This is a genomic window from Glutamicibacter halophytocola (assembly GCF_001302565.1).
Classification (GTDB): domain Bacteria; phylum Actinomycetota; class Actinomycetes; order Actinomycetales; family Micrococcaceae; genus Glutamicibacter; species Glutamicibacter halophytocola.
In genome coordinates this window covers 1-57,671 of the sequence record NZ_CP012750.1, presented here as the reverse complement: position 1 = coordinate 57,671, position 57,671 = coordinate 1, and the positions used below count along the sequence as shown (strand labels likewise).

Here is a 57,671-nt window from a genome sequence, read left to right as displayed (position 1 = left end):
GGTTCTGTTCCTTGCAGCTCCGGCTCCAAGCTGGTCACGAACTGCGCAGAAGCGGTTTCGATGGAATCCAGATCCGCAACTACCTTTTTGCGGACATCGAGGTTTGCCGGCAATCCCCGGTCCATCTTGTTCAGTTCACCGGCTTCTTGCGAATTGACCATGAAGTCAATGAACTTCTTGACCTCGTCCGGGTGCTTGGTTCGGCCGTAGCCGGACATCATCATCGAGGATTTGTACCATAGGCCGTTGTCTTCGGCTTTGCCGGTATTGCTTGGCAAACGCAATGGAACAAGATCGGAGCCAACCGCTGCCGACAAGCCGCCCAGCTGGTTGCTCCACCACATGCCAAAGGCTGCAGTTCCGGTGCCTGTCATCGAGCGGTCCGGCCCGGCATTCTGGTTTTCTGCCAGCACCGAAGCCTTCGGGTACGAGCCGCCGCTGAGCAGGTCCCGGTGGTGCTGGAAGTAGCCAGTGAGATCTTCGGCAGTGAATCCAAGAGCTCCATCGCTTCCGGTCAGGTGCTTCCCGTCCTGGCGCAACCACGTCTGAAGTCCCGCAGGTTCGTTAGGAGCCTCGGCACCGTATTTTCCATCGAGCTTTTCGCTGACGGTTTCGGTCATCTTCCGGTAGTCATCCCAGGTCCAGGTCTTGTCATCCGGCACCTCGAGTCCGGCTTCTTTCAGGATTTTGGGGTTGGCAGTCAGGGTGAAGGAGTTGATGCCCGTGGTGATGCCGACGAGGCCGTCATCGGTCGTACCATTTTGGATGGACACTTCTTCAAATTTGGACACGTCCACGCCGGTCAGGTCGAGCAATGCACCGCGGTCCGCATATTCACGAAGATACTTGTCGTCCATCTGGATGATGTCCGGAGCGTCGTTGGAGGCAACCTGGGTAGCCAGCTTGTCCCAGTAGCCGCTCCAATCCGAGTATTCGCCCTGGACGTCAATATCGGGATTCTCGGCCTCGAAGGCTTCGATGATCTTATTGGTGGCTTGGGCCCGTGAATCAGAACCCCACCAGGAGAATCGAAGCACCGTCTTGCCGTCGGCACTCTCGGAGCCGCCACTGCCACCGCACCCGGTCAACGCCAGAGCAGCAACCGCGGCCACCGCTACGGACTTGCTCAGACGTGCACCGAACTTCTGTCGACTTTTTCTTGAGTTGTCCTGCTGGTCCATGGGGTCTCCTCCTTGAGTGGGCCGGTAAGTGCGAGGTTTCAACAATTGACCGTCATTTTCAGTCTATTGGAAAGCGCTTCCCAAACAATCTATGTGTGACCCCAGTCACGAGTCAAGAGGGTAAGGCAAATCCATCAATTACTTTTGAACATGGCATGATGCACGTTCGGTATCACCGATTCTCCGTGCGCAATTCCGAGGATTCGCGCAATACGGGAGTTCCCGTGACCACCGTTTTGCGCGCGTCCCCATGGCTTAGCACCATCTCACCAGCCCATCGGCCAATTTCTTCCAGCGGCAGGCGGGCAGTGCTAATTGCGGGAGTGACGTCCTCAAGGGTCGGGATATCGTCAAACCCCACTACGGCAATGTCTTCGGGCACGCGCAGCCCGCTCTCCCGGATCGCGCGAATTGCGCCCAGGGCCATGACGTCAGAAACACAAAAAACGCACACTTGCTGGCCTGATTCCTCGGGCGCGCGCTCCCTGAGGTAGTCGCTCATGGCCATATAGGCGCCCTCGCGGGAAAACGCCCCATGGACAACCTCCATGGCAGCCAATCCAGTTCGCTTGAGCTTCGCAAGGAACCCTTGGGCGCGATGGCGGGAGGTCAGCAGGTTTTCGTCGCCAGCAAGAACAACAAACCTGCGGTGACCTGCTCTGATCAGCTCCCCTGCGAGATTTTCAGCGGTGGCCTGGTTGTCCACCTGGATACCACCGGTGCTCGCCAGGGGTTGGCCTATGACAACAACCTGGCCACCGTTCTCCTGGTAGTTCCCAATAAGCCGAAGCAGGCCCTCGTCTTCGGAATGGCCGCGGGATCCGGAAAGGATGATGGCATCAGTCCGCTGCGACATGAATGCCTTGACTGCCTCGATTTCCCTCTCGGGTTCAGAATCGGTACTGGCCAAGAGCAGCTGGGTGCCGCTATCCCCCAAGCCGCGCTGGACACCACGAGCAATCGTCGAGAAGTACGGATCCGCGATATCGCGGACCACCAAGCCAACGAGCTTTGTTGAAGCGCGGGCAAGCGCTTGCGCTTGGGCGTTGGGAAAGTAGCCCAGTTTTTCCGCCGCGGCGCGGACCTTGTCCGAGATTTCGGCAGCGGGCTTACGAGCAGAACCGTTGAGCACACGTGAAGCTGTCGCCAATGAAACTCCGGCTTCATTAGCGACATCAGTTAGTCGAATAGCCATCTGAAATCCTTTTCGTCCACTACAAGCTGGGACAAGCTTATCTTTCAATTCCCGTGATGGTTGACACTCTAATTCTGCATCACTATCGTGGAAAGCGCATTCCCAAATTTATTTCCCTCTCTCACTTCAGCCGAGGAGTATCTCGTGACAACTACCAAAGTTCTCCGAATTGCCATGAACGGCATTACCGGCCGCATGGGCTACCGCCAGCACTTGCTGCGTTCGATCCTGCCCATCCGCGACCAGGGCGGCATTACGCTCGCCGACGGAACCAAGCTCACCGTGGAGCCGATTCTCGTTGGCCGCAATGAAGACAAGCTGCGCGAACTCGCGCAGGAACACCAGGTGGAGCACTACAGCACGGACCTCGACTCGCTCATCGAAGACCCAAGCATCGACATCATCTTCGATGCCTCGATGACCTCGCTCAGGTACAACACCCTGTCCAAGGCCATCGCTGCAGGCAAGCACATCTTCACTGAAAAACCCACCGCAGAAACTCTTAGCGATGCCATCGACCTGGCCCGGCAGGCCAAGGCCAAGGGAATTACCGCCGGCGTAGTCCACGACAAGCTCTACCTCCCAGGCCTGGTCAAGCTGCGACGCCTGGTCGATGAAGGCTTCTTCGGGCGAATCCTCTCCCTGCGCGGCGAGTTCGGCTACTGGGTCTTCGAAGGCGATATCCAGGAAGCCCAGCGCCCATCATGGAACTACCGCCTGGCTGACGGGGGCTCCATGACCACCGACATGTACTGCCACTGGAACTATGTGCTGGAAGGAATCATCGGCCAAGTCAAGACCGTGACATCCACAACCGCCACCCACATCCCTACCCGCTGGGATGAGCAGGGCGAGCCCTACCCGGCCACCGCAGACGATGCAGCCTACGGAATTTTTGAACTCGAAACCCCCGGCGGCGATCCGGTCATTGCACAAATCAACTCCTCCTGGGCGGTCCGCGTATATCGTGACGAGCTGGTTGAATTCCAGATTGACGGGACCCACGGTTCTGCTGTGGCAGGCCTGAACAAGTGCGTTGCCCAGCAACGCGCCCACACGCCCAAGCCGGTATGGAACCCTGACCTTCCGGTCACCGAATCCTTCCGCGACCAGTGGCTGGAAGTTCCAGCCAATGCAGATCTGGACAACGGCTTCAAGCTGCAGTGGGAAGACTACCTCGCGGACGTCGCTGCCGGACGGGAACACAAATTCGGCCTGCTCTCGGCAGCCCGCGGCGTGCAATTGGCCACCCTGGGCCTGCAGTCCGCTGCCGAACGCCGGACCCTTGACATTCCGGAGATCACGCTATGAGCGAGAACAACTACCCGGCGCTAGCCCTCATCGACGAGCACGGACAGTCCTTCACCTATAAGATGCAAGGCCCCGGGGACTTCCAGCGCCCGAGCTCTCCCTTTTCTTCGCGCAAGGTCTACGCGGCAGCCCACGTGATACCCCAAATGGGAGCCGACAACACTCCGGGGTCGCCAGCGGTGATCGACTGGGAGACTACCCTGGCCTACCGCCACGAGCTCTGGTCCTACGGGCTCGGCGTCGCGGACGCGATGGATACCGCGCAGCGCGGCATGGGGCTGGACTATGCCGCCACCTGTGAACTCATTGATCGATCAGCCCAAGAAGCCGCGGCGGTCATCGCGGAGAACCGCTATCCCGCCCTCACCGGGCTGACGGTCCGCGACATTCTCGCCTGCGGGGTGGGAACCGATCAGCTCGCCGTCGAGTCAGTTGAGCCAGGCCAGTTGCAGGAAGTCACCGGCGCCTACCTGGAAATGCTGCGCCTCGTAGAGGGTTCCGGAGCTAAATCCATCTTGATGTGCTCGCGGGCCTTGGCCAAGGCCGCCCGCAATCCCGAGGATTATGTCCAGGTTTACGGCACCCTACTGGAAGCGGCGCAGGAACCAGTGATCCTGCACTGGCTGGGCGAAATGTTCGACCCGCAGCTTGCCGGCTACTGGGGAACTTCCGACCTTGGAGAGGCAACCGCGGTATTCCAGTCCATCTTGGAGAAGTATTCGGACAAGATCGACGGCGTGAAGGTTTCCTTGCTCGATGCAGCGCATGAAAAACAACTGCGCGCTGCCCTTCCTTCCGGGATCAGGCTCTACACCGGAGACGACTTCAACTATCCAGAACTCATCGATGGCGATGGCGAGCTTCATTCAGATGCCTTGCTCGGAATATTTGCTGCCATCTATCCGGCGGCTTCGGCTGCATTACAAGCATTTGATGCTGCAGATTCCGCGCGGGGACGCGCCATCCTGGACTCGACCCGGGAACTGGGGCTGCATATTTTCAGCGCCCCCACCATCTACTACAAGACTGGAATTGCCTTCCTCTCCTGGCTCAACGGCCATCAGAGCGGCTTCCAGATGGTAGGCGGCCTGCACGCCGGGCGTTCACTGCCCCACCTGGTCCGCACCTTCGTGCTGGCCGATACCGCAGGCCTGCTGCTGAAACCAGAAATGGCTGCCGAGCGCATGGAACAGCTGCTTGCTGTCTACGGCGTCAAGGAATCAACTCGATCACTGTCAGGAGTGTCATGAGCTTCGAACTATCGCTGAACACCGGCACCACCCCCAACCTCAATCTGCAGCAGGCGGTCGAAGCCGCAGCCCAAGCCGGGTTGACCCATATCGGCCCTTGGCGCCATTTGCTGGAGGAAGCCGGCGGTGCTCAACGTGCCGCAGCCATCATCAAGGAAGGAGGGCTGCAGGCCAGCACCCTCTGCCGCGGCGGATTCCTCACGGCAACTTCCGAGCAGGCACAACAAGAAGCCTTCGAATCCAATCGGAAAGCCATCGAAGAAGCGGCCACCATCGGAGCACCCAACCTGATCATGGTGGTAGGCGGCTTGCCTTCGGCCGCGCACATTCTCGGAGGCACAGGAGATCCGGGCGACAAGGACATCGTCGCCGCCCGTGATCGAGTCGCCCGAGCCCTGGATCAGCTGGTTCCCCTGGCGATGGACCACGGAGTCTGCCTGGTCCTTGAAGCACTGCACCCGATGTATGCCGTTGACCGAGCCGTGCTATCGACCTTGGGCCAGGCATTGGACTTGGCCACTGCACATCCGGCCGAAGCCGTAGGTGTTGTAGTTGATACCTTCCACGTCTTCTGGGATCCACAGCTGCAGCAGCAGATCCAGCGGGCAGGCCATGAGCGCCGTCTGGTCAGCTATCAAATCTGCGACTTCAACCTGCCCATTGCCAGCAATGCGCTGCAATCGCGGGGAATGATGGGCGATGGCCATGTTGATTTCTCATCCATCTCCCGCTGGGTGGCCAAGGCCGGCTATCGCGGGCCAGTGGAAGTTGAAATTTTTAATGACGAGATCAATTCCCAAGACGCGGGCCTGACGCTTGCTACGATGTCTGACCGTTATAAGTCGCTAGTTTTACCGCATCTTGAACAAGCTGCGGGCATCCAGCCAGCAAGCGCCATAAACTGATCTGACTTCGACGATTTCAAGAAGGACACCATGAACCAGCAAACCACCGCGACAGCTGCCAAGGACGAAAGTTCCGCTTCGCCGCCAACAGCGCCAGCGGTGGTGCTGGTTGGCCTTAATGGTTTCGGACGCCAGCATCTGGCGAACATCGAACGTTTAGCCGGCGAAGAAAAGATTCGCTTCCTCGCTGGAATCGACCCCAAGGATCCGGGCAGCCAGGTTCGCGGGGAAAACACGCGAATCTTCAACACCTTCGAAGAGTTCCTTGAGTCGGGGCTGAAGCCAGACATCATCATTATTTCGACTCCAATAAGCACCCATGCGGATTTGGCCATGAAGGCCTTGGCAACCGGAGCCGACCTGTATCTGGAAAAGCCGCCGACGGCCACGTTGGGGCAGTACGAGACGCTGCTCGATGCCGCGCAAGCAGCCGGAGTCAATGTCCAGGTAGGGTTCCAGGCTTTGGGTTCTTTGGCTCTCCAGGCGGTGTCGGAGCTCTTTGGCGCCGGGGCAGAAAATTCTCCCATTGGCGCCCTGCGGGCGGTGGGCGCCAGCGGAAATTGGCTGCGCACCACGGGCTACTACAATCGTTCACTCTGGGCCGGGCACCGCCAACTCAACGGAGTTGAAATCGCAGACGGCGTGGTCACGAACCCGCTGGCCCATGCCGTGGCCAGCGCACTCCGGATTGCCGGGGCACAGCGCTCTGGCGACGTGGTCTCAGTAACCACGGATTTGTACCATGCCCACCAAATCGAAGCGGACGATACGTCAGTGGTGAAGGTGCAAACGAACACCGGCATTCCGCTCACCGCCGCTTTGACTGTCTGCGCGAAGGAACAGCAGGATCCCTGGATCACCATCTACGGAACCGAAGGTTCAGCCATCCTGTACTACACCCGCGATGAGCTGGTCATTCGCCCCAATCCTGATTTCGGCCGCCCCGAGACATCCAAGACTTTCAGCCGCGTGAACCTGCTGGAAAATCTTGTGGATGTCCGCCGTGGAACCGCGCCCCAGCTGCTCAGCTCGCTGGAATCTGCCGGAGCCTTCATGCGGGTCCTCGAGGAGATTCGCACCGGTTCCGAACCAGCTGGAATCCAGGAAGAACAGGTGATCCCGGCCGGGGAAGGCGAGGAATTCCACCCTGTCATCCCGAATATCGAGCAATTCATCGATCGTTCCGTGGCCGCGCAATCTGACTTCTCCTCACTCGGTGCCCCGTGGGCGGCCGAACCGGAGTCCAGCGGAAAATTCACACTGGAGAATCCATCCACCGAGCAGAAACAAACCGTTGCAAGGCTCCGCACCGGCAAGGACATTTCCGTCACCAACTCGCCGCGGCCATTCCTCGATGAGCTCAAGACAATGGGTGGGGTGCACATCAGCGATCAGCAGCCGCTGGACCACACCTGGCATCTGGGGGTCGGAGTGGCGTTGCAAGACGTCAATGGAAATAACTTCTGGGGCGGACGAACCTATACGCGCGCCGACTCGCGATACGTGTGGCGCCAAGACCATGGGCACATCCGTACTGTCGCGAATTCGTTTGCCCCCAACGGAAGTTCACTCAGCTCCCAGCTGGAGTGGGTAAGCCATCAGCAACACGTCTTGCTGGACGAACAACGCATAGTAGATTTCCGTGCTTTCAACCACCAATCCACTGGGGCAACCGGTTGGATCATGGATTTCACCTTCAGCCTGTCTGCACGCGAGGAATCAGTTTCCATCGGCTCGCCAGGATCTAATGGACGGCTTAATGGCGGATATGGCGGTTTTTTCTGGAGACTGCCCAAGGCCAATAACCCGGATATCTTCACCGAGACGGCATCAGGAGAGGAACAGGTCCACGGCTCGCGCAGTCCTTGGCTAGCCTTCGCCGCGGAATTTTCCTCGGATGCTGTCGGCCTGGCTCAACGAGATACAGGACACGGCGAGGCCACGCTCATCTTCTGCAGCGACGACGGCGACCCGTGGTTTGTCCGCAGCTCTGGCTATCCAGGTGTGGGAAGCTCGTTGGCATGGGATGCTCCACTCATATTGGAGCCCGGAGCTTCGCTGGCTCGCCACCTGCGCGTTCTGGTGGCTGATGGCCGCTGGAGCGGGCCAGCAGCCTCGTCGATTGCCCAGGAATACGGTTCAGATAGTCAGGAAGACGGAACATGCCCACAGCGGTAACAAGCGAGTACACGAAAAAGCATACTCAGCTCATGGCAATCATCCGGGCGCGGGGCGCGCAAGCAGTGTTGCTCTCCACCCCCGCCTCGCTCGCGTGGCTCCTCGACGGCGCGCGCACGCATGTTTCACTTGCTGCGCCTCCCGCCGCCCGGGTTTTGGTACACGCTGAAGGCTGCGAGCTAGCTACGTCAATCAGCGAAGCGCAGCGGCTGCAGGACGAAGAACTCAATGATCAGAGTCCGGTGAATCTCCACGTCACCAAATGGTACGAATCGCTGGATGAGGTCAGTGCCTGGTTCCCCGAAGCCGCAGACTGGGAGATTCTCGCAGAGTCCGAGATCGACCCGGAGCTCCGTGCCACGCGCACGGCATTAACTGCGGCAGAAGTGGACCGCTACCGCCAGCTGTGCCAGGACACGGCTTCAGTGATGACCGAGGTTTTGTCCGCCACATCCAGCGATGACACCGAATTTGAGGTCGCGGCCAAGCTTGCTGCTGGTGCCATGGAGCTGGGCGGAGAAGTGCTGGTGGCTCTGGTTAGCGGGTCCACCCGTGGTGAATATCGGCATCCGCTACCGACGAAGGCACCGCTGGGCCGCAGGGCCATGGCGGTGCTATGCGTAAGGCGGCACGGACTGATTGCCAATCTCACGCGCTGGGTTCGCTTCGAGCCGCCCACCGAGCAAGAAATTGCCGGGGAAAATGACATTCTTGGCGTCGAGGCAGACATCATTTCCGGCATCGCGGAAGACAGGGCCCTCGGTGAGCTGCTGCCCATCATCCAGCAAGCCTATCCAGCGCACGGCTTTGACGAGCTGGAGTGGACGCGACACCATCAGGGCGGAATTGCCGGCTTCAACGGCCGGGATCCACGCCTGGCTCCCGGAGCTACAGACCGGTTCCAGGCAAACCAGGCCTTCGCTTTCAACCCGAGCGCACAACGCAATGGGCAGACTTTTAAAGTCGAGGACACCATGCTGTTGACTGAATCCGGTGCCATCGAAGTTCTTAGCGTGGACCCTCATTGGCCAACGACTGTGGTCAACGGATTGCCCAGGCCCCAAGTGCTGCAACGATAAGCAGGCATGGAAAAACTGGTGGGTGAGGGGGAATCGGATTCCCCTCACCCACCAGTTTTCTCTGTGCTTAGGCTCTAGACCTTGGCTTTGAGCTCGGATCTCCAGCTTCTCTTCGGTTCCCAACCGATCACTTCGCGTGCTTTATCAATACTGAAGGCGGGGCTATCTCCGGTCAGGCCTGTTGCCAGCGACGCGAGCTCCGGGTAGATCTCAGGAATGATCTCCGAGAGTGGTCGAGTAGCCATGGCATCCCTGGCTCCCACGAAGAACACTGCACCATTGTCCACGCGGTCAAATCGCTCGAGCAGCAACAGCAGGAAGTCCGCAACGTCGCGGGCATCTACATAATTGAATAACGCCGGGGCTGATAGCTTCGGATCCTGCAAACGCTCGGCCACCGTGTGACCCTGCTGGGTCGGTGCTCCATCCCATTCTTCTTCTGCAATCACAAAGCAGGGACGGAAAGAAGCAAATTTGACCGGGCTCTGCGGCCCCATCTTGGCGGCGAACATGGCCGCGATCTGTTCAGCGACATACTTGGACAATCCATAGGCGTGCCACGGCCGCGGTGTTTCGTTTTCGTCCAGCGGGAGCTTTTCCGGAACCCAGCCACCGGGTGATCCGTAGCCCATGATCGATGGGCTGGAGGCCAGGACCACACGCGTCGCGCCCGACTCCACAGCGGCCGAGGTGACGTTGTGCGCGATGGTCGCGTTGGTCTGGAGCAGGACTTCTTCCGGAGCCATAAATGGTACGGCCATGGCCGCTAGCGAGACGACGGCCTGAGGAGAAATTTCCTTGAATGCTGTGTGCGTGGCTTCGGCATTCATCAGGTCAATGCTGCGGTAGTCAACTCCGGCCACTGGTTCTTCGGGTAGCCCGCGGTCCAGTGAAACCACAGCGTGTCCTGCAGCCGCGAAACCTTCGACTACCGCCCGTCCCAACCGGCCAGAACCTCCGGTAATAATTACTTTCTCACTCATGAATTCAATTACACCTGAACCTGTTCAACTGACGACAAATTAACACCAAGCCCGGCGTGTGCTACATCCACTAGCTCGCCGGTTTCCAAAGATTTGTTCCCGCAGATTCCCACGGCGATAGCACGCACTCCGTCCAAGAATCCGGCCTGCCGCGAATAGGCATCAACTTGGCGGCCTTCGAAAAGTTCTTGAAGCAGCAGCTTGTCACCACCACCATGCGATCCTTCCGAATTGATAATCGGAATTTCTTGTGCTTCCTGCCAGTGTCGCTGCACCACAAGGCGCTCTCCTTTGGAGCGCACTTTGCTGCTCTGGCCATCGTCGCTATAGGAGGGGTCGACGGGACTCCCACCTGACGCCGGCAGGACTGCTGCCCGTTCGACAACATCCAGTTCAAGCCGGCCTTCGGTTCCGTTAATAGCCACTCGGTATCCTTCCCAAGGGCTGTGCGCATTGAGCGAATAGGAGAGAATTGGCCCCTTCTCGTACTGAACGGTCAGGCTCAGATTGTCCTCAATGGATATTTGCCCATTAAAAACGCCTTGATCTCTCCGGTAGCCATCAAAATGCTCATTGGCCAAATACAGTTTTTCCAACCGCTCATCGCTGCGCAGATCAAGGTCAAAAGGCTCTTGGTCGCTCCGATCATGGGTACCGCGTTCGTGCGCTTCAAAGCCCCTGGCCGCAGCATTTTTTGGCCCGTAGAATTTCAGCCCGCCAGCGGCGAAGACGCTGTGCGGCGAGTCCTCGAGCCACCAGTTAACGAGGTCGAAGTGATGACTTGATTTATGGATCAGCAGCCCGCCGGAATTCTCTTTGAGGCGGTGCCAGCGGCGGAAGTAGTCCGCGCCGTGAACGGTATCGAGCATCCAGCTGAAGTCGATGGATGTCACCCGGCCAATCAGTCCGTCATCTATGGCTTTTTTCAAGGCCGTGTTTCTCGGTGAATACCGATAGTTAAAGGCCACAATCACTTCGCGGCCAGTGTCGGCCACGGCCTGTGCGATGCGGGCGGTGCTCTCAGCATCGATGGTCAACGGCTTTTCCACGATGACGTCGGCTCCGGCATACATGGAGGTGCAAATCAGTGACGCATGAGTATAGTCGGGCGTCGTGATGATGACCCGGTCGATGGAGTTCTCCTGGATGAAGGACTCCAGGTCTTCGGGGTCGAAGGAGCCTAGGCGTTCTCCAAAGGTCTGCTCGACAACATCTTGGTAGTACTCGATGCGGCCCGGGTTCGTGTCCGCCAAGGCGACCAATTCAGCGACGCCGTTGTGATCTCCGAGCATGGAAGTGATGTACATTTCGCATCTGTTCCCGGCACCGATCAGCACGTAGCGCGTGCGCGTTGTTGTTCCCATGTGTTTTCTCCTTAGCTATGGACCGCAATGATTGCGTAAGTATCAAACATGCGAATGGCCCAGATTCTGAAGCTCCGGGCCAGTCGCACATGCTTATTTGATGCCAGTCGTGGCGATTCCCTTGACCAAATACTTCTGGCCGAAGAGGAAGGCGAGGAAGACCGGGATGAGGGTAACAATCGACATGGCGAACAATGCGCCCCAATTCGATTCACCCGTGGAGTCGATGAACGCGTTGAGCGCCACCTGCACGGTGTAATTGCTCGGATTGGTCAGGTAAATCAGCGAGGTGAAGAAGTCACTCCAAGTCCAGATGAAGGTGAAGATCGCTGTCGTGGCCAATGCCGGAACCATGAGCGGCAAGATCACCTGCAGGAAGATCCGGGGGTGCCCGGCACCATCGATGCGGGCAGCTTCGTCCATGTCCTTGGGAATGCCGCGGATGAACTGGATCATGAGGAAAATGAAGAACCCGTCGGTTGCCAACAACTTCGGGACAATGATTGGCCAGAAGGTATTGACCCACCCGATCTGCGAGAACATCACGTACTGGGGCACGATGATTACGTGGATCGGAAGCATGATCGTCATGAGCATGAGCACGAACATGATTTTCTTGAACTTGAACTCAAGCCGGGCGAATGCGTACGCCGCCATGGAACACGAGACCAGATTGCCGACAATGCAACCAAGGACCAGAATGGCCGAGTTCAACAGGTACTTGCTGAATGGCTCGGACAGGGCATCCCATCCGTTGGGGTAGTTGTTCCAATCCACCTGCGAAATGACAAGGCCCGCTTCACGGAAAATCAGATCATTGGGCCGGAAGGAGCTGGCGACCATCCACAGAAGCGGATAGATCATCACGCCCGCTGCCACGATCAGCAACGCGTGTTTCACGATGGAACGAAACGGCGTCCGCACCTTTGGCCGGTGGCCCTTGACTCTGCGTCCCCTGGCGTCGGTTCCACCAGCCGGCAGTTTACCTTCCAGCATCTTCTCTTCGTCGAGAACATGGCCCTGCCCTGCTTGGCCAAGATCTTCAGACTGCGGTAGTGAAGTTTGATTAGTCATCGTAGAACACCCAATACTTTGAAACGAAGAAGTTCACGGCAGTGAAAGTACCGACTATGAGGACCAGAAGCCAAGCCATGGCCGAGGCGTATCCCATATCGAATTGCTTGAAGCCTTGCTGATACAGATACAGAGTGAAGAACATCGTGGAGTCAGCCGGTCCACCCGAGCCATTGGAAACGATGAAGGCCTGGGTGAAGTTCTGGAATGCTCCGATAATCTGCAAAACGAGGTTGAAGAAGATAATCGGGCTAATCATCGGAAGCGTAATGCTGCGGAACTGACGCCATTTGGTTGCACCATCAATAGATGCGGCTTCGTAGTACATGGCGGGCACTTGGCGCAGGCCGGCCAAGAAGATCACCATCGGCGACCCGAAGGTCCACACGTTGAGCAAGATCAGGCTTCCAAGGGAAGTATTCGGATCTGAAATCCAGCCAATGCCCTGAATGCCTACAAGATCGAGCATCTGGTTGACCAGACCGGTGGTTCCAAAGATCTGCTTCCACAGCACTGCGATGGCCACGGACGAACCGAGCATTGAAGGCAGATAAAAAACTGATCGGTAGAACGACAGTCCGCGCATGCCCCGGTCCAGCAGGATGGCCACGCCGAGTGCAACGGCCAGCTGCAGCGGGACGCCGACCAGGACGTAAATGAAGGTCACTCGCAGCGAATTGTGCAGCCGCTGGTCTTCGAGCATTCGCTGGATGTTGTCAAAGCCGGTGAATTCCGGTGATTGCAACAGGTTGTAATCAGTGAAGGCGAGGTACAGCGACATCGCCATCGGCCCTAGGGTGACCAGGAAAAGCCCTATCGTCCATGGTATGAGGAAGATATGAGCGGCTTTATTGTCTTTTGCAGGAGCCTTTCGGCCCTTGGCCTTGCTCAGGTTTTGCAATTCGGCAATGGCACTCACTGGCCATCACCTCCTTTCATCAGAACGCTAAGGTGCCCCTTATGAATCGGGACCGACATGACTGACTCCTTGCTTCAAAAATGCTTCGCCAACATGCTTTGGAATGCGCTTTCCAATCTCTATTCCACAACGCTAAACTAAAGAGCAACGTGAGGTCAACCACATTGGCGAGATGACTGGCCACAGGGGCATTGTCATCTTTAATGCCGATTGGCAATCCAAGTGGGTACTCTTGGAAAGCACCCGAGATTCAAATAAGGATTCATAAATTGTCACAAGTCAGAGCAGGATTTAAAGATGCGATTGAGTCCATAGAACTCTATCTAGTTTCGCTGCCATTTGACGCGGCGCGTCGCGAAACCGAAGATTCCAATGCGGAATCAATCGATACTTTCAATGCATCATCGAGGACCTTCACCCAGATGGAATCCTTGATCGTAAAAATAACCACGGCCCAGGGACTTGTTGGCTGGGGGGAAGGGTTCGGCCACAAGGCCAATCCAGCCACGTGGGCAGCGCTTGAGCATATCGTCGCTCCTTTCTTCTTAGGTCGAACCACCGAGTTGGACCAATGCCTGCCCGCTGCGGAATACGCCTTTCATGCATTCGGACGCACCGGGCCAATCCACTACGCACTATCCGCTATTGATATCGCCCTATGGGATATCGCGTCGAAGCAAGCCGGCAAGTCCCTCCGCGAATTCATTGATGCCGATGCCCGCCATGAGATCAACGCCTACGCATCGCTGGTTCATTATGCGGAGGACCCGGCAGAAGTTTCCTTCCATCTCTCGCGCGCCATGTCCCGGGGGTTCAAGGCGTTCAAGTTGCACGAATCGTTGAAACCAGCCATTCAGGCAGCGCGGCAAACCGTCGGGGATTACCCGTTGATGGTCGACGTGAACTGCAAATGGCAATTGCCGGAAGCCCGTTCGGCTTTTGAACAGCTTTCTGACATGAATCTTCTATGGATCGAAGAGCCCGTATTTCCTCCAGATGATTCGCAGTCCCTGCAAGAGCTGAATTCCGAATTCAGCAATGTTTCAGGCGGCGAGAACCACTCGGGAGTCCACGGTCTGATCAATGACATGGAGCGCGGAGCAATCGAGTTCGCACAACCGAGCATTGGCAAAATCGGCGGCGTCAGCGCAATGCTGCAAGTGCGAGAGGCCGGCAAGAGACTTGACGCCCACGTCATTCCCCATTGTTTCTATTACGGTCCAGCTCTTCTGGCCAGTGCCCAGATCATTGCCCTGGATCCTGCGGTGCGCCTGCAAGACGGCCAAGCACGTCCAGAGCTGGAAGTCCCCTTCTTGAACTGGGAAAAGCAACTGCACCCTTGGCATGCACCGCATCAAGGCCTTCTTAGCGCCGACGGCACCTTGCCCCTGCCAACGGCTCCAGGAATCGGCTTCGAGCCTGATACCGAAGTAATGAGCCAGCACACGATCAAGTACTGCTCCCTCGGTACGGCCGAATAGGCCCTCGAACAGAACTAGCTGGGCAAGCTTTCCCGAGAAAGCTTGCCCAGCACGATCAGTTACCTGCTGAAGTCGTCGCTGCTGGCTCCCGCAGCCAGCTCCCGATCCCTGGTTTCTTCGGTAATGGCCTTCATCCGCCGGTCGGTAAGCGGGTACAAGAAGTACAGCACTGCCGCGGCAACAAGCAACGCCAGGCATGGGTATAGGGTCTGCAAGACTTTCATTCCAGACAGCGCAGCTTCGCTCTGAGCCGCATTCGGGACATACCCGATAGCGCTTAATCCGAATCCAGCCAAACCACCCGCAACCGACTGGGCAATCTTTCTCGAGAAGTTGAACATCGAATAGGTGATGCCTTCTCGACGGGCCCCATTCTTCCAATGCCCAAAATCAATGACGTCGCAAACCATGGCCCAGGTGATCCCGTTAGGCAACGCAACTCCGATGAACGACAAGCTGAAAAGGATCGTGAACAGAATCGGGGTGGTTGGCAAGATGAAATTCAATGCATCTGCGACGATCGCCAGGCCGAATCCAAGCAAGGCAGTGTTCTTCTTCCCAATGAACCTAGTCAATACGGGAATCAAGAGAATGCCTATAATCGATGAGCCGATGCTGATGACGTTGACGAAGGGAAGCAAAGTGACATCGCCAAGGTAGTACTGCGTGAAGTACACGATCATCGATGTCTTCACGTTGTAAGCGGAAATCGAGAATATGGTCATCAGAATAATCGTCAGCAACGGCCGATTTCCAACGATGGCACCGGCAAATCCCTTGAGCGTGAGTTTTTCAGCGGATCGCACCACGGGAACATTTTCATTCGTGCCGCGGAACGTGGCGAAGAAGCAAAGAACACCGGTGACAGCCATAGCCCCGGCGGCGAAGGCGTAGCCAACTCGTTCGGAGTCAAAGGCCAGCACAATTGGCAAGAAAGCCACACCTGTAATCAGCAGCGCCGACACCGATCCCGCCTGGCGGAACGAGGCTAGCTTGGCTCGTTCGACAGGTTCCTGCGTCATGACCGAAGCCAGGGATCCATAGGGAATATTCGTGAAGGAATACAGCACGCCCCACGCCATGTAGGACGCGTAGGCGTAAACGAGGTTGACGCCTTCGGACAGGCCTGGCGTCAAGAACGTGAAGATAGTCAGGACCGCCAGGGCAATGGAGGAAAAGAACATCACTCCCCTGAATCGTCCAGAACGCCCGACTTTGCGCCGGCCATCGATGGCCGTGCCAGCCAACGGGTCCATGAACGCATCAAAAAGCTTGGTGACGACGAAGACCGTTGCCGCCGCTGCCGCGGGCAGTCCAGCGACATCGGTGTAGAACTTCAGAAGATAGGCCTGGCCCAGGTCGAACATGAAACCGTTGCCGAGGTCTCCCATTCCATAGGAGATCTTCTCCTTGAGCGAGAGCCGTCCCTCTTTGAGGTCGGCTCCCCGTTGAGTCGCGGTGAGGTTGCCTGCCATTCAAGTAATCCTTTTTCTACGCGCAATGCGGGTTCTGTCAAAAACGCCTGCCTGAATTAGCGACGTTGCTGATTTCATATCGGCAAGCGTCACCCTGCGGGAGGTGAAATCGGTGCCTGAATGCGTAGAACCACCCATGCAGGGCAATTTTGCATTCATGATGAAAACGTTCACATTAATGTAACCCGCATTACAGCGTGAGACCAAGCCCACACCGAATAAACAAGGGAGAAAACGTAATCTTCGCTAAACAGCTAGACTTTCAACCAAAGGGTTGGGAGGACACATCGATGTCAAAATCAATGACCATTAGGGACGTTGCCAAGGCTGCCGGAGTATCGCCAGCAACGGTGTCCCGGACTTTTGTGCACCCGGAAAAGGTCGAATCGGTCACCCGCGACAGGATTTTGGCACTCGCCAAGGAGATGAATTATCGGCCTAATGCGGCCGCGCGTTCGCTGATCACCGGGCTCACTGGAAATATCGGCATCGTAGTACCCGACCTGACGAACCCGTTCTTCCCGACAATCGTGAGATCAGTTCAGCGCAAGGCAGAGCAGCTTGGCTATTCCGCCCTGCTCGTGGATACAGGCGAAGACGTGCAGCATGAACCTGAACTGACGGAAAATCTGGCCCGCCAGGTTGATGGCCTCGTCCTATGCTCGCCACGGATGTCCGATGAAAAGCTCATTGAAATCTCCAGTCGATATCCCCTGGTGATGATCAACCGCGAAATCCCCGAAGTTCCGGCAGTTACCATCGACAACCGCAGTGGAATTGCCCAGGAGGTCGCGCACCTCAAGGCGCTGGGGCACCACCGCATCGGCTACGTTGCAGGCCCGGAAACCAGCTATTCCTGCCTGATTCGACAGCAGGCCGCTTCCGAGCTGTTGGCTGAAGCTGGGCTGGAAGAAGTATCTATCGGCAGGTTTGAACCCACTTTTGATGGGGGGCGCAGTGCTGCCCAGCAGGTCCTCTTGTCCTCTGTTACCGCCGTCATGGTCTACAACGATGTCATGGCTTTGGGGCTCATCAACCAGCTGACCCAGTTCGGGGTCAACGTGCCGGAGAATTTGACGGTTGTCGGCTACGACGACATCGAGTTTTCTTCGATGTCATCTCCCGCGCTTTCCACCGTGCACGTTCCGCGCAATGATTCCGGGGTCTTGGCCATGGACTATCTGGATGCCCTGCTGCGCCATGGAGCTAACGCACCACAAGTGCCTGCGCGGCTGCCAACCCAGTTCATCTTCCGCGAGACTTCGCGGCGCCTGGGCTCGCCGCTCGTCGCGCAGTAGATCGAACCTAGCCGCTCAATTTTCGCGAAACGCATGAAACCGTTTTCATCCGCTGCGTCAGGATCCAAGCACCTTCATTAGCAGCTCCGCGTCATCGCTCATGATGGCATCGACATTCTGGTCAACGAGCAGCTTCATGGTTGGCTCATCGTTAATCACCCAAACGTGCACCTGCGCACCAGCGCGCTGGACGGCCTTGGTGAAGCGACGCGTAGCCACGGGCAGCCAGGCCTGCTTAAACGGCACCTGCACCGCCCAGAAGCCTTTGACCAGCCTCTGGGGAACCCAGCCGAAAAGGTGGGCGCAGAGCCAAATCAGGATGATTTCACGTTGCCCCGGCGAGCGCCTGATGGGGGCAGAGAGCAAGTGGGACACCGCGTGGCTGCGCGCGCTGGAGAATGAGGCCAGCGCGATTTGCTGATGTGCTCCGCGCCGTTCAATCAACTCGGCCAGCGGGCCAATGACTTGCTCGTCTTTGACATCGAGGTTCACGATCCGCGCTTGCGGAACAGCATCCAGCAGTTCATCCAGCGTGCACAGCGGTTCACCCCCGGCGGTGACCTGCGCGAGCTCTTCATCGGTGCGCTCGCCAAATTTGCCGGTGGCATCGGTAATCCGATCCAGCGTCTCATCGTGGAACAGGTAGACGGTGCCATCGGCCGAGGCATGCACATCGGATTCCAAATGAGTCACTCCCAGTTCCACTGCGCGCTGGAAGGCAAGGAGCGTATTCTCTTCATCGGACCGGCGCACCCCGCGGTGCGTGAATGCGTAGGTCATTTCAATAAGTCCTCGATGACTTGGGCGACACCGTCTTCAGCCAATGGCGGTGCGCAATAACGGGCGGTTGCCAGCGTCGTGGGATGCCCCGAGGCCATGGCGTAGCCGTGGCCGGCAAATTCGAGCATCTGGATGTCGTTGGGCATATCCCCGAAAGCCATGACTTCAGACGGGTCGATGTCCAGGCGCTGGCAGTATTCGTTCAGGGTTCTGGCCTTGTGGATGTCCACGTGGGCCATCTCCAGCAGGGACACGTCAAAGGCGGAGTGGGTGATGGAAACCAGGTGGCTGAGCTGGGGCCTGACTGCGGCATAGAAGTCGTCGATGGCCAGGTGCTGGGAGCGGGCAAGGAATTTGACGATGCCTTCTTGGTCAATGGCATCCGACGACAAATCCAGCACGTCCTGCACGCCGAAATTATGATGGCGATCGGCAAAGCCCTCGCCAAGATGCAGGCCCTTGGTGGTTTCAGCGGCAAAGGCCGCCTCGGGTTCGATCTGCGAAATAATCGCGGCCGCTTCCCGCGCCTTGGCTGCGCTCAGCGTCCGGGACCAGATCACCTCGTCGTGTTCCAGGTCGTAGAGCACCGCGCCGTTGGAACAGATCACGGTCCCCAGGCCGCCAAATGCTTCGATGATCGGGGTCAGCCAGCGAAAGGGCCTGCCGGTCACGAAAACGATCTGGATCCCGGCCTTCCGGGCATCCAAAAAGGCTTGCCGGGTGCGTGGAGAAATCTTGCCGTCGGGGGCGACGATGGTCCCGTCCAGGTCTGAGGCGATCAGCTTGATCACCCTAGAGCTCCTCGCGCCGCGGCGGGTTGGCGCCGGCCCGCTGAACGGTCACGGCAGCCGCTTTGGCCGCAAATTCAAGGGCTTGGGAAAGTTCGCTGATCTGCAGCTGGCCAAGCTTTTTGCGGTGGGCAGCACCAATCATGCCGTGCTCGGCAAGCCAGCACAGCAGGGCCGCGGTAAAGGTGTCACCGGCGCCCACCGTGTCGGTGACTTCTACGGAGGGCGCAATGAACTCGGCATCCCCGGCGCGCACCACGCCCCAGGAACCACGCGATCCGGCGGTGGAGACGACAATGGCCGGCCCCATATCCAGCCAGGCACGGGCCGACTCCTGGACCGAGCGCATCGGGTACATCCACTTCAGGTCGATGCCCGAAACCCGAACGACATCGGCCTGGCCGACGAAGCGTTCCACCTCGGCCACCGTCTGGGCATGATTGGTCACCAGGGACGGGCGCAGGTTCGGGTCATAGCTGATGGTTGCGTGGGTGCGGGCTGCAGACAGCAGCGGCAGCAGCTCCTCGGGACTGAACAAGGTGGCGATAGAGCCGGTATGCACCAGCTCGACATCCTGCGGCAGTTCCGGTCCGATGGTCGGCATCTGCCAGTAGGCGTTGAAGGCGAAGGCCGCGCCGCCGGCGGGATCAAGGATGCCGTGGGCGATGACCGTCGCCTCTTCGTCGGCCCCGCCGAGGTATTTGACGTTGTTGCCCTTGAGGTATTCCTCGATCTTCCGGCCCTTGTCATCGGCGCCCCACCGCGAGATCAAGGTTCCGGGGTAGCCCAGGCGGGCCAGTGATACCGCGACGTTCAGCGGGCTGCCGCCAACAAATTCCTGGGCCGGGGCGATGCCCGAGGCCAGGACGTCAACGAGGGCTTCACCGATCACGGTCGGGTTCATGCTGCTCCTTATTAATAGTGCAGTGGTGACAGGGCGCGCACGCAGGCGGCCCATTGGCTGCTGCGCGGGTCAATCCAAGTGTAATGATCGCCCGGGAACATCGCGAAGCGGTAGTCCTGTCCGAGTGCCGCCGCCTTCTGGACTGCGCGCCGGGCAATTCTCGAAGGAACGTCGGCATCGTCCCGACCATGAAAGATTACGACACGGGCGGGCATCGGCCATAATTCCACCGGGTTGTAGGTGGCCAGCGGTGCGCCATCCAGCAGCAGGTCCACCGCCGAGTCGCTGAGCGCCAGCTTGCGAGCATAGTCCAGATCCAGCAATCCGGCCTGGCTGATGACCTGGGTGACGCGCGAATCATTGGCAGCCAGCACGCAGGCCAGCTGGGCCCCGGCCGAGTGGCCGATCAGCGTAATCGGCCCTTCCTCCTTGACCAGCCCCAAGGCCAGGCGGGCGTCGGCGAGCATCTCCGCCGCGCTGCCGGGCCCACGCCGGTATTCCAGGTTGTAGGCCGGTATCCCCCGGGCGGCCAGATCCTGGGCCAGCGGAACTCCCAGTTCCGCCGTGTACTTCTCGCGCCAGTACCCGCCATGGATGATCATCACCGCACCGGCAGCCGTGCTCTGCCCGGGGTCGAAGTACTGCAGGTGCTGGTCAGGGTGCGCCCCGTAGTGCATCACTAGTTGCCAGGGAAGTTCGGTGATCGCTTTTCAACGAAGGCGGCCCGGCCCTCCACCGAATCATTGGTAGTGAAGGCCCGCTGGAAGGAGTCCGCTTCAACCAGCAGGGCATCGTGGGTGTTCAGTGCGTCCATCGCCACCAGCGCGGATTTGGCGTTGGCCACCGCGGTGGGCGAAACAGCGGCGATCTCTTCAATGGCGGCCACGGCCTGGTCGATCAGTTCGCTGGCCGGCACCACCCGGTTGGCCAGGCCGATGCGCAGTGCTTCGGCGGACTTGATCCGGCGCCCGGTGAAGATCAGCTCGCGGGCCATGGCATTGCCGACCCGGCGCGGAAGACGCACGGATCCGCCAAAGCCGGGCACCAGGCCCAGGTTGACTTCCGGCTGGCCGAAGCTGGCGTTCTCCGAGGCGTAGATGAAGTCGCACGCCAGAGCGATTTCGCAGCCGCCGCCGAGGGCAAAGCCGTTGACTGCGGCGATCACCGGAACCTGCAGGGATTCCAGGCGCTCGGTCACCGAATGCATTTGGCGCCCGTAGGCCAGGGCCTGTTGTGCGTCCATGGCGTTCATCTGCACGATATTCGCCCCGGCTACAAAGGACTTCTCCCCGGCACCGGTGATGATCACGCCGCGGTACTCGAATCCGGTGGTTTCGAACCAGTCGACAAAGGCTTCCAGGTCGTTGACGACCTCCTGGGCCAAGGCATTGAGCGACTTCGGCTGGTTGATGGTCAGGATCAAGGCTGGGCCACGCGAGGACAGTGCGAGCGTATCGAATTGCTTCATGGCTTCACTCTACCCATGCCCGCGGGCCGGTTCTAGCGTTTCTTTCGCCCCTTGGATCCGCCGGGCTTGCCTGGTTTGCCGCCGTTGCTGCGCGCCTGCTTCTTGGCCAGCTCCTTTTGCCGCTTGGCGGCCGCTAGGGATTTGGCCTTGGCTTCGAACTTCGCCTTGTCGTTGACGCGCTTGGCCTTCTGCTCGTGGTTGCGCACCGAAGCCTGGCGGGAGGAGTTGGCGCTGCGCCCGCGCACGATCCCGATGAATTCCTCGAGCAGGGCGGTATCTTCCATGGCTGCAGGCCATGCGATGCCCACCTGCGTTGGCGTGCCGCCCTCTACAAAGCGGGAAATGACATCCTTGCGGGCAAAAAGGCGGGCAATGCTCTGTGGAACGCGCAGGACCTGGGCGCCGGAGGCCACCACTTCCATGGCAACGCCGATGCCGCCCACCGCTTCGGGATAGTCGGCGAGATCCAGCTGCGCGAAGCCCGAGACCACCTCGGCAGGGATCGATTCGTCGTAGTATTCGGCCTCGTGGTCCTTGGCCGCGCAGACCACTTCGAGTTCCTCGTAGAGCGGGATCACGTGGCGGGTTTGGTCCTTGGGAGATTCCCCGCGGTAGCGCACGAACACGGCGTCGGCCCGATCCTCGGCCAGCAGATCAAGAATCTCGCCGTCATCATGGCGCCAAGCTTGCAGCTCGACCTTCGGATAGCGCTCCTTGAAGCGATCCATCCATTTGCCGGGGGTGACGCCGGTGGCGTAGGCGATTCGAAGAGTTTGCACGGGTTAAGCCTACGCTGTGCGGGGTTAAATGCTGCAGGCGGGCACCGATGAACGGTACCCGCCGTGTCAGCGCAAGCGCTTTGGCTTACTTGTCGGTCTTCACAACCAGTACGTCGCATGGTGCCGAGTGGGCTACCGAGGAAGCTACGGAACCGAGCACGCGGCCCAGGCCCTTCATGCCAACGTTACCGACGACAATCATCGAGGCCTTGCGGTTCTCGGCGTCGGAGATCAGCACGTCGCCTGGCTTTCCGTGGCCTGCAGCGGCGGTGATCTTGACGCCTGGGACGCTGTTCTTCACGTCATTGGCAACACGCTGGGCCAGCTTGCGAGCCTGCTCTGCGTCGTCCAGGATCCAGGTGTCGGAACCGATGGAAACGACTTCGGTGTTGTCCGAGGCGTGAGCGGTGACGACCACCAATTCAGCGTCGATCTTCAGTGCCAGTTCCGCGGCACGGCGAGCTGCGCGCTGTGCGGTTTCCGAACCGTCGACACCTACGATGATGGTTTCTGACATATTGCTCTCCTTGTTTAGTAAGTGATGCTATTAAGTGATGTATAACACTTTATGGCCTTGAGGCCACTTTATCCTGTAAAAAGCCGACGGCGCGTTCCCAAGCGATAACTGCCTGCTCAGGGTCGTAATTTCCGGCGGTATTTTCGTCATTGTGGAAGGCATGCTTGGCGTCGTAGAAGTAGTACTTCACGTTGGCGCCGGATTGCTTGCGGATTTGCTCCTCCTGGGCGCGGGCCTGCTCAGGCGGGTACATTTCATCAAAGTTGGCGTAGTGGCCCTGGATATCGGCACGGATTCCGGAGAAATCATTGGGCACGCCCTGGCCGACACCGTAGAACGGAACGGCCGCCGCGATTTTTTCGCCCTGCTGCGCGGCAAGCTGCAAGACGAATCCGCCACCCATGCAGAATCCGATCACGCCGAGCTTCTCGCTGGTGACATGCTCGTTGGCCAGCAGGTAATCCACGGCTCCAGCCAGGAGCTGGGCACCCTTCGCTTCGGGAAGATCGGCCATCATCTGCCCTGCTTCTTCACCGTCGTGGGTGATGGATCCGCCGTAAAGATCCGGCGCGAGGGCTACAAAACCGAGAGCCGCGAGGCGGTCCGCGATATCCCGGATGTGGTCGGTCAGGCCCCACCATTCCTGGATCACGATGACCCCGGGGCCTTTTCCGGAGTCAGGCACCGCCAGGTAGCCGTGTGCTTGCGCACCCGAGGATGGGAACGTCACGTTCTGGTGCGGGGTTTTTCCTGCCATTACGCCTCCTGATCTTCGTGTGATCCCAGTTTATGCAGGTCTGGGCCTAATTGGCATTGATGTGCCCCACATTAGCCAGAAGTTGTCCTACTTCCCGGGTGTGACTTCGCCGATGCGCTGCAGCGCGTCGGTCACAAGACCCCAGAACCCGTCGTGGTCCAGGTCCACGGCCACCGAGGTGTTGCACTGTTCGCCGGCTGGAGCGCGGAAGTCGGTGACCGTCATTCCCAGGGTCAGATCCCCGCGGAGTTCCACGTTGACCGGCGCCTTCACGGTGCGCACGATCTGCGGGTCGATCACGTAGGCCACCGCGCAGGGATCGTGGACCGGCGGGGCGTCAAAGCCCTGGTGGTCGCGGTAGGCCCGGGCGAAGAAGTCCATCAGCTCGCGCACGAATTTCGCCGGGCCGGTACCGATCTTCTCGATGCTCTGCACGACCTCGGCGGTGGCCAGCGCCTGGTGGGTCAGATCCAGTCCAACCATGACCACCGGCCAGTCTTCGTTGAAGACGATATGCGCGGCTTCCGGATCCACCTTGATATTGAATTCGGCCACGGCGCTCCAATTGCCGGTGTGGTAGCCGCCGCCCATCAGCACCACTTCGCGCACGCGGGAGACGATCCGCGGTTCCTTGCGCACGGCGAGCGCAATGTTGGTCAGCGCCCCGGTGGGAACCAGGGTGATCTCTCCTGGCTCGTGGCTCATGACCAGATCGATGATGACGTCCACCGCGTGGCGGGAGTCCAGTTCAATGGTGGATTCCGGTTGCTCCGGTCCGTCCATGCCGGAGTCGCCATGGACCGCGGCGGCGGTTTCCACCTCGCGCACCAGCGGCCGGGCACAGCCGGCGGCAAAAGGGATCCCGCTAATGCCGGCGATGGTTCCCACGGCGAGCGCGTTGGCGGTGACCTTCTCCAGGGTTTGGTTTCCTGCGACGGTGGTGACGGCCAGCAAGTCAATGGCGGGGCTTCCGTGGGCCAGGATCATGGCAACCGCATCATCATGCCCTGGATCGCAGTCCAGAATGATCTTGCGGGGCGTTGGACTGTCCTGGGCCATGGTGCCCTCCTTGTTTTCCGCCGGCGGGCGGCCGGTCATTGATCACGATGCGAAGTACTTCATCCTAGGCAATTCTTTCCTGTTCTCCGAGTTGCGTCAAGCGCTTAACTTGTGAGTTGGCCCGGCGGATGTGCGACTACGATGGAGCCATGACGATTGCTGAGAAGACCGGAAATCACCGCGAACCACGCCGGGTCACCGCAGCCATGGTGGCAGCGCATGCAGGCGTGTCCACGGCAACGGTCTCCCTGGTCGCCAACGGAAAATCCTCCGGACGAGTCTCCGCCAAGAATGAGCAGCGCGTGCGCGAGGCCATCCGCGAACTCGGCTACGTTGTCGACAGCATCGGCAGTTCGCTGGCCAAGGGCGTCAGTTCCCTGGTTGTCTTGGTGGCCCCGGATATTTCCAACCCGTTCTTCGCCAAGGTCATCGCCGGTGTTCGCTCCGTATTGGCCAGCGACTACCAGCTGATGCTCTCGGTCACCGATGCCGGCGTCTCCCCCAGCGCCAGCGAAACCCGCAAGATACTGGGCCTGCGTCCGGCCGGTTTGCTGGTGCACGCGCCGAGCCAGGAATTCCTTGAGGAAATTGGCGGCAACCTGCCCATGGTAGTCCTTGATGCCCCCGGCATCAGCGCGAAATTCCCGGCCGTCAATATGGATGTGACCCAAGGAGCGCGCGATGTGGTGGCGCATTTTGCCGCGCAGGGGCACACCCGGGCCGCGTACTTGGATGCAATCACCGGAACGGAGACTCTCGCGGTGCGCCGGGAAGCATTCCTCCAGGCAGCTGGAGACTTCGGCATCGAGGTCCTGCCCAGCTCGGTCGCCAGCTCCATGATCGATGTCACCGCCGCATCCGCCGCTTTCAGCGAGCACTGGCCATCATGGAAAAAGGCGGGGGTCACCGCGCTGGGTTGCGCCACCGACAACCACGCCTTCGGCGTGCTCCACGCTGCCCGCACGCTTCAGATTCGCATCCCGCAGCAGCTGGCCGTGGCAGGCTTTGACGACCTGCCCTACTCGGCCACGTCCAACCCCGCCATTACCTCGGTGCAGCTCAACGCCCAGGAAGGCGGGCGCTTGGCGGCCCTGAAGCTGCGCTCCCTGCTCGAGGGCAAGAGCCCGGAACCGCTGCAGAGCATGCTGCCCAGTTCCCTGGTCGTACGCGGTTCCACTGTGATCGATGGGGATCACTAGCCCCCGACCGCTGCTGTGCCGGATTACTCGACGAGCTTCCCGCTCTTGGCCAGTTCCGGGTTGGTGCACGAGGACAGGTCAAAACAGCAAGGACGGCGCTTGCCATCGCGCAGCTTGGAGATGCTGACCTCAACGCGACGCTGTCGAGTATCGGGATTCTTGGTGGAGCCTACCCAGCGAACCCATTCCCACCGAGCCATCGGGGTCAATCCAACCCAGGTCGCATCCAGGTCGCTGGCCTCCTCCAGGGCTTCGGCGAGGTCGGAGGGCACCGTGGTTTCGGGCCAGCTGGAACTTGGCCGGACTGTTAACTGGAATTGCTGCCCCGGTTCGCCCTCGAGTGCTGGCGCTTGATCCGCTTCGAGATCCAGCCAGTGTCCGCGACGCCCATCGGGATCAATCACTACGGTGCCTCCGGCAAAGTCCCCGAGAAGATCGACAGCCACTTGGCCCCTGCTCGAGAGCAGGTCGCTGGATTCTTGTTCAAGGCGAAGGATCCGATGCCCGTTGACCAGATCAAGAGTTCCGCGAATGTCGAATGGTTCTTTGGACGCTGCCACGATGCACTACCTTTCAATTCGTCATTGGAAGTCTAGTCCAGCCGCCGAATTCTGGCACGGGCACAGGACGCACGGCATAAGCGGGGATCCGAAGCTTGCCTTGCCGGCAACCGGTGGCGGCACAGGCCAAGCCGCAAACGATCTCCAAGCCTTGGCTGCAAGAACTCAAAAGGTTGCCGATCCCTTGGCCGAGAGCGGAATCACCCAGGCAACTTTTCGAGGTCGCAGCGCCCGCGTTCGAACGCGGGACGATTCACGATGGATTACTCGGTGGAACCTCGATGGAAGGCGGCCGTCACGAAGTTTGCGGCTCGCCGTCGGAAATTGTTATCAGAACGATGCCGAACGGCTTAGGGCAATGAAAAAAATAACCTCTGATCTGAACTTTCGTTCATTTCAGAGGTTATTTTCATTTTGTGCGCGAGGGGGGACTTGAACCCCCACGACCTTGCGATCACTGGCACCTGAAGCCAGCGCGTCTACCAATTCCGCCACTCGCGCATATCTAGTTTTTGTTGCTTCGTGCTTTTGCAACAAGAAATAGCTTACACACACATTTTCAGTTCACCTAATCGATACCCGCTTATGTGGCCAGAGACACAGGCTTTACCACCTGACCTCTGTATCGTTGAGACCTCTCAGCGTGGACCATCCAAGGATTTTTCGGCATTTCCACAGCTGAAAACAGTAAGATCGAATATGAAGTTCTGTGTTCACTGCTTTTCAGCATGAATGCGGGACACTAAGACAAACGATGGACCCTTAAGGAAGGAGCACGAATAATGGGCTTTCTCGACAATGTCGAACGCGGCTTAGAGAAGGTCGTCACAAGCTTCTTTCGTGGAACCAGCACCGCAGACCTCAAGCCAGTTGAACTGACTACCGCTCTGCGCAATGAAATGGACCGCGGGATTCTGCCGATCAGCGAAGGGCGCAGCCTCGCTCCGAACGACTTTGTCGTCTCGTTGAGCACTAAGGACTTCGAAACCGCTAAAAGCTGGGGACGAGCTGTCGTCAATGAAATGGCCAAGGTCACCGCGGAACACGCCACCAGCCAGGACTACTCGGTTCAGGGCGATGTCATGATCCACTTTGTCTCCAAACAAGACTTCAAGCCTGGCGAAATGGAAATCAACGGCTCCGTCAAGGAGACCAGTTCCCACGTTGTTGCTTCGGCACCGGTGAAGACGCCCATGGCCAAGCCCGTTGAGCAGGCGTCACCGCGCACCGTCGCGCAGCCACGCCCCAACGTGAGGCCAATCAACGAGATCCCCAAGGCGCCAACCCAGAAGCAGGCCATCCTCGAGGTCGCGGGACAGCGTTTCGCACTGAATCACCACTCGGTTGTTTTGGGCCGTTCGGCGAGCACCGATATCCCGGTAGATGACTCAGGCGTTTCACGACAGCACATCCGCGTTGAGACGCGCGGCAAGACGAACTTTGTGGTCTCCGATTTGGGTTCAACCAACGGAACCTACGTAGACGGCAAGAAGATTTCTGCCGAAACCCCTATTTTTGACGGATCGGTCATCACCATCGGACAGACAAAAATAGTCTTTCGGCTTATCACCTCGACTAACGGAGGCCGCGTATGAACGACCTGGTTCTAACCCTGTTTCGACTGGGCTTCCTGGTACTCATCTGGCTGCTCGTCTTGAGCGTTGTCGGATCGATGCGCCGTGATTTGGCTGTCGGATCACGAGCCCGCACCGGCAAGCCCAGCGCACGGGAACTGAAAAAGAACCCAGAGCTGGCAGAACCAGAAGCTCCGGCGCGCAAGGCTGCAACTTCCCTGGCTATTGTCGAAGGCCCCTTGGCCGGCAACAGCATCCCGCTGAGCGGTCAGCCGATCATGTTCGGCCGCGCGCAGGACGCCACTGTGGTGCTGGATGACGACTACGCCTCCGGACGCCACGCTCGGCTCTTCCCACAGGGATCACGCTGGTTCATCGAGGATTTGGGCTCCACCAACGGAACCTTTGTCGGAGACAGCCAGCTCACTCGCGCGCAACCAGTTGAGCCAGGCCAGCGGATCCGCATCGGGAAGACAGTCCTGGAATTGAAGTCCTAGCCTATGGCCCTCAAACTCAAATTTGCCGCGAAGTCTGACGTCGGACGGATTCGCAAGAAAAACGACGATTCCGCCTACGCCGGTGAATACCTGGCCGTGCTCGCAGATGGCATGGGTGGACATGTCGGTGGTGACGTTGCTTCCGCGTCCACCGTCTTGGATCTGGTGCATCTGGATCATGCAGACATCGCCGATCCGCAAAACGCCCTGCCCGATGAAATCCAGGCCGCAAATCTGGTTTTGAACGAACTCGTGGGTGCCAATCCGAAGCTTTCGGGCATGGGCACCACCGTGACATCCCTGCTGCTTTCCGGCAGGACCTTGCACATGGCCCACATCGGCGACTCGCGGGCCTACCGGCTCAAGCACGGCAACTTTGAACAGATCAGCCGCGACCACACGTTCGTGCAGCGCCTGGTTGATGAAGGACGAATCAAGCCGGCAGAAGCCGAAGTCCATCCGCATAAAAACGTGCTGCTGCGCGTACTCGGTGACTCGGATGCCTCGCCCGAACTCGATGTCCAGCAAATTGACGCCGAGCCCGGCGAACGCTGGATGCTGTGTTCCGATGGCCTCACCGACGCTGTTCCGCTACCCATCATTGAGCAGATCATCCGCAATACCGCGGACATGGACGAAGCCGTTAATGACCTGGTAGCCATCACCTTGAAAAATGGCGCGCCGGATAATGTCACGGTCGTGATGTTCGAAGTCGTCGAGGATACCGCTGACGAGTTCAGCGAGCCTTCCGTTCAGGAACCGGCCCCGGACACCGCCCAGCTGGCCATTGCCGCTGAGGGCGACGTCGAAGCCAGCGCCTCGCTGCTTCGCCACGAAATTTCACAGCGTCCACACCTGCTGGTCGGAGCGGCGCAACTTGCCACGCAGACTGGCCAGATTCCGGTGGTCACCCAGCACACCGGCGAACGCCGCGCAGCTGCCCTGCTCACCCACCGTTCACCGGCTGCTGGCCAGATACTTGATCCGCTGGAGAGCCCCACTGCTCACCGCCGCTGGATGATGCCGATCCTGCTCACCCTTGCAGCTTTCCTCGTGGTGGCCCTGGCCGTCTGGGGCTACATGTGGACGCAGACCCAATACTTTGTTGGCACCGTGGATAACAAGGTCGCCATCTACAAGGGTGTTCCGCAGGAGCTTGGACCGATTTCGCTTTCCGAGGTCGATACCGTGAGCAAGGTTCCGCTGGAATCGCTGCCGGATTACTCGCGCCAGCGAGTGGAAGCGACCATTTCGGCGGATAACCGCGAGCATGCCCAAATGATCATCCAGGAACTGCTGGTCACCGCGAAGCAGAATTGTCCGGTAACTGTTCCCGGATCAAAAGATTCACCAAGTAGCAAACAAACCCAGCTGCCAGCCTACTGTCAGGAGATCATGCAATGACCGAAGTGCAAACCGCTCCGGTACCACGGCGCAATCTCGAGCTGCTGCTGCTTGTCTTGGCCCTCTGCGTCGGCAGTGCGGCGTTCTTCCTGGTGGGTAGCACCACCGAGGATGTCGACAACACCGACTTCTATATCCAGATGAGCATCATGGCGGTGCTCGCCCTGTCCGTTCACGTGCTGCTGCGCATCTTCGCTAAATATGCCGATCCGGTAATACTTCCGATCACGGTAGCCTTGAATTGCCTCGGGCTATCCATGATTCACCGTATTGACCTGGCCAAAGGTACGTCCCAATCGGCTAGGCAACTACTTTGGACGGCTATCGCCATCGTCATCGCCGCGGCAGTCCTCTGGGTCATCAAAGACCACAGGATCCTGCGCCGATTCACTTATATAGCTCTCCTGTTATCTATCGTTCTGCTCTTGCTGCCGCTGATTCCAGGCTTGGGCGTCACCATCAACGGTGCCCGCATTTGGATCCGCATGGGGATGTTCTCGTTGCAGCCTGGCGAGCTCGCGAAGATCTCGCTGTCGGTCTTCTTCGCCGGATACCTCTCCTCGAACCGTGACCTGATCCTGCTGGCCGGGCGTAAATTCGGACCGCTGCAGCTGCCTCGCCTGCGGGATATGGCGCCAATGGTCATCGCTTGGCTGCTGTCCATCGGTGTTCTGGTGGTTCAGCGCGACCTGGGATCAGCGATCTTGTTCTTCGGCCTGTTCATCGTGATGGTGTACGTGGCTACCGCCCGCATCTCCTGGGTATTGATCGGCATGCTCATGGTTGTCGCCGGTGGCATTGTCGCTGGCTTGACCATGAGCCACGTGACCCGGCGCCTTGATGTCTGGCTCAACGCCTTCGACCCGACCATCTACCAGGCCACCGGCGGAAGCATGCAGATCGTCGAAGGCCTGTTCGGCATGGCCGATGGCGGACTATTCGGCACCGGTCTGGGCGCCGGCTCCCCCTACCGGGTGCCGCTAGCCAATTCGGACATGATCATCGCCTCCTTCGGCGAAGAAATCGGCCTGATCGGCGTAACCGCAATTATCCTGCTGTACATGTTGCTGGTTTCCCGCGGCCTGCGTGCAGCCCTCGGTTCCCGCGACACCTTCGGCAAGCTGCTGGCCGCCGGCCTGTCCTTCACCCTGGGACTGCAGTGTGTAGTCATCATCGGTGGCGTCACCCGACTGATTCCACTGACCGGCCTGGCCACGCCATTCATGGCGGCCGGAGGATCTTCACTGCTGGCCAACTGGATCATCATCGCCCTCCTGCTCTTGATTTCGCACAATTCACGCCGGCCGAAGTCCGGCGTCTCAGGACCTACCGATGAAATTGCAACACCCAGCAAAGCCCCAACGACCAGCACCAAGGTGGTGAAGAGCAAGTGAATCAGGCCATTAAGCGAGTATGGGTTGCACTGACCCTGCTCTTTGTCATCTGCCTTGGCGGTTTGAGCTACATCCAGTTCTTCGACGCCGACCAGCTCACGGACAACGCGCTGAACAAGCGCCAGCTGTACCGCGAATTCGATTTGCCTCGCGGCGCCATCCTGGTTGACGGCAAGCCGATCGCCGAGTCGGTGCCTACCGACGATGGGCAATTCGAATACCAGCGCGTGTACAACGACGCCGAGGCCTACGCCCACCTGACCGGCTACTACTCGCTGGCCAACGGCACCACCCAGCTGGAGTCTTCGCTCAACGATTGGCTGACCGGAACCAGCTCGGATCTGCTCTATGACCGCTTGCTGGCGATGTTCACCGGCAAGAAGTCCGAAGGCGCCTCGGTAGAGCTGACCATCGATGGCGCGCTGCAGAAGACTGCCTTCAATGCCATCCCCGATGGCGTGAAGGCAACCATTATCGTCTCCGATCCGAAGACCGGCGACATCCTGGCAATGGCTTCCAAGCCGAGCTACGACACCAACGACTTGGCGGTCCATTCGACGTCCAAGGCGGCGCAGAACCTCAAGAAGGTCAGCGATATTGACGGCCTGAGCCCGTATCGGAACCCGGCCATCAACAACCTGAGCTTCCCTGGCTCTTCCTTCAAGATCCTCAGCACCGTCGCCGCCCTGGAATCCGGCAAGTACGACTTGGACACCGTGATCAACAATCCGACCTCGGTGAACTACCCGAACTCCAGCACGCCGATGAATAACTTTGGCGAAGGCATCTGCGCCCGTGAACCACGTGCCCGCCTTGCCTTCATCTTTGCCCAGAGCTGCAACACTCCATTCATGGAGATCAGCCAGACCGTGGGCAAGGAAGAGTTCGCTGATGTGGCCGAGCGCTTCGGCTATGGCCAGCAGCTGAGCATCCCGCAGAACGTGGTGCCAAGCAAGTTCCCGACAGCCGAAGCCGATTCCGCTGAATTGGCCCGCATGGCTATTGGCCAGGGCAATAACCAGGTCACCCCGTTGCAGATGAATATGGCTGCCATGGCCATCGCCAACAAGGGCGTGATCATGAAGCCAAACATGATCGACAAGGTCATCGCCCCGGATCTTCGGGTGATCGAAGAGCCGAAGCCAGAGAAGTTCTCCACGGCCACCAGCCCGGAGATCGCCGAGCAGCTCGCCGGCCTGATGGAAGGCCCGGTGAAGAACGGCACGGCCATGAATGCCGCTGTTCCGGGTGTGGACTTCCGCGCCAAGACCGGTACGGCTCAGCTCGGCGGCGAATCAAACCATGTGAACTCGTGGATGACCGGCTTTGCCCCAGCAGATGACCCACAGGTGGCCATTACGGTCACCTTGCAAGACGTAGATTACAACACTGGTCACAACACGACCGGTGCACTGATGAAGACGATGTTAAAGGCGGTGTTCAACAAGTGAGGCCAGTAACCGGCACCACCTTGGGCGGTCGTTACAAGCTGACCGACCGCATTGCGATCGGTGGCATGGGCGAAGTTTGGAAAGCTCGCGACCAGGTCCTTGGGCGCCTCGTGGCGATCAAGATCCTCAAGGAGGAATACACCGACAACGAGAGCTTCTTGACGCGATTCCGCGTTGAGGCCCGCCACACTGCCCTGCTCAACCACCCGGGCATCGCTGGCGTCTTCGACTACGGCGAAGAGCAAGGCTCTGCCTACCTGGTCATGGAACTAGTTCCCGGCCCGCCGCTGTCCACCATCATCGAGCGTGAACGCAAGCTCGAAGTCGACCGCACCCTCTCGCTGATCGCCCAGACCGCTCGAGCGCTGGCTGCAGCCCACGAGCATGGCCTGGTCCACCGCGACGTGAAGCCGGGCAATATCCTGGTCATGCCGTCGGGCGTTGTGAAGATTACCGACTTCGGCATCGCCCGCCTGGCCGACCAGGTGCCTTTGACCGCCACCGGCCAGGTGATGGGCACCGCCCAATACCTGGCTCCTGAGCAGGCGACCGGGCAGAACGCGACCGGCAGCTCCGATATCTACGCCCTGGGCGTCATCGGCTACGAATGCCTGGCCGGGCGGCGTCCGTTCACCGGTGAATCGCAGATCGCCATCGCCCTGGCACAGGTCAACGACGCTCCCCCCGCCTTGCCGGACACCATCCCGGCTCCGGTGCGCCAGCTGATCATGTCGATGCTGGCCAAGAACCCTGCGGATCGACCAAAGGACGCCACCGCACTGGCCAAGGCCGCCGACGCCCTGCGCGCCGGAGATACCAACACCGCCACCCTGGCGGTTCCGGGCATGCTCGCCACCGGCATATCCGAGGACGCGACGCAGGCGCTAAACCTGGATGACGACGCCACCCGCGCCATGACCCGCCAGGATTCTGCCCCCACGATGACCAATGCCATGCCGACCGTTGTGGAACCTGCGGCTGCGGCCAGCGGTTTCTCCGCGGCCAGCAATCAGGGCGCCACCGGCTTTGACGACGAGGATGCCGACGCCCAGGATCCTGCGCCGCAGGAATCCAAGCGGAGCCCCTGGCTGATCCCATTGATCGTGATTATCGCCTTGGCTGCAGTTATTGCGCTGCTGGCCTGGTTGATTCCTGCCCTGAGCAGCAACAACGACGATCGGCCAACTGCGACGGTGACCGAAAGCAGCTCCGAATCTGCAGAGTCCACCGAACCGACCGAGGAGACGACCGAGCCCTCCGAGGAGACCACCGCGGCGTCCGAAACTTCGCAGTCCCCCTCGGAAAGCGAAAGCGAGAGCCCTGAATATGTCCAGGTGTCCTCCTCGCTGGTCGGCCAGGATATCGACACGGTCACCCAGCAGCTTGAGAGCCAGGGCCTGAAGGTTGATGCGGTGCCGCAGGAAACCGATCAGGCCGATCCGCGCGAAGTGATCTCGCTGAACCCGACGGGCAACGTCGAAGTCGGCGAAACCGTCACCGTCACCTACGCCATGGCTCCGGAAACTGTCGAGGTTCCCAAGGTCACCGGCATGAGCTTCGAAGCTGCCCAGAAGCGGATCCAGGATGCCGGCCTGGCTGCCGCAAAGGGCGAGGAACGCAGCGATTCCTCGGTTGCCGGCACCGTCCTGTCCCAGGACGTATCGGCAGGCAGCGAAGTCGAGCCCGGCACCACCGTCACCCTGGACCTCTCCACCGGCCCCGAAGAGGAGCCTGAAGAGTCGGCAGCCCCAACGGCAACACCTACCGCCTCGCCGACCGCCACGGAATCGGACCAGAGCACAGCACCATGAGCGACGTTGAAGAATTGCCGCCTGGCCTGCCGCGGATGATCAGCGACCGATATGAGATTGAATCGCTCATCGGCCGTGGTGGCATGGCCGATGTCTACCTGGCACTGGACCATGTGCTTTCGCGCAAGGTAGCAGTCAAGGTGCTGCGCCCGGACACGGCCAGCAATCCCATGGTGGTCAACCGATTCCGGCGCGAAGCGAAGGCAGTCGCGGCGCTAAGCCATCCGAATATCGTAGCCGTGTACGACACCGGCGAGCTTCCAGCTGCCGAACAGCAACACGAGCGCCTGCCCTTCATGGTCATGGAGTATGTCACCGGGAAAACCCTCAAGCAGGTCATTTCCCAGGACGCCATTGACGCCGAATTTGCCGTAAAAGTCACCCGGGGCGTGTGCGAGGCACTGGATCATTCGCACGCGAATAATGTGGTGCACCGCGATGTAAAGCCTGCGAATGTCATGGTCAGCGACGCCGGGCATGTGAAGCTGATGGACTTCGGCATCGCCAGGGCGCTGGACAACTCCGCCACGATGACGCAGACCGCCGCCGTGGTGGGCACCGCGCAGTACTTCTCCCCCGAGCAAGCCCGTGGCGAGCAGGTGGATTTCCGTTCCGATATCTACTCGGCCGGGTGCCTGTTTTACGAGCTGATGACCGGCAGGCCGCCGTTCACCGGGGACTCTCCGGTCTCCGTGGCCTACCAGCACGTCGGCGAGATCCCACCGGCTCCGAGCCAGGTCGCGCAGGACGTGGATCCGATCTACGACCCGATAGTGGCCAAGGTGCTCTCCAAGGAACGCGATGACCGCTTCCAGTCCGCTGGCGCCTTCGCAGCCGCCTTGGAGAACGCCCTGAACGGGATCGAATTCCATGAGGACCAGTCCACGCCGGCAACCTACACCTTGCCAATCTATGGAAATCACGACTCCACCGAATCTGGTTTTGCTGCCCAGGCGGCACCCATGACCACAGAGCATCCGGTCTTCACGGCCCACGATGAACCGGTGGAGACCACACGCCATCGGACCAACCGCGGCCTGATTGTCCTGTTGTCTGTGGTCGCCCTGCTTGCTGTGGCGATCGCCAGCTTCCTGGTGATTCGCTCAATCCAGGCCGATGCCGAAAAGCGTGCGCCAGTAGCCATTCCCGATGTCAAGAACCTGTCCGAGGACGACGCCAGCAGCCTGCTGCGCGATGCGACCTTCAACGTGCGCGTTGAGCGCGAGTTCAATGAAGATGTGGATGAGGACAAGGCCACGCGCACCGATCCTTCCTCCGGAACCCAAGTGGCCAAGGAATCCACGGTGACTTTGTACATCTCGGAGGGTTCGGAACAGCGGACCATTCCCGAGGACCTCGCCAATCAGTCCGAGACGGCCGCTCGAGATGCCTTGCGCCAAGCAGGACTCGAGGTCGGTGAGGTCACCCGCGAGAATTCGGCAACCATTCCAACCGACTGGGTCATTGGCACCAGCCCTGAGCTTGGCGCCAAGGTCAAAGCAGGTTCCGAGGTTGACCTGATCCTCTCGACCGGAAAGGTGCAAGTTCCCGATGTCTCTGGAATGAGCCGGGACGAGGCCCAGAAGGCGCTTGAAGCAGAAGATGTTGGACTCAAGGCCCAGTTCGTCGAGGTCGAAACCAATGACTATGAAGAGGGAACGCTGTTCACGCAGTCGCCGGAGGCTTCCGAGGAAGCTGCTCCAGGGGACCTGGTAAAGATCTCCGTGGCAATTCCCGTACCGGAGCCAACTCCGTCTGAGACCCCGACTCCCAGCCCGTCCGAGAGCGAAAATTCGGATGATTCAGAAAGCGAATCACCGAGCGGGACTGCTTCGCCATCGCCGAGCGAGACGCGGCAAGGAAAATTGCCCCCACCGGCCAAACCCGGTGAGGGCAATTAATCAGCGGTCGCTTATTCGCCGCTAAAAAGCGGGCTCAGGGTGGCTGCCTTCGCGGCGGCCCCCTGCAAGCCCAGGAATTCCAACCAGTTGCCCAGCATCTGATACCCCTGCTCGGTCAAGACCGACTCCGGGTGGTACTGCAAGCCCCACAGCGGGGCTTCCCGGTGGGCCAGGGCCATGATGACTCCCCCAGCCGTCTGGGCAATGATTTCCAGCTCTTCCGGGATGCTCTCGCGCACTGCGGCCAAGGAATGGTACCGGGTCGCGGTGAACGGATTGGCAACGTTGTTGAACACCGGGTGGCCCTCGTGATTAACCAGCGAGGTCTTGCCATGCATCAGTTCTTCAGCATGGGTCACCGTTCCGCCATAGGCCTCGGCCAACGCCTGGTGCCCAAGGCAGACGCCCAGCATCGGCTTGCTCTGCTGTCCGCACCACTTGATCAGATCAATGCTGACACCGGCGCCGGCGGGATCCCCGGGGCCTGGTGAAATCAATACGCCGTCGTATTCGGAAGCCAGCTCGATGGCTTCCTGGACGGTCAAGTCATCGTTGCGATGAACAGTGGTCTCGGCGCCCAATTCCTGGAGATAGCCCACAAGGGTATAGACAAAGCTGTCGTAATTGTCGATCACTAAAATCTTGGTGCTGCTCACGAGGTACTCTGGCCAATCGTTGAATCGGTAAAGGGGCTGATGTACTGGTTCAGCCAAGGGAAAACGTACACCATCAGTAATAGCACGATGGCGGCAATGAGAATCAATGCTTCAAAAATGCGAAGCCACAGGGGGCCGGGAAGGTTTCTGAAAATCCAGGCGTACATTTATTCCTCCTAGCTCGTTGCGTCGATAACCATGTCGCGGATTTCCTTGGGCGGGCCGGCATCCAAGGGCCGCCAATCCGTCAGCTCGGAGTATGCGATCATCCGCTGCTGGGTTGTGTACTTCGGGTGGCAGGTGGTCATGGTCAGGATCGATTTAGTTGGCTCTACTCCCCATTGATGCGGCGTCGGCAGGAGGACGTCGCCGTTGGAAGGAGCGACGATCTCAGTGGCATACCAGGTGTAGGTGTAATACCCCTCGGCCGTTTGCAGATAGATCTTGTCGCCCTTTTGGAGCTTGTCGATGTCCCAGAAAACCTGTCCGTGGGTTTGGCGGTGGGCGGCAACCGCAAAGTTGCCCAGCTCTCCTGGCTGCTGGGTTGACGGGTAATGCCCAATGCCCAGATTGTCGATCACCCGATCCTCAACGCCGTCGGTCACGGGGTGATGCGATCCATGGCTGCCAAAACGCGGGAAGTACATGATCCCGAAGGTCTCCCCCGGCGCAATTTCTGTCACAGGTGCTGGACCGTAGTCTTTTTCATCGTCCGCCGGATCTTCAGAATCAGGGATCACGACATCGCCGAGTTCCTGCACCAGCCCCTGGGTTGCCTGCTGCTGCGCTTGGGCGGAGTCGATATTGGTCCACCACAGTTCCCACGCTACGTAGAGCATCAAGATGATGCCCAAGGTAATGAACAGCTCGCCGAGGAATCCAACAACAACGTTTCCCGCAGACCGAGGCCGGCGTTCCATGCGTCGGCCTTGCACTGTGGCGGATCTGTTCACAGCTCTCAAGCTCCTTAGGGCATTCGTATATAACGATCTGTCACTGCACGCGTGCTGATGCGGGCCAAAACCCCGGAGTTCTCACGGGTTGCGGCTAGTATGGAAGCTACGTAGGAATGCAGCAAGCAGTTCTCAGCATTCTTGTACCCAAGCCTACCGGGAAGACGTTAATGTCTCCCACATTTACTACATTAAGCAGATGAAGCCGAGGGAGCATTCGAGTGCCGGAGTCAAAACCACGACGCAAGAACACAACGCAGGCCCGAGCCGAGCGCCAAAGCGCCCACGCTATCGATAAGCCAATGCCGGGCTGGTACAAGCCGGTCATGTTTGGCCTCATGCTCATAGGCCTGCTCTGGATCATCGTCTACTACATTTCCCAGACCCTATTTCCAATCCCCAACATTGGCGGCTGGAACATCGTAATCGGCTTCGGCATCGCGATGGTCGGATTCTTCATGACAACAGGCTGGAAATAGCACGTTCGCCGGCCCCGAAGGGGCCGGCGAATTTTATTTAAGGGATTTTTCCCTAGTGGCTAACGGCCTTGAGGCCAATAACGCAGCCAACAAGCCCCAGGATGAAGACCGCCTTCAGAAGCGAGAAAGCTTCTTGGCCCGTGGCCATGGAGTAGATCACTGCGAGCGAGGCTCCGATTCCCACCCATATCGCGTAGGCGGTACCCACCGGAATTTCCTTCATCGCGTAGGCCAGACCGGCCATTGATACGATCAGCCCAGCAATGAAGATGATGGTGGGAACGACCTTTGAGAGCCCATCGCTCATCCCCAAAGCTACAGCCCACACGGCCTCGAAAACGCCAGAAATTATAAGTACGATCCAGTACATGCCAGATTTCCCCTCTGGCCGTCTTGTCGCGCTCCGGGTACGGCTCCCTCGTCCGGGTTCAGGCATTCATGGCCTGCAACAAGCTCAGGCTATCAAATGCAGGCCGCTATGACGGGCCGCAGTGACCAGAATGCCATCGATATTGTTGAGCAAGTCGGAGTCAACGGCCCAACGCTGTAAATACAGAGGAACATCCGCGAACCATTGCTCGTGTAGTACCTGGACCCCGGCAGCCTGCGGCAACTGCAATTCCGGAATCATCCCCCATCCCATGCCCGCTTCGATGGCGCTGACATATTTTAGAGAATCTGGAATATGGTGCACCGCGGCCGTTGGACGGCTTCCTGTACCAGCGGCCCGCTCGAGCATGGCATATTGCAGCGGGTCCTCGCGGTCAAAAACCACCATTGGGGTTTTCACCAGTTGTTCGGGGGCTCTTTGGGACAGATACCGGTCGATGATGCGCGGTGAAGCTGCTGCCCGATAGCGCATAGCGCCGAGTTTTTTGCTGACGCATCCTTGCAGGGCTTCGGCCGTTGCTGTGACGACTGCGCTGACTCGACCGGTGCGCAGAAGTTCCAGTCCCCTATTCTCATCGGCGCGAAGAATCTCTATCGATAAATCGTCAATCTCGGCCAGCTCTTCGAAGATCGGGCCAAACCATGTGGACAGCGAGTCGGAATTAACCCCGAGGGCTATGGACAGAGGTTTGCCTGCCGACAGTTCGCGGGCAAATTCTGTGCTGAGCAGCGACATTTGCCGCGCGTAGCGCAGCACCTTATATCCCTGTTCGGTCGGAACGACTGGGCGGCTCCTGACGACAAGAATTGCGCCAACTCGATTTTCAAGGGCCTTGATCCGCTGGCTGACAGCAGAAGGAGTAATCCCCAAATCTATGGATGCGTCGTCAAAGCTTCCAGCATCAACGATGGCCAGAAGGGTCTCGAGATGTTCAACGTCGATATTCACATTAGGAACTCTAATCTAGATTCAGAAAGTTAAGTTCGACTAATGTCATTGAATCTCATACGGTTTTCCCATGACCGCAACTTCTTTTTTCTTCGGACTCACCACCGGCTTATCGCTGATTGTGGCAATCGGTGCGCAAAATGCCTTCGTGCTTCGCCAGGGCATCCGGAAAGAACATGTCTTCATCACTGCCCTTATCTGCTCCCTGTCGGACGCTGCCCTGATATTCGCTGGTGTTAACGGCATGGGCGTCCTGGTTGAACGCGTTCCCTGGCTGCTGGTCGTCGCTAGATTCGGCGGTTTCATATTTCTTGCGAGCTATGCTCTGTTCGCCTTCCGCAGAGCGGTTAAGCCCGATTCCCTCAAAATCTCCGGCCGCGCACAGGCAACAACCGTGCTGTCGGCCATCGGAACCACGCTGGCACTCACCTGGCTCAATCCACACGTGTATATCGACACGGTCCTGCTGCTGGGTTCCGTTGCCGTTGCACAAGGCTCCGGCTCTGGCTGGTTTGCTTTTGGAGCTATCGCTGCAAGCTTCCTCTGGTTTTTTGCGCTGGCCTATGCGGCTCGGTTCCTCGCCCCGGTTTTCGCCAGGCCCAAGGCATGGCAGGTTCTTGATTTCATCATCGGCATATTGATGATGGTCTTCGCAGCCCTGTTGATCTGGCCAGTTTTCACCACGTAATCCACAAGTGCGGGGTGTTATCCACACGGGTTGTGCACAAGTTTTACAAACAGTTGTTCACAAACTTATCCACAGGTGGGGATATCAATTGGCAGGTTGAGGATGTTTTCGTGAAACATCAGGTCAAATGTTGTTTGGAGTTATCAAATGACAAGCGTGTAAGTTATTAACATTGTGGATTCCAGCTGTGGATAAGGGTCATTATCCTCCTGCCGTCAACATTCCAGTGGCTATCGGTTAAACTTTCGAATCCGCAGTTATTAACAAGCTACCGGTTCGTATATGCGCTATCTACAGGGGTTGTTTAAAAGTTATCCACAACTGGGGACAAGGTTGTGAGTATTGGGCAACATTGCTGGAATACCCTTGATTTCCCGGGCTGTCAGGCCTGTTAATAACTCCATGAGCCAGCAAGTTACACAGATGTAAGTTATTAACAGTGTGGATAATCTGTGTGGATAACGACAAGAGCCGTTTTCGAACGATTAACCTGTGAACTTTACTGACTGTGCTGCGACATACACGGCACCTAAAAGCAGTATTGAAAGACCGGACAGAAGCAGCAGCTGTGTTCTGGCTCGTTGTGGATTACTTCTCGGTATCAATACGATGCAGCACGCGGCAAGAATGCCCGTGATCGCTCCGCCCAAGTGTCCCTGCCAGGAGATTCCGGAAACAACAAAGCCCAGGACAACGTTGAGCACCAGAATGATGCCCATTTGCCGCAGCGCCTGCTTATTCGAGCGGTAGACAACAAAGGTAGCGAGGAACAATCCGGCCAAAGCCCCAGAAGCACCCAAGGTGGCGCTCAACGGCGCACTGAGCAACAAGATGCCAAGAGATCCACCGAAAGCGCTAATCAAGTACAGCCATGTAAATCGCAGCCTGCCCAGCTTGGGCTCGAGCAAGGTGCCGAAGATATAGATGCCGTACATGTTCATGCCAAGATGCAGGAATGATCCCATGGAGTGCGCGAAGGCGCTCGTGATCAATCTCCACGGCTCATAGGCAGCTATGGCTGGTGCCAGGACCAATGAATTGGTGAATCCCGGAATGACCCACTGCAGAATATAGACGAAGACGTTCAGCCCAATCACCGCGTAGGTGATGACCGGGGCGCCAGCGCGAAGCCGGCCGCCAAATTCGGTTTTCTGCTGGGGGAGGCTTCTATTGGCTTGGGCAACGCATTCAACGCACTGCACTCCCACTGGAGCGGAAACCTGGCATTCAGGACAGATTGGACGCTCGCATCGGTTGCAAGACACATAGGACACCGTGTGGGGGTGTCGATAACACGTCGGTGTTGCTTGGCCCTGGGGATTAACCTGCCCGTAGGACATCGTTACCTGCCTTGTGTAGTGGGATCGTGCTTAAAGCTCAAGGCCCCGACAACACCATTGGGTGGATCGTCGGGGCCTCGCGGTATTGCGTCGGTGAATTACAGGGTCTCGATATCGACCGAGTTGATGACGACGTCTTCCAGTGGCTTGTCACGGCCATCGGTTGCTACAGCGTTCAGTGCGTCAACTACCTTGCGGGAGTCTGCATCGACAACTTCACCGAAGATGGTGTGCTTGCCCTGCAGCCAGGTGGTTGGAACGGTGGTGATGAAGAACTGCGAACCATTGGTTCCACGGCCCATGCGGATACCCGCGTTGGCCATGGCCAGCTTGTATGGCTCGTTGAAGTTCAGTTCTGGGTGGATCTCATCATCGAACTGGTAGCCCGGACCGCCGAAGCCCTGGCCCAGTGGGTCGCCACCCTGAATCATGAAGTCAGAGATGATGCGGTGGAAGATGGTTCCGCTGTACAGCGGGGTGTTGGTCTTTTGGTCACCGGTCTCTGGGTGTACCCACTCCTGCTCACCGGTCGACAGGCCGACGAAGTTCTTTACGGTCTTAGGTGCATGGTTGCCAAAGAGATCGACAACGATATCGCCCAAAGTAGTGTGAATCGTGGCTTTATGAGTTGCGTTTGCGGTCATGCCTACATTCTTCCATGATCAAGGCGTGAGCCGCTAAATGCTGACGTACGCGTTGAGTGAAAATTTAGAACAATCTCTGATGGCTGCCTGGCTAACACTGGCCTGTGGCGCTGTAACTGCATAGGCTTGAGCTGTCGGATAGCGAGATCCTGTTTCAGTCTGGAGCAATGCATGAGCAAGAAGAGCAAAGTAGGAAAAGTACTAGCCGTAGGCTTGATTGCCGGAATCGTCGCGCTGCTGGTGGCTGTTTGGAAGGCCTCAAAACCCATTGAGGATCCATGGGAAAACGAACCTGCGCCGGCACAGCCTCAGCAGCCTGTCGAGTCTCGCGAAGCAAGCGTAGAAGAAATCCGCGAGATCATTGAAGATGACAAATAAAATCTAGTTACTCACGAGTTTTCGGTTGGGCTTGTCCTCGTATCACGAGGGCAAGCCCAACGAGTATCACCAGAAGACCGGCATAGGTAGCCATGGAAACCACCTGTCCAAGGAACAGCGCCGCCAACAAGGCGGCCCCTGGGATCTCCAAGAGGATCAGTGTTGAAACCGTCAGCGGTCCAAGCACGTTAAGCAGATGATTCATTGCCGTATGCCCAAAGATCTGTGCGCATAAGGTCAGCAAGATGATGCCCAGCCAACCGTGGGCATCGAATCCCCAGATCGGCATGCCCGTGGCAAAACAAAGAAGCAGCAGAGCGAGAGCGGTAATCGCGTAGCAGCTCGAGGCATAGGTTGCTGTCGCCATCGTCCGCCGAGCTACTGATCCGGCCAGGGTGTAAACCGCCGCCAGCACACCGCCGGCCAGGGCCAGCACGTCGCCGAGCAGCGCCTCTGAGCTCAGGCCCATATCGAATCCGGTAATAAGAATGGCGCCGCCAAGCGAGACGGCCATGCCAATGAAAACCTTGGTGCGGTACTGGACGCCGCGCATCACCTGGAACACTGCAATCCAAACACCTTGGATACATACCAATGCGGTGCCGGCAGCGACGCTGGTAAGTCTCATCGAGTACATGAAGCACACAAAGTGCAACGCCAAGGCAAGACCTGCAATGCCCGTGAATACCCATTCGCGTTTGGTCATAGCCAGATAAACGCGCGAGTTTTTTCGAAGCGCCGGAACACTGAGCACTGCCGCTGCCGCGCCATTGCGCCAGAAAGCCATGGACAGCACCGGAACACCAGGGAACGCGGCAATAATTGGCCCGGAAGCCGAGATTCCAATGATCCCGACCAGGGCAAGTAGTAACGTCACTAATTTAGATTACCGGTGCTTTGCACCAAGACAGTCCACCGGCCCCTGGAGGCAGCTTCAAGGACGCGATTCTTGCACGAATCAAGATATTCCAAAATTGAAATATATCCGATTCTTCCCCTGAATTCCGGACTTTTTAGATCTTCTTCCGACGCCAATAAGCAGCGATCATCGCTCCGGACAAGTTATGCCACACGGAGAATACTGCAGCTGGCAATGCCGCCTCCGGCGTGAAATATTGCTTGGCCAATCCGCCGGCCAATCCGGAATTCTGCATGCCAACTTCAATAGCCATCGTGCGCCGTGCGTCCTCTGGCACGCGCATCAGCACACCAATTCCATATCCGAGCATCAGGCCCAACCCGTTGTGCAGAATGACTGCAAGCAAAACCAGCAATCCAGCAGTCAGAATGGCCTGCGCGCTGCCGGCAACAATAATCGTCACTACGAAGGTAATGGCGATGACTGAGATCCACGGCAGGACCCCGGTCACCTTGAGCACAAGCCGGTTTAACAGCATGCGTAGCACCAAGCCCAGGACCACGGGAATCAGAACAATCTGAACAACACTGACGGCCATGGAACCGGCATCAACGGGCATGTACTGGCCCGCCAGCCACAACGCCAACAGGGGAGTGAGCGCCGGTGCAATCAAGGTGGAAACCGAGGTCATCGCCACCGACAGAGCAACATTGCCTCGAGCCAGATAGGAGACTACATTTGACGCGGTTCCGCCCGGTGCGCAACCCACCAGAATCAGGCCGGCAGCGAGCGCGGGATCCAGATGCAGCACCTTGGCGACGAGCCATCCCATGGACGGCATCACGACAAACTGGGCCACCACGCCGCCGAGTACCGGCAACGGGTTCTTAACCACTAGCGCAAAGTCTGGCAGGGTCAGCGTCAAGCCCATGCAGAACATGATCACCATCAACAGGGGACTGATCCATCCGGCAAAGCCGACAAATGTCTGGGGCAGCAGCATGCCGCACAGCCCGCCGAGCAGGATCAGCGCTGGAAAGAGCAGCACCGCAATGCGCGAGTCTTTGTCAATCTTTGCGGTGTCAGCTGCGTCGCGGACCACGCCCGAACTATCATTCAACACCTACGGTATCTTGCCACTAATTGCGGTTTACCAAAAATAGGGAGACAGATGTTAATGCACTGACCCAGTCATATTAACTTTCTTGTCATTGTTGGTCACCATGCTGAAACTGTGAAGGTTGCAATCGTTGCTGAATCGTTCCTTCCCCACTTCAATGGGGTTACCAATTCTATTCTCAAGACGCTGGACCACTTGGCGCTCACCGGGCACGAGGCAGTGGTCATCACGCCTGCAGGTTCCTTGGCCAGCGAGCTGGCAGGTCACGGTGTGCCTCGGCAGTACAAGGGCTTCGCCATCCATACGGTGCCCTCCATGCCCCTGGCCAGCTACCCGGAAGTCCGGGTGGCAACCACCAGTGTTAACCGCTTGCGAAAGATCCTGGCGCGTGAACGCGTGGACGTGGTCCATCTGGCCAGCCCTTTTATTCTGGGGTGGCAGGGATTGCGTGCAGCCCAGGAACTGAATTTGCCCACCGTGGCGCTCTACCAAACCGAAGTTCCCAGCTATGCCGAGCGCTACAAGATGCCCTGGCTGACCCAGCGCCTCTGGGACCATGTCCGCGCCATCCATAGCGCTGCGGACCTGTCGCTGGTTCCCAGCACTTTTTCGTACCGCCAGCTGCAGGATCTGGGCATTGATCGCTTGAGGATCTCAGGCAGGGGAGTGGATACGGCCCAATTCACCCCGCGACGTCGAAATGAGCAATTCAGGCAGGCAGTGGCCCCCAATGGCGAGGTAGTCATCGGCTATGCAGGGCGCCTCGCTGCAGAGAAGCAGGTCGCCGATCTGAAGGCCTTGGCGGACCTGAAGAACACCAGGCTCGTCATCGTAGGTTCTGGGCCGCTGGAGGGTGAGCTGCGGGCTTTGCTGCCCACCGCGCACTTCACTGGATTCCTCTCCGGCGAACGCCTGGCTGAAGTCATGGCCTCCATGGATGTTTTTGTCCATCCAGGCGCCTCGGAGACCTTCTGCCAGACGATCCAGGAGGCCATGGCCTGCGGAGTTCCCGTGGTCGCTGTGGGCCGTGGCGGGCCGCTGGACCTGGTTGATTCCTCGCGCACCGGCTGGCTGTACCAGCCGGGAAATCTCAATGAGCTGCGCAGCCGGGTCAGCGACTTGGTCTACGACGATGCCAAACGCCTTGCTTTTGCCAGTGCCGCCTTGAGCAGCGTGCAGGACCGTTCATGGTTCAGCATTGGCGAGCAGCTGCTGGATCACTACCAGCACGTGCGGATGGCTCGAATCAGCCGCTAATCGGCGCAGATGACCCGGAAATGGAGAAAGGACGGAAAGCAGAAGCTTTCCGTCCTTTTCTGTGGAGCCTAGGAGAATCGAACTCCTGACATTCTGCTTGCAAAGCAGACGCTCTACCAACTGAGCTAAGGCCCCTTATTTATTTATCTGGTGTTCCACACCGACCAATCCAAAAGGATCAATCAAAAAGAATTAGCGGAAAGCTGATGCTTTCCGCCACTCTCTTTTGTGGAGCCTAGGAGAATCGAACTCCTGACATTCTGCTTGCAAAGCAGACGCTCTACCAACTGAGCTAAGGCCCCAAAAGCTTTAGGAAACTTGATCGGCTACCTGATGCCAGGTTTCCTTTGTTTCCGAAGAAGCCTTCGCTTTCTTGACCAAGACTACCGCAGCAGCCGCAATCGTTGCGAGAACCAGGAACTTTTTCATTACTTCCTCTTTCTCTCCAGCAAGGTTTCCGTGGGCGTACCAAGACTTGAACTTGGGACCTCTTCGTTATCAGCGAAGCGCTCTAACCGCCTGAGCTATACGCCCTTGCTTTTGTTTGTTCCCTTTGGAACGAAATAAAACTCTACCGGGGATTTCCAGAAGATACAAATCGAGCCCGGGTGTCATGCATCACAACATGAAACCCGGGCTCGACTAGGGGTGTTTCTAGTCGTCGGTGAGGGTTACACCGATGCCGCCAACCAGCGATGCGGCAATGTTGTACAGCACCGCACCCAGCATGGAGACGATGGATATGACCACGACGTTCACCACGGCAATGATTGTCGCGTAGGAGGCCACCTGTCCCAGGGACATGCTCTGGCGCAGGTCGAAGCCGCCTTCAGCCATGGCATCGCGAATCAGCGTGTTGAATGCGTCAAACGTGCCCATCAGGTCCAGCAGGGCCCAGATGCCCACAGCAGCGACTACGGTGATGACACCGAAGGCTACCGAGAGCAGGAAGGCCAGCTTCAGTACCGAGAAGGGCTCAACCTTGGAAACCAGCAGGCGTGCCTTGCGGACCTTGGCCTTGGGCGCCGGGCGAACCAGGCGCTCCTGGCCGTTAGCCGGACGCTGGGCGGCCGGGCGGGCGCCTGCAGGGCGAGCCTGGCCGGCAGCTGGCTTGGCGCCTGCTGCGGCTGGGCGGCTGCCGGTGCCAGTTGGTGCCGGACGCTTTACCTGGGTAGGTCGCGGCGCTTCGCTCTTCGGGGCACTGCCGCTGGGGCGTGGCGTCGAGGGCGTGCTCATGCGTTACCTCCGTTAGTGGTGTCATCTTCCTGGGCGCCCGATTCGGTTTCCGGCGCGGTGGATGACTGATCGATCGTGTTTTCTGCGTCCAACGTTACGGCATCTTCCTCCAAGTTCTCTTCGAGCTCGGTCTCCGAGTTCTTGGCAACCGCAATAATGTTGTCCTTCTTATCCGGCTTGGCGAAGATGACGCCCATGGTGTCGCGGCCCTTGGCAGGAACCTGCGCCGCGGCCGAGCGGACCACCTTGCCCGAGCCCATGACCACGAGGACCTCATCGGTCTCGTCGACGATCATCGCGCCCACCAGCTCGCCGCGTTCCTCGTTGAGCTTGGCCACCTTAATGCCCAAGCCACCACGGGATTGCACGCGGTATTCGGCGACCTCGGTGCGCTTGGCATAGCCCTCGTTGGTCACCGTGAACACGAAGGAATCCTCGCGGACCACGTCGGCGGCCAGCAGCTCGTCGCCCTCGCGGAACTTCATGCCGGTCACGCCGCTGGTCGCGCGGCCCATCGGGCGCAGCGCGGTGTCGGTGGCGGTGAAGCGCACCGACTGGCCCTTGCGCGAGACGAGCATCACATCATCGGATTCGCTGACCAGCTGCGCGGAGACCAGTTCGTCGTCGTCGCGCAGGTTGATGGCGATCACCCCGGCAGTGCGGTTGGTGTCGTAGTCCTCCAGGCGGGTCTTCTTCACCAGGCCGTTGCGGGTAGCCAGCATCAGGTAGGCAGCGTCCTGGTAGGTGCGCAGATCCAGCACCTGGGCGATGTGCTCATCGGGCTGGAAGGCCATCACGTTCGCCACGTGCTGGCCCTTGGCGTCGCGGCCGGCTTCGGCCAGCTCGTAGCACTTGGTGCGGTACACGCGGCCGTGGTTGGTGAAGAACAGCAGCCAGTTGTGCGTGGAGGTGACGAAGAAGTGCTCCACCACGTCGTCCCCGCGCAGGTTCGCGCCCTTGATGCCCTTGCCGCCGCGGGCCTGCGAGCGGTAGTTGTCGATGCGGGTGCGCTTGACGTAGCCGCCGCGGGTGATGGTGACGACCATTTCCTCTTCGGGAATCAGGTCCTCGACGCTCATGTCGCCGTCGTAGCCCATGAGGATCTTGGTGCGGCGGTCATCGCCGTGCTTGTCCACGATCTCGCCGAGTTCTTCGGCGACGATTTCGCGCTGGCGGGCAGGGGAAGCGATGATGGCCTGGAATTCGGCGATCATGCGCTCGAGCTCAGCGTGGCGATCCTGGATCTTCTGGCGCTCGAGGGCGGCCAGGCGGCGCAGCTGCATATCCAGGATGGCGCGGGCCTGGTCCTCGTCGATGCTCAGCAGCTCCATCAGCCCGTCGCGGGCCGCCTCGGTGGTGGCCGAACGGCGGATCAGCGCGATGACCTCGTCAAGGGCGTCCAGCGCCTTGAGCAGGCCGCGCAGGATGTGGGCCTCTTCTTCGGCCTTCTTCAGGCGGAACTGGGTGCGGCGCACGATCACTTCGATCTGGTGGGTCACCCAGTGGCGGATGAACCCGTCCAGCGGCAGGGTGCGCGGCACCCCGTCGACGATCGCGAGCATGTTCGCCGAGAAGTTGGTCTGCAGCTCGGTGTGCTTGTACAGGTTGTTCAGCACCACCTTGGCCACGGCATCGCGCTTGAGCACGATGACCAGGCGCTGGCCGGTGCGGCCCGAGGTCTCGTCGCGCATATCGGCGATGCCGGCGATCTTGCCGTCGCGGACCAGCTCGGCGATCTTCACCGCGAGGTTGTCCGGGTTGGCCATGTACGGCAGCTCGGTGACCACCAGGCAGGTGCGGCCCTGGATTTCCTCCACGTTGACGACTGCGCGCATGGTGATCGAGCCGCGGCCGGTGCGGTAGGCGTCGGCGATGCCCTTGGTGCCCAGGATCATCGCGCCGGATGGGAAGTCCGGGCCCTTCACGCGCAGCATCAGCTCGGCGAGCAGCTCCTCGCGGGTGGCTTCCGGGTTCTTCAGGTACCACTGCACGCCCTCGGCCACTTCGCGCAGGTTGTGCGGCGGAATGTTGGTGGCCATGCCCACGGCGATGCCGGAGGAGCCGTTGACCAGAAGGTTCGGGAAGCGCGCCGGCAGAACGGTAGGTTCCTGGTTCTTGCCGTCGTAGTTGTCCTGGAAATCAACGGTGTTCTCGTTGATGTCGCGGACCATTTCCATGGCCAGCGGGGCCATCTTGGTTTCGGTGTAACGCTGGGCGGCGGCGCCGTCGTTGCCCGGGGAGCCGAAGTTGCCCTGGCCCAGGGCCAGCGGGTAGCGCATGACCCAGTCCTGGATCAGGCGGACCAGCGCATCGTAGATTGCGGTGTCGCCGTGCGGGTGGTACTGGCCCATGACTTCGCCGACCACGCGGGCGCACTTGTTGTAGGCGCGCTCGGGGCGGTAGCCGCCGTCGAACATCGCGTACAGCACGCGGCGGTGCACGGGCTTGAGTCCATCGCGCACGTCGGGCAGCGCACGGCCGACGATGACGGCCATGGCGTAGTCCAGGTAGGACCGCTGCATTTCGGTCTGCAGGTCGATCTGGTCGATGCGCCCGCCCTCATGGACCGGCTCGAGGACCTCGCCGTCCATGGGTTCGTTCTCAGGGGTTTGCTCGTCGCTCAATTTTTTCCCTTACAAGTCAAAAAGTCTTCGGTGGATGATCTTTCGGCGCGGCCGATCAGATATCCAGGAAGCGCACGTCCTTGGCGTTCTGCTGGATGAAGTTGCGGCGGGACTCGACATCCTCGCCCATCAGCACGGAGAAGACCTCGTCTGCGGCTGCGGCGTCATCCATGGTGACCTGGCGCAGCGTGCGGTGCTCCGGATCCATGGTGGTGTCCCACAATTCCGAGTAGTCCATCTCGCCCAGGCCCTTGTAGCGCTGGATGCCGTTGTCCTTGGGCAGGCGCTTGTTGCCGGCCTGGCCGGCCAGCAGCGCGTCATCGCGTTCCTTGTCGGAGAACACGTAGTCGTGCGGGGCGTTGGACCACTTGATGCGGTACAGCGGAGGAGCGGCCAGGAAAACGTAGCCGTGCTCGATCAGCGGGCGCATGAAGCGGAAGATCAGGGTCAGCAGCAAGGTGGTGATGTGCTGGCCGTCGACGTCCGCATCGGCCATCAGCACGATCTTGTGGTAGCGCAGCTTGGCCATGTCGAACTCTTCGCCGATGCCGGTGCCGAAGGCGGTGATCATCGCCTGCACCTCGGCATTGCCCAGCGCGCGATCCAGGCGGGCCCGCTCCACGTTCAGGATCTTGCCGCGCAGCGGCAGGATGGCCTGGGTGTGAGGGTCGCGTCCGCGCTTGGCCGAGCCGCCTGCGGAGTCGCCCTCCACGATGAACACCTCGCACTCGACGGGGTTCTTCGAGGAGCAGTCCGAGAGCTTGCCGGGCATGCCGAAGGATTCCATCGGCGACTTGCGGCGGGCGTTGTCGCGGGCCTTGCGCGCGGCCATGCGGGCCTGCGAGGCCAGCTGCGCCTTGCGGATGATGTCGCGCGCCACGTTCGGATTGCGCTCGAACCAGTCGCTGAGCTCTTCGTTGACCACGCCCTGGACGAATCCGCGGGCGATCGAGTTGCCCAGCTTGGTCTTGGTCTGGCCTTCGAACTGCGGCTCGGAGAGCTTGACCGAAATGACTGCGGTCAACCCTTCGCGGGCGTCCTCGCCGGTGAGGTTGTCGTCCTTTTCGCGCAGGATCTTGTTATCGCGTGCGTAGCGGTTGAGCAGGCCGGTCAGGGCCGCGCGGAAGCCTTCTTCGTGGGTTCCGCCCTCATGGGTGTTGATGGTGTTCGCATAGGTGTGCACGGACTCGGCGTAGGCGCTGGTCCACTGCATGGCGATTTCCACGCTGATGCCGCGGGCCGCATCCTCGGATTCGAAGGCGATGACCTCGTCGTGGACCAGTTCGACCTTTTTGGCGGCATTCAGGTGCTTGACGTAATCCAGCAGGCCGTCCTTGTACAGGTAGTCCACGGTACGCGGCTTGACTACCTGGTTTTCGATCTCTTCTTCGACTTCGGCTTCGGGCTCGGCGTTTTCGGGAATGCGCTCGTCGGTCAGTGTGATCCGCAGGCCCTTGTTCAGGAAGGCCATCTGCTGGAAGCGGGCACGCAGCGTTTCGAAGTCGAATTCGGTGGTCTCGAAGATTTCCGGATCCGGGTAGAAGGTCTGGCTGGTGCCGGTGAGCTCGGTTTCCTCGCCCTGGGTCAGCGGACTGGTGGTGACGCCGCCGTTGCCGAAGCTGATGCGCCATGCGTGGCCCTGGCGGCGCACGACAGTGTCCACCCGGCGCGAGAGCGCGTTAACCACGGAAATGCCCACGCCGTGCAGGCCGCCGGACACGGCATAGCCGCCGCCGCCGAACTTGCCGCCGGCGTGCAGGATGGTCATGACTACCTCAACGGTGGGCTTGCCCTCGGTGGGGTGCACATCCACGGGGATGCCTCGGCCGTTGTCTTCACAACGCACGCCGCCATCGGCCTGCAGGGTGACGTTGATGGTGTCGCAGTATCCCGCCAATGCCTCATCGACGGAGTTGTCGACAACTTCGTAAACCAAGTGGTGCAGGCCGCGAGGGCCAGTGGAACCGATGTACATGCCCGGACGTTTGCGTACCGCTTCGAGTCCTTCGAGGACGGTAATATCCTGGGCGCCATAGGTATGTTCGACTTTGGAAGTCATCGATTCCGCGGGAACTTGGCTTTCTGCCGGATCCTGCGGTGAAGCATTTTCAGTAGACACGGGTGCTACGAACTCCTCGAATTTGGCGCGCGATCACTTTCGGCACTCAGTGCAGCATCTCCGGTGATCATGGTCTGGAGGGGCATCGCCACAGGGCTTAACCCGCAGCAACGCCATTTCACTACCTCTAATTCTACCGCGTAGAGCAAAATAATCGGTGCTCCTGTGGCCTAAATCAGCCACATAAAGCTAGTAATTGACCATCTGAGCCAGTTTCGGAGCTCAAGTGAGGGGGGATCCACCCTCCGGGTCCGTTAGTGCGCCATGTGCCGTATCAGCAATTTTCACCCATAGGTGTCTCGAGGGCCGCGGCCGGCCACCGAACGCATCCCATGGCGCCAGGAAGGCGCATTCGGACCGAGCACCTTGAGCACGGTGACGATCCCGGGGCCCAATTCCGCATCGAATTTCTTCAGAATATCGTGGCTGAGTAGGCGCATTTGCGCAGCTCGTGCGGTTGTATCGCAGCGCATCACCACTACCGTATCTTCAAAAGACTCCGGTTTGCAGTGCTTCGCGTTGTCTTCGCCGATGATGTCAGCCCATCGGCCAAGCACCGACCCAACAGCGACCTGTGTATTCCAGCCGCGGGATTTGGACAAGCGCGAAACGACTTCGCCAATAGCACGCGGGTCGCGAATTGCGCCCTCGGAAGATTCCGGTTTTTCCGCAGCGAATCCGCGACGGGCAGCTTGGCGCTTGCGGACCTTTTCCATTCGCGCCGCGTCAACGCGTCGCTCGCCGCGTTCTTCGGCGAGCTTGCGCATCCGGTTCAGCAATGCCGTGGCGGCGTCGATTTCCGGATCAAAACGATGTTCGTCGCGTTCTTCGGGTTCACGCATCGACGACCTGGCCAGGGGATACCTGGAAGAAATGTCCCTTCAGGGCTTCGGGAACATCTTCGGCAACTGCGGCGGTGACCAGTACTTGCTCGGCTCCGGCAACGATATGCGCCAGCCGGTCCCGGCGAGTGGTGTCGAGCTCGGCAAAAACGTCGTCCAGGATTAAGATGGGTCCAGAACCTGGGCGTGGATCATCGTCGCCGAAGACGCGATAGGCAGCAAGCCGCAGGGCCAGGGCAAAGGACCAGGTTTCACCGTGGGATGCATAGCCTTTGGCCGGAGTCGGGCCGAGAATCAAGGCAAGATCATCACGGTGCGGGCCAAACAGCGAGATGCCCCGGTCAAGTTCGCGGCTGCGGTTTGCCTCAATGGCATTGAGCAGGAGCTCTTGAATTTCTTCCTGGTTCAGCTCCTCAAGCGAAGCGGCGGGAAGGCTGTTCTCGTCGCTTTCGCTCTCCAAGGACGATCGGTAGATTGCCCTTGCGTCTTTGGCGCCATCGGCCAGGTCGGCATACGCCGCCTGCATATATGGCCTAATCAGCATAAGAACATCGAGACGTCCGCGAATAAGCCGCGCACCGCAGGTCGCCAGCTGCAAGTCCCAGGCCCTCAGCGTGTTTTCCTGCGATGAACTGAGCTTGGACTTTCCTCGAATCGACTTCAGCAGCGCGTTGCGCTGCTTCACGATGCGTTCGTAGTCGCTTTTGGTTCCCGCTTCTACTGGATGCAAGGCAACAAGAAGTTCGTCCAGGAACTTGCGCCGATGCGAAGGGTCGCCCTTCACCAATGACAAGTCCTCTGGGGCAAATAACACGGTTCTGACCAAGCCGAGAATCTCGCGTGCCCGCACGGGATTGGCGCGGTTGATCCTGGCCCGGTTGAGCTTGCCGCTGGTGATCTCGACTTCCAGCGTTGTGGTTTGGCTTCCGCGATGCACGGTGCCTCGGATGAGCGCCCGTTCCGAACCAAAATTCAGCAGGGGAGCATCGTTGCTGACTCGGTGCGAAGCCAAGTTAGCCAGGTAGCCGATGGATTCAACGATGTTGGTTTTGCCAACACCGTTGGGGCCAATGAGCACGTTGATGCCAGGAGCCAGGTGCACGTCGGCCTGCGCATACGAGCGGAAACTCGTGAGTGAAAGCTGCGATATATACACCGAGGTCCTGACAGAAACGAGGTGGTGGAGGAAAAATCATCCACCACGCAATTGGGCTAGTTCGAGTTTGGCAAGCGTACCGGCATCACGAGGTAGCGGTACTGATCCTGATCGGCTTCATCCAGCTTTTTCTGACCCGTGAGCATGGCTGGCTTTGGGGCGCTGGTGAAGGAGAAGCGCACGAAGTCGGTGGTGAACGAGTTCAAGCCTTCTGAAAGGAAGGTTGGATTGAAGGCAACCACAATGTCCTCGCCGCGCAATGAGGCAACAATGGCTTCTTCTGCCTGGGCATCCTCGCCGGTCCCGGCGTCCAAGGTCAGCTGGCCATCGGTGAATGCCATGCGTACCGGCGTATTGCGTTCGGCAACAACTGATACACGGCGTACTGCTTCCATGAGTTCGCTGGTGCGAACCGTTGCATGGATTGGGGTGTCGCTTGGGAACAGCGAACGAATCTTTGGGTATTCGCCATTGATCAGCAAAGACGTGGTGCGGCGGTTGGAGCTTTCAAAACCAACCATGTCGCCCTTTTCGCTGATGGCCAGCTTCAGTTCTCCAGCGCCCGAGAGGGTCTTGGCAACTTCGCTCAGAGTCTTGGCCTTGATCAAGAACGAGGTGGAGATCTCCGACGTATTTGGAGTCCAGTTCAGTTCACGTAGCGCCAAGCGGTAGCGGTCAGTAGCCAGGAAAGTGATTAGATCATTTTCAATCTCAACCTTGATGCCGGTAAGCACTGGAAGAGTGTCATCCTTGGAAGCTGCAACGATGACCTGGGCAACAGCAGCAGAGAAAGCCTGGCCATCAATGGTGCCGGCAATTGCTGGAAGATCCGGCAACGTTGGGTATTCATCAACTGGCATGGTGGCCAAGTGGAAGCGAGAGCGGCCACAGGTCAATGAAATCTTTGAACCCTCGGTTTCCAAAGTCACCGTGGAATTTGGCAATGAGCGGGTGATCTCAGCCAAGAGCTTGCCTGAGACCAGGATCGAGCCTTGCTCAGAGATATCTGCAGGAATCTCGATATGCGAAGAAATCTCATAATCAAAACCCTCGAGGCGAACTAGGCCTTCGTGGGTGGTGATCAAAATGCCAGCCAGTACTGGTGAGGGTGGGCGTTGTGCCAGGGACCGTGCGGTCCAGGATACGGCTTCTGCCAATACATCCTTTTCAACGCTGAACTTCACGAAAAATCCGCCTTTCGGACACCCTTGAGTCTTAAGTCAGGCCAAGAAGGTTGTTCCCTCGCCAAGTTCTTAAGCATAGAGCAGGTAGTTGCACGTTTTCTCCATCTAATCTTGCCACGTCCTGCAGATGCAAAGGCAGCCCTCGATTTCATTTGTTGATGAGAGAGCTGCGAAGGCAAATTTTGAACAGGTTTGGTTCGCGAGTCAGGAGTGGACTCGTTATTTGGATGAATAAGTGTTTAAAGGAGGAGTGTTAATAACCCCTGTTGATACTGTGGATAAGCCTTGAATCCCCAGACCCTACGGCAATTGTGCATGTGAACAATCTGTGGTTGAAGCTGACACTGAGTTCCAAGGTCTTGTTGAAACTCAGTTCCACGATTTTTAACGTCCACATGGGTCTCCACCTTTATCCGCAGGTAGTCACCAGATCGTCCACAGATTTATCCACACCTGTGGTTTCTTGTTATTCAGTGTTCCCGCTGGCTCTGCTTGATGCGGTTCGTTAGCTCGGTGACTTGGTTAAAGATGGCTCGACGCTCCGCCATAAGCTCTCGGATCTTGCGATCCGCGTGAATCACGGTCGTGTGGTCACGCCCGCCAAGTTCGGCACCGATCTTTGGCAAAGACATGTCGGTAAGCTCACGCAGCAGATACATGGCGATCTGGCGAGCAGTAACCAAAGTACGGGTTCGAGACTTGCTGTTCAGCTCATCAATGGACAGCCCGAAGTACTCGGCTGTTTGCTTGATAATTGTCGACGGGGTGATTTCCTGGGCTCCGTCTTCACTGATCAAGTCCTTGAGCACGGTTTCGGCCAGGGCAAGGTCAACGGCCTGATTATTCAATGAAGCGAATGCGGTGACTCGAATCAAGGCACCTTCAAGCTCGCGGATGTTCGTGGAGATGCGCGAAGCGATGTACTCCATCACGTCACCTGGAGCCGAGAGATTTTCTGCATCGGCCTTCTTGCGCAGAATCGCAATACGCGTCTCGAGCTCTGGCGGCTGAATATCAGTGAGCAGACCCCACTCGAAACGAGAACGCATGCGGTCTTCAAAGCCCTGAAGCTGCTTTGGCGGCAGATCAGAGGTGATCACAACCTGCTTGTTGTGGTTATGCAGCGCATTGAAGGTGTGGAAGAACTCTTCCTGGGTAGCGTCCTTGTTGGCCAGGAACTGAATATCGTCAATGAGCAAGATGTCGACGTTGCGATAAGTCTGCTTGAAGCTTGCGCCCTCATCATCACGAATGGAGTTGATGAAGTCGTTGGTGAACTCTTCTGAATTGACGTAGCGAACGCGGATGCCCTTGTAGAGGTGTCGTGCGTAATGGCCGATGGCGTGGAGCAGGTGAGTCTTGCCCAACCCGGAGTCGCCGTAGATAAACAGCGGGTTGTAGGCCTTGGCCGGTGCTTCGGCAACAGCAACTGCCGCGGCATGCGCGAAGCGGTTCGAGGAGCCAATCACGAAGGTATCGAAAATGTACTTCGGATTCAGGCGGCCGAACTCTTGAGAATTTGATGGGGGAGTCGGCTGCGGTGCCGGCTGCGGTCGCGGGCCCGGAGGCTCGGTCACCGCCGGAGCGGCTGGTGCCGGCGCACTGGTTTCGGGGACTTCTTCATCCATCTCATCCGACAGCGACAGATCAACACTGACGGCACATCGAATGTCGTCCTGGAATACTTCGCGTAGTGCTTCATCCAGCGGTTCGCGCAGCTGGGTCTGCAAAATGTCGCGGGTCAGGTCATTGGGAACTGCCACGAGCAGAGTCGTGCCAATCAGACCTTGGGGCTTCGCCAACGACACAAAGGCACGGTAGCGCGCCTTGACTCGATCATCGTCTTCGATCTTTCGAATTACCTGGCGCCAGGAGCTACCAATGCTATTGGTCTCGTCGCTGCTCACTAAGGGCGCCCCACTCTCGTCAAAAATGCAATGTTAGTCACACGAATCCTGTTTCCAGGGCTCGAAAACGACGTTTTTTGGACGACGTCTCCATTGATTCTATCCACCATCCACACAGTTATGCACAGCCAGGTGGAAAAAGTTGACCCCAAAGGTGTGGAAAACGGGTTTTCCCTTGAAAATGTGCGTTTTAAGCTTCGAGATGACTAGCACTTTCATGTGAACATGTGAATTTTCTTTCCTTCTTCACGGAAGTAATCCACAACTTTGGGGTAGATTATTCACAGGCCATCATTTCTGATCCGGCTTGTTGGCGGTAGTTCCGCGCCAATTTGACCTACGGCGCGCATTTTT

Annotated in this window: 53 protein-coding genes, 4 tRNA genes and 1 riboswitch (1 of these 58 running past the window's edge); of the genes, 19 read left to right on the top strand and 38 right to left on the bottom strand. The window is 58.8% G+C overall.

Translation table 11 applies throughout. From position 1 onward, the window contains the following. Together AOZ07_RS00275 and AOZ07_RS00270 are read right to left on the bottom strand one after the other, a co-directional pair. A protein-coding gene (locus AOZ07_RS00275; RefSeq protein WP_060700179.1) for an ABC transporter substrate-binding protein crosses the window boundary here: on the bottom strand, positions 1-1,181 show its 5' portion. It extends 136 nt beyond the left edge of the window; 1,181 of the gene's 1,317 nt are visible here — the first part of the coding sequence; it begins with the start codon at positions 1,179-1,181; its stop codon lies beyond the left edge, outside the window. Between the two features lie 172 nt (positions 1,182-1,353). Next, a complete protein-coding gene (locus AOZ07_RS00270; RefSeq protein ID WP_060700178.1) occupies positions 1,354-2,376 on the bottom strand; it encodes a LacI family DNA-binding transcriptional regulator in 1,023 nt (340 codons plus the stop codon). Between the two features lie 174 nt (positions 2,377-2,550). Between AOZ07_RS00270 and AOZ07_RS00265 the strand changes: the two genes are divergently transcribed. From AOZ07_RS00265 to AOZ07_RS00245, 5 genes are read left to right on the top strand one after another with little or no spacing between them, the layout of a single operon-like run. Next, positions 2,551-3,687 carry a Gfo/Idh/MocA family protein gene (locus tag AOZ07_RS00265; RefSeq protein WP_060703235.1) on the top strand — a complete coding sequence of 379 codons (1,137 nt, stop codon included), beginning with the start codon at positions 2,551-2,553 and terminating at the stop codon, positions 3,685-3,687. After that, positions 3,684-4,937, top strand: coding sequence for a dihydrodipicolinate synthase family protein (locus AOZ07_RS00260; RefSeq protein WP_060700177.1), 1,254 nt, complete (start codon positions 3,684-3,686; stop codon positions 4,935-4,937). Before AOZ07_RS00265 ends, AOZ07_RS00260 begins: the two co-directional genes overlap by 4 nt. Beyond that, positions 4,934-5,842, top strand: coding sequence for a sugar phosphate isomerase/epimerase family protein (locus AOZ07_RS00255; protein WP_060700176.1), 909 nt, complete (start codon positions 4,934-4,936; stop codon positions 5,840-5,842). The genes AOZ07_RS00260 and AOZ07_RS00255 overlap by 4 nt, the downstream gene beginning before the upstream one ends. A gap of 30 nt (positions 5,843-5,872) precedes the next feature. Continuing rightward, positions 5,873-8,020, top strand: a complete 2,148-nt coding sequence (locus AOZ07_RS00250) for a DUF6807 family protein (RefSeq protein ID WP_060700175.1) — start codon at positions 5,873-5,875, stop codon at positions 8,018-8,020. A 32-nt stretch (positions 8,021-8,052) separates the two neighbouring features. After that, positions 8,053-9,099, top strand: a complete 1,047-nt coding sequence (locus AOZ07_RS00245) for a M24 family metallopeptidase (RefSeq protein WP_060700174.1) — start codon at positions 8,053-8,055, stop codon at positions 9,097-9,099. A gap of 74 nt (positions 9,100-9,173) precedes the next feature. Here AOZ07_RS00245 and AOZ07_RS00240 read toward each other — a convergent pair whose 3' ends face one another. The 4 genes from AOZ07_RS00240 to AOZ07_RS00225 all read right to left on the bottom strand — a co-directional run bounded on the left by AOZ07_RS00240 (position 9,174) and on the right by AOZ07_RS00225 (position 13,439). Beyond that, complete coding sequence (locus AOZ07_RS00240; protein WP_060700173.1) at positions 9,174-10,082, bottom strand: NAD-dependent epimerase/dehydratase family protein; 909 nt, start codon at positions 10,080-10,082, stop codon at positions 9,174-9,176. Positions 10,083-10,090: 8 nt separating this feature from the next. Next, the gene (locus AOZ07_RS00235) at positions 10,091-11,446 is read right to left on the bottom strand and encodes a Gfo/Idh/MocA family protein (RefSeq protein WP_060700172.1); all 1,356 of its coding nucleotides are present in this window, start codon (positions 11,444-11,446) and stop codon (positions 10,091-10,093) included. Between the two features lie 93 nt (positions 11,447-11,539). Beyond that, on the bottom strand, positions 11,540-12,520 hold the full coding sequence (locus AOZ07_RS00230; protein WP_075972374.1) for a carbohydrate ABC transporter permease: 981 nt from the start codon (positions 12,518-12,520) through the stop codon (positions 11,540-11,542). After that, positions 12,513-13,439 (bottom strand): carbohydrate ABC transporter permease, encoded by a 927-nt coding sequence (locus AOZ07_RS00225; RefSeq protein ID WP_060700171.1) that lies wholly within the window; start codon positions 13,437-13,439, stop codon positions 12,513-12,515. Before AOZ07_RS00225 ends, AOZ07_RS00230 begins: the two co-directional genes overlap by 8 nt. A 203-nt stretch (positions 13,440-13,642) precedes the next feature. Between AOZ07_RS00225 and AOZ07_RS00220 the strand changes: the two genes are divergently transcribed. Then, complete coding sequence (locus tag AOZ07_RS00220; protein ID WP_084793080.1) at positions 13,643-14,920, top strand: mandelate racemase/muconate lactonizing enzyme family protein; 1,278 nt, start codon at positions 13,643-13,645, stop codon at positions 14,918-14,920. A 59-nt stretch (positions 14,921-14,979) separates the two neighbouring features. On the opposite strand, the gene AOZ07_RS00215 is transcribed toward AOZ07_RS00220, so the two are convergent. Continuing rightward, positions 14,980-16,395 carry a glycoside-pentoside-hexuronide (GPH):cation symporter gene (locus AOZ07_RS00215; RefSeq protein WP_060700170.1) on the bottom strand — a complete coding sequence of 472 codons (1,416 nt, stop codon included), beginning with the start codon at positions 16,393-16,395 and terminating at the stop codon, positions 14,980-14,982. Between the two features lie 290 nt (positions 16,396-16,685). Between AOZ07_RS00215 and AOZ07_RS00210 the strand changes: the two genes are divergently transcribed. Then, positions 16,686-17,693 carry a LacI family DNA-binding transcriptional regulator gene (locus tag AOZ07_RS00210; RefSeq protein ID WP_075972373.1) on the top strand — a complete coding sequence of 336 codons (1,008 nt, stop codon included), beginning with the start codon at positions 16,686-16,688 and terminating at the stop codon, positions 17,691-17,693. 57 nt (positions 17,694-17,750) lie between these two features. On the opposite strand, the gene AOZ07_RS00205 is transcribed toward AOZ07_RS00210, so the two are convergent. The 9 genes from AOZ07_RS00205 to uriH all read right to left on the bottom strand — a co-directional run bounded on the left by AOZ07_RS00205 (position 17,751) and on the right by uriH (position 24,745). After that, complete coding sequence (locus AOZ07_RS00205) at positions 17,751-18,473, bottom strand: glycerophosphodiester phosphodiesterase family protein (protein ID WP_060700168.1); 723 nt, start codon at positions 18,471-18,473, stop codon at positions 17,751-17,753. Beyond that, positions 18,470-19,264 (bottom strand): Cof-type HAD-IIB family hydrolase, encoded by a 795-nt coding sequence (locus tag AOZ07_RS00200; RefSeq protein WP_060700167.1) that lies wholly within the window; start codon positions 19,262-19,264, stop codon positions 18,470-18,472. Before AOZ07_RS00200 ends, AOZ07_RS00205 begins: the two co-directional genes overlap by 4 nt. Position 19,265: 1 nt before the next feature. Beyond that, positions 19,266-20,165, bottom strand: coding sequence for a PfkB family carbohydrate kinase (locus tag AOZ07_RS00195; protein ID WP_060700166.1), 900 nt, complete (start codon positions 20,163-20,165; stop codon positions 19,266-19,268). An 11-nt stretch (positions 20,166-20,176) separates the two neighbouring features. Next, positions 20,177-20,845 (bottom strand): alpha/beta hydrolase, encoded by a 669-nt coding sequence (locus AOZ07_RS00190; protein WP_171919624.1) that lies wholly within the window; start codon positions 20,843-20,845, stop codon positions 20,177-20,179. Next, the gene (locus AOZ07_RS00185) at positions 20,845-21,633 is read right to left on the bottom strand and encodes an enoyl-CoA hydratase/isomerase family protein (RefSeq protein ID WP_060700164.1); all 789 of its coding nucleotides are present in this window, start codon (positions 21,631-21,633) and stop codon (positions 20,845-20,847) included. The genes AOZ07_RS00190 and AOZ07_RS00185 overlap by 1 nt, the downstream gene beginning before the upstream one ends. Positions 21,634-21,665: 32 nt before the next feature. After that, positions 21,666-22,412, bottom strand: a complete 747-nt coding sequence (locus tag AOZ07_RS00180) for a LysR family transcriptional regulator substrate-binding protein (protein ID WP_060700163.1) — start codon at positions 22,410-22,412, stop codon at positions 21,666-21,668. Between the two features lie 85 nt (positions 22,413-22,497). After that, positions 22,498-22,929, bottom strand: coding sequence for a universal stress protein (locus tag AOZ07_RS00175; RefSeq protein WP_060700162.1), 432 nt, complete (start codon positions 22,927-22,929; stop codon positions 22,498-22,500). A gap of 49 nt (positions 22,930-22,978) precedes the next feature. Continuing rightward, positions 22,979-23,686 (bottom strand): dienelactone hydrolase family protein, encoded by a 708-nt coding sequence (locus tag AOZ07_RS00170; protein ID WP_060700161.1) that lies wholly within the window; start codon positions 23,684-23,686, stop codon positions 22,979-22,981. 87 nt (positions 23,687-23,773) lie between these two features. Continuing rightward, positions 23,774-24,745 carry a uridine-preferring nucleoside hydrolase UriH gene (uriH, locus tag AOZ07_RS00165; protein WP_060703232.1) on the bottom strand — a complete coding sequence of 324 codons (972 nt, stop codon included), beginning with the start codon at positions 24,743-24,745 and terminating at the stop codon, positions 23,774-23,776. Between the two features lie 149 nt (positions 24,746-24,894). On the opposite strand from uriH, the gene AOZ07_RS00160 reads away from it, so the two are divergent. Then, a complete protein-coding gene (locus AOZ07_RS00160; RefSeq protein WP_060700160.1) occupies positions 24,895-25,944 on the top strand; it encodes a LacI family DNA-binding transcriptional regulator in 1,050 nt (349 codons plus the stop codon). Between the two features lie 23 nt (positions 25,945-25,967). Here AOZ07_RS00160 and AOZ07_RS00155 read toward each other — a convergent pair whose 3' ends face one another. After that, a complete protein-coding gene (locus AOZ07_RS00155; protein WP_060700159.1) occupies positions 25,968-26,504 on the bottom strand; it encodes a YdeI/OmpD-associated family protein in 537 nt (178 codons plus the stop codon). A gap of 417 nt (positions 26,505-26,921) precedes the next feature. Beyond that, a tRNA-Leu gene (locus AOZ07_RS00150) sits at positions 26,922-27,005 on the bottom strand. Between the two features lie 281 nt (positions 27,006-27,286). Here AOZ07_RS00150 and AOZ07_RS00145 point away from each other — a divergent pair. From AOZ07_RS00145 to pknB, 7 genes are read left to right on the top strand one after another with little or no spacing between them, the layout of a single operon-like run. After that, the gene (locus AOZ07_RS00145) at positions 27,287-28,099 is read left to right on the top strand and encodes an FhaA domain-containing protein (RefSeq protein ID WP_060700158.1); all 813 of its coding nucleotides are present in this window, start codon (positions 27,287-27,289) and stop codon (positions 28,097-28,099) included. Then, entirely contained in the window at positions 28,096-28,575 is a 480-nt protein-coding gene (locus AOZ07_RS00140; RefSeq protein ID WP_060700157.1) for an FHA domain-containing protein FhaB/FipA, read from the top strand. The genes AOZ07_RS00145 and AOZ07_RS00140 overlap by 4 nt, the downstream gene beginning before the upstream one ends. A gap of 3 nt (positions 28,576-28,578) precedes the next feature. Next, the gene (locus AOZ07_RS00135; RefSeq protein WP_060700156.1) at positions 28,579-29,979 is read left to right on the top strand and encodes a PP2C family protein-serine/threonine phosphatase; all 1,401 of its coding nucleotides are present in this window, start codon (positions 28,579-28,581) and stop codon (positions 29,977-29,979) included. Then, complete coding sequence (locus AOZ07_RS00130) at positions 29,976-31,373, top strand: FtsW/RodA/SpoVE family cell cycle protein (protein WP_060700155.1); 1,398 nt, start codon at positions 29,976-29,978, stop codon at positions 31,371-31,373. The genes AOZ07_RS00135 and AOZ07_RS00130 overlap by 4 nt, the downstream gene beginning before the upstream one ends. Then, a complete protein-coding gene (locus AOZ07_RS00125) occupies positions 31,370-32,824 on the top strand; it encodes a peptidoglycan D,D-transpeptidase FtsI family protein (protein ID WP_060700154.1) in 1,455 nt (484 codons plus the stop codon). Before AOZ07_RS00130 ends, AOZ07_RS00125 begins: the two co-directional genes overlap by 4 nt. Further along, positions 32,821-34,635, top strand: a complete 1,815-nt coding sequence (locus AOZ07_RS00120) for a protein kinase domain-containing protein (protein ID WP_060700153.1) — start codon at positions 32,821-32,823, stop codon at positions 34,633-34,635. Before AOZ07_RS00125 ends, AOZ07_RS00120 begins: the two co-directional genes overlap by 4 nt. Further along, positions 34,632-36,536 (top strand): Stk1 family PASTA domain-containing Ser/Thr kinase, encoded by a 1,905-nt coding sequence (gene pknB / locus AOZ07_RS00115; protein ID WP_060700152.1) that lies wholly within the window; start codon positions 34,632-34,634, stop codon positions 36,534-36,536. Before AOZ07_RS00120 ends, pknB begins: the two co-directional genes overlap by 4 nt. Before the next feature lie 11 nt (positions 36,537-36,547). Here the strand turns inward: pknB and AOZ07_RS00110 are convergent, their stop codons facing one another. Genes AOZ07_RS00110 through AOZ07_RS00105 form a run of 3 tightly spaced genes read right to left on the bottom strand, consistent with a single transcriptional unit; the run spans position 36,548 to position 38,145 of the window. Further along, entirely contained in the window at positions 36,548-37,192 is a 645-nt protein-coding gene (locus AOZ07_RS00110) for an anthranilate synthase component II (RefSeq protein WP_060700151.1), read from the bottom strand. After that, a complete protein-coding gene (locus tag AOZ07_RS18570) occupies positions 37,189-37,359 on the bottom strand; it encodes a hypothetical protein (protein WP_022874476.1) in 171 nt (56 codons plus the stop codon). Before AOZ07_RS18570 ends, AOZ07_RS00110 begins: the two co-directional genes overlap by 4 nt. A gap of 9 nt (positions 37,360-37,368) precedes the next feature. Continuing rightward, positions 37,369-38,145: a class E sortase gene (locus AOZ07_RS00105; protein ID WP_060700150.1), complete on the bottom strand. Its 777-nt coding sequence runs from the start codon at positions 38,143-38,145 to the stop codon at positions 37,369-37,371. A 221-nt stretch (positions 38,146-38,366) separates the two neighbouring features. Between AOZ07_RS00105 and AOZ07_RS00100 the strand changes: the two genes are divergently transcribed. Continuing rightward, positions 38,367-38,624, top strand: a complete 258-nt coding sequence (locus AOZ07_RS00100; RefSeq protein ID WP_060700149.1) for a cell division protein CrgA — start codon at positions 38,367-38,369, stop codon at positions 38,622-38,624. 52 nt (positions 38,625-38,676) lie between these two features. Here the strand turns inward: AOZ07_RS00100 and AOZ07_RS00095 are convergent, their stop codons facing one another. Further along, the gene (locus AOZ07_RS00095; protein WP_060700148.1) at positions 38,677-38,994 is read right to left on the bottom strand and encodes a DMT family transporter; all 318 of its coding nucleotides are present in this window, start codon (positions 38,992-38,994) and stop codon (positions 38,677-38,679) included. Between the two features lie 13 nt (positions 38,995-39,007). Beyond that, positions 39,008-39,074: riboswitch (guanidine-III (ykkC-III) riboswitch) on the bottom strand. Positions 39,075-39,078: 4 nt separating this feature from the next. Further along, positions 39,079-39,963 (bottom strand): ArgP/LysG family DNA-binding transcriptional regulator, encoded by an 885-nt coding sequence (locus AOZ07_RS00090; RefSeq protein WP_060700147.1) that lies wholly within the window; start codon positions 39,961-39,963, stop codon positions 39,079-39,081. A gap of 70 nt (positions 39,964-40,033) precedes the next feature. Here AOZ07_RS00090 and AOZ07_RS00085 point away from each other — a divergent pair, with 70 nt between their 5' ends. Then, entirely contained in the window at positions 40,034-40,651 is a 618-nt protein-coding gene (locus AOZ07_RS00085) for a LysE/ArgO family amino acid transporter (protein WP_060700146.1), read from the top strand. Positions 40,652-41,136: 485 nt separating this feature from the next. Here AOZ07_RS00085 and AOZ07_RS00080 read toward each other — a convergent pair whose 3' ends face one another. Next, positions 41,137-41,859 carry a rhomboid family intramembrane serine protease gene (locus AOZ07_RS00080; RefSeq protein WP_060700145.1) on the bottom strand — a complete coding sequence of 241 codons (723 nt, stop codon included), beginning with the start codon at positions 41,857-41,859 and terminating at the stop codon, positions 41,137-41,139. A gap of 230 nt (positions 41,860-42,089) precedes the next feature. After that, entirely contained in the window at positions 42,090-42,635 is a 546-nt protein-coding gene (locus tag AOZ07_RS00075; protein ID WP_060700144.1) for a peptidylprolyl isomerase, read from the bottom strand. 171 nt (positions 42,636-42,806) lie between these two features. Between AOZ07_RS00075 and AOZ07_RS00070 the strand changes: the two genes are divergently transcribed. Beyond that, entirely contained in the window at positions 42,807-43,013 is a 207-nt protein-coding gene (locus AOZ07_RS00070; protein ID WP_060700143.1) for a hypothetical protein, read from the top strand. 7 nt (positions 43,014-43,020) lie between these two features. Here the strand turns inward: AOZ07_RS00070 and AOZ07_RS00065 are convergent, their stop codons facing one another. Then, positions 43,021-43,890 carry a DMT family transporter gene (locus AOZ07_RS00065; RefSeq protein WP_060700142.1) on the bottom strand — a complete coding sequence of 290 codons (870 nt, stop codon included), beginning with the start codon at positions 43,888-43,890 and terminating at the stop codon, positions 43,021-43,023. A 136-nt stretch (positions 43,891-44,026) separates the two neighbouring features. Beyond that, on the bottom strand, positions 44,027-44,992 hold the full coding sequence (locus AOZ07_RS00060; RefSeq protein ID WP_075972542.1) for a bile acid:sodium symporter family protein: 966 nt from the start codon (positions 44,990-44,992) through the stop codon (positions 44,027-44,029). 114 nt (positions 44,993-45,106) lie between these two features. Here AOZ07_RS00060 and AOZ07_RS00055 point away from each other — a divergent pair, with 114 nt between their 5' ends. Next, positions 45,107-46,249, top strand: a complete 1,143-nt coding sequence (locus AOZ07_RS00055) for a glycosyltransferase family 4 protein (protein ID WP_060700140.1) — start codon at positions 45,107-45,109, stop codon at positions 46,247-46,249. 62 nt (positions 46,250-46,311) lie between these two features. Here AOZ07_RS00055 and AOZ07_RS00050 read toward each other — a convergent pair. The 11 genes from AOZ07_RS00050 to dnaA all read right to left on the bottom strand — a co-directional run bounded on the left by AOZ07_RS00050 (position 46,312) and on the right by dnaA (position 57,317). Continuing rightward, positions 46,312-46,384, bottom strand: a tRNA-Ala gene (locus tag AOZ07_RS00050). A 94-nt stretch (positions 46,385-46,478) separates the two neighbouring features. Next, positions 46,479-46,551: transfer RNA gene (locus AOZ07_RS00045), tRNA-Ala, on the bottom strand. A gap of 7 nt (positions 46,552-46,558) precedes the next feature. Next, complete coding sequence (locus AOZ07_RS18985; RefSeq protein ID WP_211200386.1) at positions 46,559-46,678, bottom strand: DLW-39 family protein; 120 nt, start codon at positions 46,676-46,678, stop codon at positions 46,559-46,561. A gap of 31 nt (positions 46,679-46,709) precedes the next feature. Next, positions 46,710-46,783, bottom strand: a tRNA-Ile gene (locus tag AOZ07_RS00040). A gap of 120 nt (positions 46,784-46,903) precedes the next feature. Beyond that, the gene (locus AOZ07_RS00035) at positions 46,904-47,485 is read right to left on the bottom strand and encodes a DUF3566 domain-containing protein (protein WP_060700139.1); all 582 of its coding nucleotides are present in this window, start codon (positions 47,483-47,485) and stop codon (positions 46,904-46,906) included. Next, the gene (gene gyrA, locus AOZ07_RS00030) at positions 47,482-50,109 is read right to left on the bottom strand and encodes a DNA gyrase subunit A (protein WP_060700138.1); all 2,628 of its coding nucleotides are present in this window, start codon (positions 50,107-50,109) and stop codon (positions 47,482-47,484) included. The genes AOZ07_RS00035 and gyrA overlap by 4 nt, the downstream gene beginning before the upstream one ends. A 55-nt stretch (positions 50,110-50,164) precedes the next feature. Then, positions 50,165-52,168 (bottom strand): DNA topoisomerase (ATP-hydrolyzing) subunit B, encoded by a 2,004-nt coding sequence (gyrB, locus tag AOZ07_RS00025; RefSeq protein WP_207758473.1) that lies wholly within the window; start codon positions 52,166-52,168, stop codon positions 50,165-50,167. Between the two features lie 344 nt (positions 52,169-52,512). Next, a complete protein-coding gene (locus tag AOZ07_RS00020; protein WP_060700136.1) occupies positions 52,513-53,070 on the bottom strand; it encodes a DciA family protein in 558 nt (185 codons plus the stop codon). Then, entirely contained in the window at positions 53,063-54,226 is a 1,164-nt protein-coding gene (gene recF, locus AOZ07_RS00015; RefSeq protein WP_060700135.1) for a DNA replication/repair protein RecF, read from the bottom strand. The genes AOZ07_RS00020 and recF overlap by 8 nt, the downstream gene beginning before the upstream one ends. A 56-nt stretch (positions 54,227-54,282) precedes the next feature. After that, positions 54,283-55,410: a DNA polymerase III subunit beta gene (dnaN, locus tag AOZ07_RS00010; RefSeq protein ID WP_060700134.1), complete on the bottom strand. Its 1,128-nt coding sequence runs from the start codon at positions 55,408-55,410 to the stop codon at positions 54,283-54,285. Positions 55,411-55,880: 470 nt separating this feature from the next. Then, a complete protein-coding gene (gene dnaA, locus AOZ07_RS00005) occupies positions 55,881-57,317 on the bottom strand; it encodes a chromosomal replication initiator protein DnaA (RefSeq protein WP_060700133.1) in 1,437 nt (478 codons plus the stop codon). Positions 57,318-57,671 lie beyond the last annotated feature (354 nt).

Excerpts from the sequence above, each read along its gene's own strand:
- AOZ07_RS00185 (WP_060700164.1), bottom strand. The coding sequence starts at position 21,633 with ATGAAGCAATTCGATACGCTCGCACTGTCCTCGCGTGGCCCAGCCTTG.
- uriH (WP_060703232.1), bottom strand. The coding sequence starts at position 24,745 with ATGGCCCAGGACAGTCCAACGCCCCGCAAGATCATTCTGGACTGCGAT.
- AOZ07_RS00250 (WP_060700175.1), top strand. The coding sequence starts at position 5,873 with ATGAACCAGCAAACCACCGCGACAGCTGCCAAGGACGAAAGTTCCGCT.
- AOZ07_RS00260 (WP_060700177.1), top strand. The coding sequence starts at position 3,684 with ATGAGCGAGAACAACTACCCGGCGCTAGCCCTCATCGACGAGCACGGA.
- AOZ07_RS00265 (WP_060703235.1), top strand. The coding sequence starts at position 2,551 with ATGAACGGCATTACCGGCCGCATGGGCTACCGCCAGCACTTGCTGCGT.
- AOZ07_RS00160 (WP_060700160.1), top strand. The coding sequence starts at position 24,895 with ATGACGATTGCTGAGAAGACCGGAAATCACCGCGAACCACGCCGGGTC.
- AOZ07_RS00230 (WP_075972374.1), bottom strand. The coding sequence starts at position 12,520 with ATGACTAATCAAACTTCACTACCGCAGTCTGAAGATCTTGGCCAAGCA.
- AOZ07_RS00095 (WP_060700148.1), bottom strand. The coding sequence starts at position 38,994 with ATGTACTGGATCGTACTTATAATTTCTGGCGTTTTCGAGGCCGTGTGG.
- AOZ07_RS00070 (WP_060700143.1), top strand. The coding sequence starts at position 42,807 with ATGAGCAAGAAGAGCAAAGTAGGAAAAGTACTAGCCGTAGGCTTGATT.
- AOZ07_RS18985 (WP_211200386.1), bottom strand. The coding sequence starts at position 46,678 with ATGAAAAAGTTCCTGGTTCTCGCAACGATTGCGGCTGCTGCGGTAGTC.
- AOZ07_RS00255 (WP_060700176.1), top strand. The coding sequence starts at position 4,934 with ATGAGCTTCGAACTATCGCTGAACACCGGCACCACCCCCAACCTCAAT.
- AOZ07_RS00130 (WP_060700155.1), top strand. The coding sequence starts at position 29,976 with ATGACCGAAGTGCAAACCGCTCCGGTACCACGGCGCAATCTCGAGCTG.
- AOZ07_RS00235 (WP_060700172.1), bottom strand. The coding sequence starts at position 11,446 with ATGGGAACAACAACGCGCACGCGCTACGTGCTGATCGGTGCCGGGAAC.
- AOZ07_RS00175 (WP_060700162.1), bottom strand. The coding sequence starts at position 22,929 with ATGTCAGAAACCATCATCGTAGGTGTCGACGGTTCGGAAACCGCACAG.
- AOZ07_RS00135 (WP_060700156.1), top strand. The coding sequence starts at position 28,579 with ATGGCCCTCAAACTCAAATTTGCCGCGAAGTCTGACGTCGGACGGATT.
- AOZ07_RS00245 (WP_060700174.1), top strand. The coding sequence starts at position 8,053 with ATGGCAATCATCCGGGCGCGGGGCGCGCAAGCAGTGTTGCTCTCCACC.
- AOZ07_RS00240 (WP_060700173.1), bottom strand. The coding sequence starts at position 10,082 with ATGAGTGAGAAAGTAATTATTACCGGAGGTTCTGGCCGGTTGGGACGG.
- AOZ07_RS00145 (WP_060700158.1), top strand. The coding sequence starts at position 27,287 with ATGGGCTTTCTCGACAATGTCGAACGCGGCTTAGAGAAGGTCGTCACA.
- AOZ07_RS00220 (WP_084793080.1), top strand. The coding sequence starts at position 13,643 with ATGCCGATTGGCAATCCAAGTGGGTACTCTTGGAAAGCACCCGAGATT.
- AOZ07_RS00170 (WP_060700161.1), bottom strand. The coding sequence starts at position 23,686 with ATGGCAGGAAAAACCCCGCACCAGAACGTGACGTTCCCATCCTCGGGT.
- AOZ07_RS00215 (WP_060700170.1), bottom strand. The coding sequence starts at position 16,395 with ATGGCAGGCAACCTCACCGCGACTCAACGGGGAGCCGACCTCAAAGAG.
- gyrB (WP_207758473.1), bottom strand. The coding sequence starts at position 52,168 with ATGACTTCCAAAGTCGAACATACCTATGGCGCCCAGGATATTACCGTC.
- AOZ07_RS00210 (WP_075972373.1), top strand. The coding sequence starts at position 16,686 with ATGTCAAAATCAATGACCATTAGGGACGTTGCCAAGGCTGCCGGAGTA.
- AOZ07_RS18570 (WP_022874476.1), bottom strand. The coding sequence starts at position 37,359 with ATGTACGCCTGGATTTTCAGAAACCTTCCCGGCCCCCTGTGGCTTCGC.
- AOZ07_RS00075 (WP_060700144.1), bottom strand. The coding sequence starts at position 42,635 with ATGACCGCAAACGCAACTCATAAAGCCACGATTCACACTACTTTGGGC.
- AOZ07_RS00140 (WP_060700157.1), top strand. The coding sequence starts at position 28,096 with ATGAACGACCTGGTTCTAACCCTGTTTCGACTGGGCTTCCTGGTACTC.
- AOZ07_RS00020 (WP_060700136.1), bottom strand. The coding sequence starts at position 53,070 with ATGCGTGAACCCGAAGAACGCGACGAACATCGTTTTGATCCGGAAATC.
- AOZ07_RS00270 (WP_060700178.1), bottom strand. The coding sequence starts at position 2,376 with ATGGCTATTCGACTAACTGATGTCGCTAATGAAGCCGGAGTTTCATTG.
- pknB (WP_060700152.1), top strand. The coding sequence starts at position 34,632 with ATGAGCGACGTTGAAGAATTGCCGCCTGGCCTGCCGCGGATGATCAGC.
- AOZ07_RS00195 (WP_060700166.1), bottom strand. The coding sequence starts at position 20,165 with ATGAACCCGACCGTGATCGGTGAAGCCCTCGTTGACGTCCTGGCCTCG.
- AOZ07_RS00085 (WP_060700146.1), top strand. The coding sequence starts at position 40,034 with ATGACCGCAACTTCTTTTTTCTTCGGACTCACCACCGGCTTATCGCTG.
- AOZ07_RS00205 (WP_060700168.1), bottom strand. The coding sequence starts at position 18,473 with ATGACCTACGCATTCACGCACCGCGGGGTGCGCCGGTCCGATGAAGAG.
- AOZ07_RS00035 (WP_060700139.1), bottom strand. The coding sequence starts at position 47,485 with ATGAGCACGCCCTCGACGCCACGCCCCAGCGGCAGTGCCCCGAAGAGC.